We start from the raw sequence: 57,671 nt of genomic DNA, 5'->3' as shown, positions 1-57,671 counted from the left end.
GACGAGAACGGGATCCCGCACCAGGCCGACTGGGACGCGGGCGCGGTCGCCCAGGAGATGTACGAGCACCTGGTGGAGGACCAGACCGAGTTCCCCACCTTCTACACCAACTTCCCCACCTCGATGTCGCCGCTGACCCGGCCGCACCCCACCATCCCCGGCGTCGCCGCCAAGTGGGACCTGGTGGCCTGGGGTGTCGAGCTGGGCACCGCGTACAGCGAGCTGACCGATCCGGTCGACCAGCGCCGACGCCTGACCGAGCAGTCGATGCTGGCGGCGGGCGGTGACGAGGAGGCGATGGAGCTGGACGAGGACTTCCTGCAGGCCCTCGAGCACGCGATGCCGCCCACCGGCGGGATCGGGATGGGCGTGGACCGGATCGTCATGCTCATCACCGGCGGCAGCATCCGGGAATCCCTCGCGTTCCCCCTGGCCAAGCCGAAGCAGTGACATCCCCGAGGCGAGGCCCGAGAAGGGTGACCTCCCCGAGGCGAGGCCCGAGAAGGGTGACCTCCCCGAGGCGAGGCCCGAGAAGGGTGACCTCCCCGAGGCGAGGCCCGAGAAGGTGACGTCCCTGGGGGCCACGACGACGCAGCGGCGCACCAGAATCGCGACGCTGACCCTGCTGGTGGTCGGCGCGGTCCTGTATTCGTCGTGGCTGCTCGAACTGGTGCTCCCCACCGGGCTCGACCCGACCGCGGTGTTCGCCAGCGAGCTCGCGGCGCTCGATCAGCCGTACGGGTTCCTGTTCCGCACCGGCGACCTGTGCACGGGCATCGTCCTCGCCGTCGCGGGCGGGCTCGGCCTGACGCTGCGGCCGCGGCGGGCGCTCACCACCATCGGCTGGGTCTTCCTCGTCGTCTTCGCGGTCAGCACCGCCGCGGATTCCCGCATGCCGCTCAGCTGCGCCGCGCACGCGAGCGCGCAGTGCGCGGCGCTGGAGGCCGCGGGACTCAACGAGAGTGCCCAGCTGCACGCCGTCACGAGCTGGTTCGCGGCGGTGTCCGCGGCGGTGTCCGGGGTCGCGTTCATCGCGGCGGCGTTCCGCTACCGGTGGCCGCGGGGTCAGCGGGTGTTCGGCGTCGTCCTGCTGTGCGCCTACGCGGCCGGGACGGTCTGGTTGTACTTCGCGACGGGCGGCGGCGACGTCTGGGGCCTCGGGGTGGCGCAGCGGCTTCAGCTCGCCGCCACCTCCGCCTGGCTGATCTTCGTGGCGCTGCACACGTTTCGGGGCCTGCGGCGAGGTTCCACGTGAAACCTCCCGGCACCATCGTCGCGGTCGGCGGCCAATCCCTGCACGTGGTGGTGGAGGGGGCAGGCCCGGCGGTGGTGCTCGTCGGCGGCCTGGCAGGCAACTGGTTCGACTGGGACGCGGTCGCGGCGCTGCTCGTCCGGGTGTGCACCGTGGTCCGGTTCGACCGGCCCGGGTTCGGGCTCAGCCCCGCCTCCGGTGAGCCGCCGACGGTCCGCGGCGAGGCGGACCGGATCGGCGCGGTGCTCGACGCGGTCGGGGTGCGCGCGCCCGCGACGGTGGTGGGGCACTCGATGGGCGCCTGGTACGCCGAGGGATTCGCGCGGATGCGCCCGGAGCGAGCAGCGGCGCTGGTGCTGCTCGACGCCAGCATCCCCGCCCGTCACCCCGCCTCGCTCCCCCGCCGCTGGCGGTTCGGACTGGCCACTGCGCTCGCGCACGGCGCCGCGGCGAGCGGGCTGCAGCGCTTGGCCGGGCCGCGGGTGCGCCTGTTCACCCACGGCGCGCCCGACGCGAATGCCGTCGGGTGGATACGGCAGACCTTCACCGACCCCGACTACCTGCGGTCGGCGCTGGTCGAGAACGCCGCCTACCCGGACCTGGGTGCCGAACTCGAGCGACTCCGCCCGCTCGGTCCTGTGCCGCCGACCCTGGTCGTGGCCGCCGACTCGGGGCGGTCCCCGCGCTGGGTCGTCCGGCAGCAACGGCTCGCCCACCGGCTCGGGGCCCGGTTCGAGACGCTCCGGCCCGCCCGGCACAACATGATGGCGGACCGTCCGGCCTCGGTCGCGGCCCTCATCGCGGGCATGACAGTCTGACCGGGTGCAACTGCTGCTGATCCGTCATGCGCTGCCCGAACGCATCCTCTCCACCGACTCCACCGACGGCGCCGACCCCGGCCTCACGGACGACGGCCACGCACAGGCGGCACGGCTGCCCGACGCCCTCGCCCCGTACCCGATCTCCGCGATCGTCAGCAGCCCACAACGGCGGGCCCTGGACACGGCGGCGCCGGTCGCCGTGTCCCGCGGACTCCCCGTGGTGGTCAACGCCGGACTCGCCGAGTACGACTACCGCCGGACGCACTACATCCCCATCCACGAGGCCAAGGCCATCGCTCCGGACGCGTACGCCCGCATCCTGGCCGGGCACTTCCCCGGCTTCGTCGACGAGCGGGAGTTCCGGTCCCGGGTCCGCGACGGCCTGGCCCGGGTGGTCGCGGGGGCCGACCACGAGGACACCGTGGCGGTGTTCGCGCACGGCGGCGTGATCAACGTGTACCTCCAGGGACTGCTCGGCCTCGACCGGCCGCTGACCTTCCCGATCGACTACGCCTCGATCACCCGCATCCTGGTGTCCCGCAACGGCGATGCCCGGGTGGCGTCGGTGAACGAGACCGGCCACGTGCGGGACCTGCTGGTCCGGCACCGCCCGTAACCACCCGGTTCGACTACCTGATTCAGACCTCGATTTGGGTCAGCGGGTGGATCTGCGGCGCACCCGCCAGGTGAGCACCGAACGTTCCCATCGCGGCCTGCAGGTGCGGCGTCGCCATGTGCGCCTTCAGGGCCTCCTGGCCGGTCCACGTCTCGACGGTGACGAAGGTGCCCGGGGCCGCAGACGATTCGTACAGCTCGTAGCCCAGGCAGCCGTCCTCGCCTCGGCTGGCGGCGGCCAGGGTCGACAGCCCGTCCCGCACGATCTCTTCCGAACCGGGCTTTGCGGCGATGGTGGCGACCACCTTCAGATCCGACATCGACTCCCTTTCCTCGCGGCCGCCCGATGCGACCGTCTCCGGTCACGCTACGTGCCCGCGGACGCCGTCGCCGGGGTTAGCGAACCCCAAACTGGACGCTCGTACACAAATACTGGACGCTCAGTACAGAGCCGGGCCGATTTCTCGTGCGGCCAGGCCGGTGGCAGCCCGGAAGATACGACCTAATGTCCTTGAGCATGCCAGTGACCGCCATCACATTTTGACCGCGCAGACGGCCTCCACGCCGCGCGCACCGATGACGATCGCGTTCCCTGCGAAGCCCAAGGATGTCCTCGTGACCAGTAGTGAAGTTGTGGAGTTTGTCGGTGCCGGCGACCGCGAGTTCGGTTCGACGGCGGCTCGGTTCATCGAAGGCGCCGCGGCGCCGCAGCCGCGCCACCTCCCGACCACGGTCGATCGCCAGGACATCCGCGGCACCAGCGTGCAGTCCCGCCTGCTGGCCCAGGCGCTGCGAATGACAGTCCGCCCGGTCATCTCGTTGTGGTCCAAGGCCTCGGCGCTGCCCTGGCCGATGAAGTACCTCGACGATGTGAGCGCGCGGATGCACCCGCCCATCGAGGGAACCCGCAGCCACACCGTCCTGCTCGACAACTGCAGCGCCCAGTGGGTCAAGGCGGATGGCGCCGACGGCGATCGCGTCGTCCTGTACCTACACGGGGGCGGATTCCTGTTCTGCGGGATCGGTACCCACCAGCGCCTGGTTTCGCGGATCTCGGCCTCCGCGCAGGCGCCCGTCCTGATGGTCGACTACCGCATGCTCCCCGCGCACAGCATCAGCGACGCCGTCGACGACGGGGTCAACGGCTACCGGTGGCTGCTGGACAAGGGCTACCGGCCCGATCAGATCGTGATCGCCGGGGACTCGGCTGGCGGCTACCTGTCCTTCATGATCCCGCTCGCGATCCGCGAGCAGGGCCTGCCCGGTCCGGCCGGGATCGTGGCGCTCTCACCCCTGACCGAGATGGACCCCGCCCGCAAGACCGAACACCGCAATGCCGGTCGCGACGCGATGCTCCCGAGCAACGCGCTCGACGAGCTCGCCCGGATCTCGGGTCGCCGCGACTCCCGATCCGGGTCGTCCCGTGACCAGTCCCGGATGTGCCCGGTCGACAGCGACCTGCGAGGCCTGCCCCCCGTGCTGATCCAGGTCGGGTCGCACGAACTGCTGCTGCCGGACTCCGAGCTGATGGCCGACCGGCTCGCCGAGGCGGGCGTGCCCTGCGAACTCCAGGTGTGGCGCCGCCAGGTGCACGTGTTCCAGGCGGCCGCCGACCTGGTGCCGGAGGCGCAGCGCGCGATCGAGGAGATCGCCTACTTCATCAGGACTGCCACACCGGAACCGCTGAGCGTGGTCCGCTAACCGCCGGTGCTCGGGGCGGGCGAGTCCGATCCCGCCTCGAGCACGGCCGCGCCGAGCCAGTGGCACAGCGCCAACGCGATCTCCAGGTCGAGGCGGCCGTCGCGGAGCTTGTGCCCGAGCTGATCCTCGGCCTTGCGGAGCCGGTACACCACCGAGTTCTTGTGCATGTTCAGCTGTTCCGCGGTCGCGGTGTAGCTGGCGCCGTTGGCCAGGAACACTCGGATCGTCTCCCGCAGCCGCTCACTGGTGGCGTCGTCAACCGCAAGCGGGCCGAGCACGTCGCGCACCCACATCCTGGCGGCCGACATGTCCGCACACATCAGCGCGATCGCGCCGACCTCCGCGCTCGAGACGACGAGCGGGCCGGGCCGGGCCGAGTTCTGGGCGACCACCTGCGCAGCCATCGCCCGCTGATGGGTGCGCCGGAATCCGGCTATTCCCTCGGCGGGCGCCCCGACCGCGGCCCTGACCGGGTGTTCCCACCCCGCCACGATCGGCCCGATCGCCGCAATGTCGACCGCTGGCCCGACCGGCAACCACGCCCACGCCTCGTTGTCGGCGCGGGGCAGGACCAGCGGTGCCGCCGTGCAGCCGAGCTTGTCCGCGAGGGCACCGACCGAACGCTCGAGGAAGCTCATCTCGTCATCACCGGACTCGGTCCGCTCGGTCCACACCGCCAGCGCCAGATGCCGCTGGCCCAGCCGATATCCGAGGGCGAGTTCGGCCGCGGGTAGGTCCGTCGCCCGGCCCGTCAGGAGCTGTCCCACGCACGCCTCACGGGAGGCGTTGCTGCGCCGCAGCCAGAGCTCGCGCTCAGCCTCGTAGACGGCCGCCAGCTGGTGCGCCACCCGATCGCCGTAGCCGCCGGCGTCGGTCATGATCAGCACCGCGGCCTGCGCAACCACCGCGGCGTCGTCGCTGAGCAGCTGCATCTGTTCCAGGCACCACCGCATCACGGTGTCGGTGGCCAAACGGTTGGCGCGCTCCATCACGGCGGGCGAGACTCCGCGCTGCGCTAGCCGCCGCGCGTGCTCGATCGCGGTCGCCGGGACATCGGCGCGCCCCGCCTCGATCCGGTGCTGCAGGATCTGGCGGATCGAGGCCAGCGTCTCCACCGTGGCGGCGGCCTGCATCGTGGCGATCTGCGGATCCCGGGCCTCCTCGATCTCGGAGGTCAGCCGATCGATCACCCGCGCCTTGAGTTCCCCGCTCTGCGCCTCCATCACCGAGGCGAGCGCAACAACCAATTCCCGCGCGGCCAGGGCCGAGTCACCTGCAGATCGCATGTGCCGCCTCCCTTGTCGCCGCTCATGAGGCCAAGCTGTCGGCCGCGTCGCTGCGCATTGTGCCTGACACTTTCGCCGCGTGTGTCCAGTACCCCGAAAGTCACCGAGTCCCGGCGCCATCGATCATGCCGTACCCGCGCCCGAGTGGATCGTTCCCGCACGCCGAGCGCCTTGGCCGGCAACCAGCAGCACGAGCAGCACGACCCACGCCGCGACGAAGGCGAGCACACAGATCGCGGTGAGCGTGTCGCTCACCGCGAGCGTGCCCGAGGTGGCCCCGACGACCTGAGTGAACACCGACGCCCGGGCGTCCGCGTCGTCGCCCGCGTCCACGAGGAAGAACCCGAAACCGAGCATCGACGCCCACACCACCAGGTGCGTCCCCCACTGCGGCGGGGTGAGGCGACCCGCACTCGCGGGCACCCGCTGCGTGATCGCGAGGATCGAGGAGAGCCCGAGGGCGAGGATCAGCACCGGGACCGCGGTGTAGGTGAGGACCACGATCCACCACCCGCCCGCGCCGAGGAACGCGCGCCCTATCCACACCCACACGATGAGCAGAAGGTTCAGCGGGACCATCGCGTAGAAGGTGAACGCCCGGATCTCGGTCATCGCCCGAATCTAGCTGGCCCCGAGCGGCGGTCGCAGCGCGTCGGCCGGGTCAGGACCCGAACAAGGTCCCCAGGATTCCGGTGAACAGGCCGGTGAGCAGACCGGTGAACAGTCCGCCGAACGGATCGCTCGGGCTTCCGCCATCATCGGGCGGCGACTCGGCCGCGGTCACCGTCACCGTGGTGCTGTCCGGATCGAACTCGTAGTTGGGCCTGTTGTTCTCGCTGTCGCGGCACCGGGGGTCGACCACATAGGTTCCGCCGGCAAGGTTCGTGTACGTGAGCACACCGTGGCCGGAGGCATCGAGGTCGAACTCCCTGCCACCAGTGCCTTCCTCGATCGGTGCCCAGCACCTGATCCCGGTGGCATCGGAGGTGACGCCGTCGACCGTGATGGTGATGCTGCCTTCGCCCGTACTGACGGAATAGGTTCCCGCCGTCACCGTCGCCGATCCGACTGCCGGGGTCGCCACTATCGCGAGCGCCGCCAACCCGGTCAATACCCCGGCGCCTGCCGCGCGCCTGGCGAACTTTGTTCCATTCATGAGCCGTGTCCTTTCAGATGTCAAGCACGAATTTCGTTGAAAGCCCTCACATTTGAAGGGTTTCGACGTGCTGAGAACACCTACCAGCCTGATGAAGGGAAGAGCCGGGCACCATCACCAGCAGGGCGGAAAGCCCTCACCCCTGCGAGCGGTCAGGCCTTGGCGCGCAGCCAGCCCGCCAGCCACGCGGTCGGGGTGGTGCCCGCCCCGTCGACGGCGTAGCCCTGGTAGTTCTGGTGGGCGCCGGTACCGTAGAACGCACCGAGCTCGTCGCGGCGCTGCGCGTTGGCCTGATCGCTGAGCTGACCCTGCAGGGTGGGAACGCCACCGGCACCGAGCAATTCGTTCCAGAGCGCGCCGGCATCCGGGCGTTTGAGCAACTCGTCCACGGAGCCCGCGTCCGAGTTCTGAACCGTGACGCCCGCGATCCGGGTCACGAAGTCGTCGCGCTCGGTGGCGCAGTACAGGTCGCCGGGTGCGCAGAAGGTCACCGTCCGGTCGCCGACCGCGCCGAAGCCCCCCATCCGCGGACCGCCCGAACCGAAACCCTGTACGCGCGGGCCGATCAGCACGTCGGTCTCCGCGCGCCGCGGATCCGAGAGCAGCCCGACGCCCGCCACCTTCTCGGGACGCACGGAACTCAGGCCGGAACCGATCTCCGCGGCCAGGTCACCCGCCGCGTCCGCACCCTGGCTGTAGCCGATGATGCCGAACCGCGTGGTGGCGCAGGTCCGCTGCATCGCCTCCAGCAATCCGCGCGCGTTGTCGGTGGCCTGCCGTTTCGAGGCGGCGTAAACCTGTGTCTCCCAAGGGAACGCGGTCGCGGCGTAGGTCACGTATTCGGTGCGGATGTTCGGCGACGCCAGCGCGCCGGTCACCGCGCCGAGCATTCCGGGGGCCGGTTGCCTGGCGGGTCCGGTCTCCCAGGTGCCCGGGATGGACACCACGTAGAGGTTCGGGCATCCGGCGCCGGATGCATCGGCCTGGGCCACTCCCCCGGAGATGCCGATGGTGGCCGCGGCGACGACGGACGCGATTGCGAGGGTCTTCTTCAGGCTCATGGGGGTGCTCCGTGGGCTCGTGACAGGCGGATTGGTCTTCACCAAGCCTGATCGACGGAACGCACGGCAACCATCGCCCCTGGGGTGGAGATCACTCACCCGACGCGCGGTCACCCCGTCCACCGGGGCGACCCGCGCAGGTCACGCGCGGTCGCGCAGCCACCCCGCCAGCCATGTGGTCGGGGTGTTTCCCGCGGCATCGACGGCGTACCCCTGGTAATCCTGGTGGGCGCCCGAACCGTAGAACTGCACGAGCTGATCTCGACGGTCCTCGTTCGCCTCATCGGTGAGCTGGTTCTGCAGCGTCGGGATGCCGCCCGCGCCGAGCAGATCGGTCCAGAGCGACTCGGCCTGGGGAGCAACCTTCGGCGAGTCCGAGGACCCGGCGCCGGAGTTCTGCGCCGCGAAGCCGGCCATCCGGGTGACGAAGTCGTTGTCCTCGGTCGCGCAGTACAGGTCACCGGGCGCGCAGAACGTCACGGTCCGGTCGCTGACCCAGCCGAACCCACCGATCCGCGGTCCACCCGCGCCGTTGCCGGGCACGCGCGGGCCGATCAGCACGTCGCTGTCCGCTCGCCGCGGGTCGGAGAGCAGCCCGACGGCCGCCACCTTCTCGGGGCGGATGGTGCTGGTGCCGGTGCCGATCTCCGCGGCCAGGTCGCCCGCCGCGTCCGCGCCCTGGCTGTAGCCGATGATGCCGAACCGCGTGTCGGCGCAGGTCCGCTGCATCGCCTCGAGCATCCCGCGCGCATTGTCGGTGGCCTGCTTCTTCGAGGCGCCGTACACCTCCCCCTCCCAGGGGAACGCGGTCGCCGCATAGGTGACGTAGTCGGACCGGACCTTCGAGGCGGGCAGCGCGTTCGTGACGGCGGAAAGCATGCCGGGGCCCGGGCGCTTGTCCGGCTCCGTGGAGGTCTCCCAGGTACCCGGGATCGCGACCACGTACAGGCTGGGGCAACCCGACGGAGCGGCCTGCGCGGCGCCGCCGGAGATCACCGTCCCCACGGTGGCCGCGGCGAACGCGGACAGAACTGCGATGGTCTTCCTCAGGCGCATTGTGCGAGCCCCCTCTTTCCTTCCGATTCCCGGTCCGGCATGCAGATACTGCCATCGGGAGGTATCAAAAAGATGCACAGACGATCAACCAGACGCTACCGCAGTTCCCGGTGACCGCGCGCACCGAGATCACCCCCGGCCGATAGCCCCGGGGTGCCGGCCGACCCGTTCACGAAGCGGGGCAGAATCGGACCATGATCGACGCCCCCGTGATCGTGACGATCGCCTCCGTCTGCGTCGGGTTCATCCTGTTCGTGACGGCCGCCAGCGGCGCCCGCGGACGCTGGCGCCGGGGCGTGGTGATCGCGCTCTTCGCGGCCGCGATTTGCTTCCTGACGATCGTTCCGCTGACCGTCGCGCTGACCGCAGGGGTCTAAGGCGCTCCGCGCCCGTGAGTCCTTATGGTCCCGCTGGGGGCCAGAAGGACTCACGGGCGGCGAAGCCGCCTACGAACCGAAGAGGTTCTCGAGGCTGCCCAGCGGGCCGCCGTTGCCCGGACCAACCGGATCGCCCGGGATGGTCACCGTCTGTGGGTCAGATGCGGAGGCGATGAATCCGGTCGATCCGGTGAACTCCGCGGTGACGCCGTAGGTGCCGCTGTTGGCGAACGTGGTGGGCAGCGTCGCGACACCGTTGACGACCGGCACCGGGGCACCGATCAGGGTGTTGCCGATCTTGAATTGCACCGTGCCGTTGGCGTTCGCCGGGGCGACGTTCGCGGTCAGGGTGACCGGCTGCCCCTTCTGGGCGGTCCCGACCGGGGCGAGCGTCGTGGTGGTCTGAACCGCGGCGGGCGGCGGGTTCGTCACGCTCACCGGGAATGCCGGCGCCACCGAGGGCGCGACGCCGTTGGTGCCCGAGTAGCGGGCGACGACGCTGTGGGTTCCGGTGCCGGTGAAGGTGTACGGCGCGATCGCGACGCCGTCGCTGCCGACGGTCCCGGTCACCTTGTCACCGCCGTTGACCGTGAACTCCACGGTGCCGCCCGCGACGGCGGGCGTGACCTGTGCGGCGAGGTTCACGTCCTGGCCGACGTGCGCCTGGGTGGGGCCGGTGGTCGCGACGGAGGTGACGATGTCGTCGGTGCTGACGGCGATCGTCTTCGGCGCGGAGGTCGAGGCCTCGAAGCCCGTCGTGCCCGAGAACGCCGCCGTCACGGTGTGGTCACCGTCGGTGGTGAAGGTATGCGTGATCGACGCCGCACCGTTCGCGACCGTGACCGGCGCGCCGACCGGGGCGCCGTCGATCGTGAACTGCACGGTGCCGCCGTTCGCGGCCGGATCGACGTTCGCGGTCAGCGTGACCTCGTCGCCGTTCTTCACCGCACCCGGGCCGTTCACGGTGACAGTGGTCTGCTTGTCCGCCTCGGTGATCTGGGTGGCGGAAAGCGGGCCTGCACCGGCGTTGAGCGGGGCGCTCGCGCTGTCGCGCGGGGTGCACTGCGTCGGCGCCCAGGCGATGATCCCGAGGGCCGCGCTTGCCCTCGGCAGGAAGGTCATGAAGTTCTTGTCCTTGCCCCACTGTCCGGCCTCGCCCGCGGTGCGGAGCTTGAGCTCCACGGACCCGGAGGGGCCGGCCTTGAGTCGGGCCTTGACCGTCGGCAACTGGAAGGTGGTCTCCGCCCCCCCGGCCGCCGCGGCGACGATGCCGGCCACGCTGCTCTTGCTCGAGTTCGGTCCGTTGCCGATGACCTCGTTGTTGCCCGACAGGCGCAGCACGGTGCCGTTCGCGTCGACGTTTCCGGCCTCGTTGACGCGCAGCACATTCGGCGCGACACCGCTGAGGCCGCTGCTGGTGCCCGGCACGACCTCCGCGCCGAGGAACTCGACGTTCTCCGGCATCGCAACGTCGATCTTGATGCGCGAGACACTCGTGACGCTGGCCCCCGACGTCGAGTTCGGGAAGGAGATCGTCGACGGGCGGATGGTGACGTCGAATTCCGCACCGGCGTTGACGGTCTCGGGGGCGTCGACGGTCACCCCGGCGTCGTCGGTCTGGGTCTGCGGTCCGGCGACGGCCGACGGGGTGGCCAGGCAGGAGGCCTTGAAGTTGGTGGTGACGGGTGCCGCGGCGGCGGGGACCCCCGCCAGCATGGTGATGCCGGCGAGCGCACCTGCGCCTATCGGTGCGACGAGCCCGCGAATTCGCTTCTTCTGCACGAGTTCTCCTACGGATGAATGAAAGAAGGTCAGTGGTGCCCGGCCGGATCCTGGGCGTGAACTGGCCACGCCCAGGATCCGGTCACGGGTGAGAGCGGGCTAGGAACCGAAGAGGCTGCTCAGCGAACCGAGGTCGGCGCTACCGGAGCCGCCCGGGGTACCCGGGGTGGAGGCAACGATGTTGACCACGGTCGGGCCGGAGACGGACTCCTTGTGCCCGTTGTCGCCGGAGTAGACCGCCGTGATGCCGTGGGTGCCCTCGGCGTCGAACGTATGGGTCAGGGTCGCAACACCGTTCACGACCGGGACCGGCGCACCGACGGCCTCGGTGCCGACCTTGAACTGGACGGTGCCGGTGGCGCTGGCGGGCGCGACGGTCGCGGTGAAGGTCATCGTCTTGCCGACGGCCGCCGCACCGGTGACTCCGAGCGTGGTGGTGGTGGCCACGCGGGTGTCCGGGGCCTTGACGGTCACGTCGAACCCGGCGGAGGTCGACGGGGTGAAGCCCGCGACGCCGATGAACTTGGCGACCACGCTCGCGGTGCCAGCGGCGGTGAAGGTGTGCGGCAGGATCGCGACGCCGTCACCGGTGCCGACGGGCGCGGTGCCGACGGGGACACCGTCGACCAGGAACTCCACGTCGCCGCCGCTGGGAATCGGCATGACCGTGGCGGACAGGTTCACCGGGGTGCCGGTGGTCGCGGTGACCGGTTCGAGAACCGTTGTAGTGGTGCCGAAGTCGGCGTCGGTGACGGCCAGCGGGGATGCGGCGGAGGCGGAGTTGCCGTAGCCGCCGGTGCCGACGAAGTTCGCGGTGACGTTGTGCGAGCCGGCCTCGGCGAACTTGCGGGTCAGGGGCGCCTGGCCGTTCACCACGTCGACGGGGGTACCGAGGTCGGTGGCGCCGTCCTTGAACTGGACCCGACCGGTCGCGGTTGCCGGGGCGACGGTGGCGGTGAAGGTGACGTCGTCACCCACGGTGGCGGTGGCCGGAACGTTCACCGTGGTGGTGGTCTCCGCGGTGACGTCGACGGTCGCCGCGGCCGACACCGAGTCGTGGAAGCCCGCGCCGCCGGTGAAGGCCGCGGTGATCGCGTGCGCACCCGGGGTGTCGAAGGTGTGCGAAAGGGTGGCGACGCCACCGGAGACGGCGGCCGGTGCGCCGATGTCGGTGCTGCCGTCCTTGAACTGGACGGTGCCTGCGGAATTGGCGGGGCCGACGTTGGCGGTCAGCGTCACGGCCTGGCCGGTCTGCGCGGTCGCCGGTGCCTGCAGGGTCGTGTTCGTGGCGACCTTCGGGTCGACCACCCGCACCCACGCGCCCGCCGGGTTGGCGCCCTGCCCCGTGCTGAACGAGTAGACGTCGAACTCGAAGCCGGCGTTGTAGTCGCCGAAGGCCTGGGTGGTGGGGATCTTGTAGGTGACGGCGAAGGTCACGTCGTTCTTGAATCCGCTGCCGAACCCGAAGACCGAGCCGCAGCCGCCGCCGGAGCAGGTCGCCTTCACGCCTGCGGCCCCCTCGTCGACGACACTTGCCTGCTTGCTCACGGTGTTCGAGACGTACTGGAAGCCGTCGGGCTGGATCTGACGCATCGCGGTGACGAGTCGGTCCGTCCCGTTGTTCTTCCAGACCTTCGCGGTATAGGTCACCGTGTCGCCCGGATGCACGACGTTGACACCCGCCTGGGCACGGTCGACCGCGGTCCCGTTCACGGCGGACAGGCTCAGGTTCCACCGGAGGTTGTCGGCCGTCTTGTCACCCGACCACGCGGGCGGCGGCGGTGTCGGCTGCGCGACGGCGGTGCCTGCACCGCCGAGCATCAGGGTCATCGCGGCACCGGCCGTGACGAGGGGTGTCGCCAGGCGACGGGTCAGGGACAAGAGCACGGTTACCTCCTGAACGGCCCACCGGAGTGGGTTTGCGGTGGCGTGACTCACATCACAAATCGCCGAAGCCTAACCGGCACAAAATGGATACGCCCGCGGTTTCCTGAACATTCGTCCAAATGACCGACAGGCCTGAAATGCCCTGTTACGCAGCAAACCCGCCGCCCCGAACTGCCGGGACGGCGGGTTGCCGTTCGAGTGCCGGTCGCTACCGGCCCGTGACTACCGCTGCGGCGCGGCCGTCGGGACGATCGGCGACGGCAGCGAGGTCTCGCCCTCGAGGAACGTGTCGACGGCGGCCGCGCAGGCGCGACCCTCCGCGATGGCCCACACGATGAGCGACTGACCGCGGCCCATGTCACCGGCCACGAACACGCCGTCCACGCTGGTTGCCCACTCGCCGGAGCGGGTCACGTTGCCGCGCTCGTTGAGGTCGACGCCCAGGTCGGTGAGCAGGCCCGGCTTCTCCGGTCCGACGAAGCCCATCGCCAGCAGAACCAGGTCGGCCTCGAGCTCGAAGTCGGTGCCCTCCTGCTTCTCGAAGCGGCCGCCGACCATCTTGACCTCGTGGGCCTTGAGTCCGGTGACCTTGCCGTCCGATCCGGAGAACTGCTCGGTGTTCACCGCGAACACCCGCTCGCCGCCCTCCTCGTGTGCCGAGGAAACCCGGTACATGAGCGGGTACGTCGGCCACGGGGTGGAGTCCGCGCGGGCCTCCGGCGGACGCGGCATGATCTCGAACTGGTGCACGATCTCCGCGCCCTGGCGCAGCGAGGTGCCCAGGCAGTCCGCGCCGGTGTCGCCGCCACCGATGATGACGACCTTCTTGCCCTCGGCGGTGATCGACGGTGCGTCCGCATCGCCGAGCTGCACGCGGTTGGCGATCGGCAGGAACTCCATCGCCTGGTGGATGCCGTCCAGCTCGCGGCCGGGGATCGGCAGGTCGCGCGCCTCGGTGGCGCCACCGGCCAGCACGACGGCGTCGAAGTCCGCCCGCAACTGCTCCGCCGAGATGTCCACGCCGACATTGACTCCCGGCCGGAAGATGGTGCCCTCGGACTCCATCTGGACCAGGCGCCGGTCGATGTGGCGCTTCTCCATTTTGAACTCGGGGATGCCGTAGCGGAGCAGACCACCGATGCGGTCGGCCCGCTCGAACACGGTCACGGTGTGCCCGGCGCGGGTCAACTGCTGCGCTGCCGCCAGGCCCGCGGGCCCGGAGCCGACGACCGCGACCTTCTTGCCGGTCAGGCTGGACGGCCGCACCGGCTTGACCCAGCCCTCGTCGAAGGCGCGGTCGATGATCTCGACCTCGACCTGCTTGATGGTGACCGCATCCTGGTTGATGCCGAGCACGCAGGACGCCTCACAGGGCGCCGGGCACAACCGACCGGTGAACTCCGGGAAGTTGTTGGTCGCGTGCAGGCGGTCGATGCTGTCGCGCCAGCGATCCTTGTGCACCAGGTCGTTCCACTCGGGAATCAGATTCCCGAGCGGGCAACCGTTGTGGCAGAACGGAATACCGCAGTCCATGCACCGGCTGGCCTGGGTGCGGAGGGTCTTCGAATCGAAGTCCTCGTACACCTCCTTCCAGTCCATCAGGCGCAGCGGCACCGGCCGCCGAACCGGCAGTTCGCGCGAGGTGTGCTTGAGGAAGCCGCTTGGATCACCCACGAGCTGCCTCCATGATTGCCTCGTCCACGTCAGTTCCGTTCTTCTTCGCGGTGTCGATCGCCACGAGCACCTTCTTGTAGTCGCGCGGCATCACCTTGACGAAGTGATTCACCTGCTGAGACCAGTCCGCGAGGATGCGCGCGGCAACCTCGGACCCGGTCTCGTCGCGGTGCCGTTCGATGGCACCCTTGAGCCAGACGAAGTCCTCGTGCTCGAGGTCTTCGAGATCGACCAGCTCCGTGTTGAGGTCCGCCTCGAAGGACTTGTCCGGGTTGTAGACGAACGCCACGCCGCCGGACATGCCCGCGCCGAAGTTGCGTCCGGTCGCGCCGAGCACGACCACCCGTCCACCGGTCATGTATTCGCAGGCGTGGTCACCCACACCCTCGACCACCGCGGTCGCGCCCGAGTTCCGGACCGCGAAGCGCTCACCCGCGATACCGCGGATCAGGGCCTCGCCGCCGGTGGCGCCGAACAGGATCACGTTGCCCGCGATGATGTTCTCCTCCGCGACGAACCCGTCGGCGGTCTGCACCGGCGGGCGCACCACGATGTGTCCACCGGACAGGCCCTTGCCGACGAAGTCGTTGGCGTCGCCGAACAGCCGGAGCGTGATGCCCTTCGGGACGAAGGCGCCGAAGCTGTTGCCCGCCGACCCCGTGAACGTGATGTCGATGGTGTCCTCGGGCAGGCCCGCGCCGCCGTACACCTTCGTCACCTCGTGGCCGAGCATGGTGCCGACCGTCCGGTTGACGTTGGTGATCTTCGACTCGAACTTCACCGGCTGACCGCTGTCGATGGCCGCACGACTCTGTGCGATCAACTGCTGGTCGAGCGCCTTCTCGAGGGCGTGGTCCTGCGAGCCGGTGCAGTACAGATCCTGGTCCATGAAGGCCGACTCGGTCTTCGCCAGGATCGGCGACAGGTCCAGCTTGGACGCCTTCCAGTGCTCGAGTGCCTTGGTGGTGTCCAGTGCGTCGACCTGGCCGACCGCCTCGTTGATGGTGCGGAAGCCGAGCTCGGCGAGGAGCTCACGCACCTCCTCGGCGATGAACATGAAGAAGTTCTCCACGAACTCGGGCTTGCCGGCGAAACGCTTGCGCAGCACTGGGTTCTGGGTCGCAACGCCAACGGGGCAGGTGTCCAGGTGGCACACGCGCATCATGATGCAGCCGGAGACCACCAGCGGCGCGGTGGCGAAACCGAACTCCTCGCCGCCGAGCAGCGCGGCGATGACCACGTCGCGGCCGGTCTTGAGCTGGCCGTCGACCTGCACCACGATCCGGTCCCGCAGGCCGTTGAGCAGCAGCGTCTGCTGGGTCTCGGCGAGACCGAGCTCCCACGGCGCGCCCGCGTGCTTGACCGAGGTCAGCGGGGTGGCGCCGGTGCCGCCGTCGTGACCGGAGATGAGCACCACGTCGGCGTGCGCCTTCGAGACACCCGCCGCGACCGTGCCGACACCGACCTCCGAGACCAGCTTGACGTGAATACGGGCCGTCGGATTCGCGTTCTTCAGGTCGTGGATCAGCTGTGCGAGATCCTCGATCGAGTAGATGTCGTGGTGCGGCGGCGGCGAGATGAGGCCGACGCCCGGGGTAGACCCGCGCACCTCGGCGACCCACGGGTACACCTTGTGCGGCGGCAGCTGGCCACCCTCGCCCGGCTTGGCACCCTGCGCCATCTTGATCTGGATGTCGGTGCAGTTGCTCAGGTAGTGCGAGGTGACGCCGAAACGACCGGACGCGACCTGCTTGATCGCGGACCGGCGCCAGTCGCCGTTCGGCTCGACCTCGAAGCGCGACGGATGCTCTCCGCCCTCACCCGAGTTGGACCGTCCGCCGAGGCGGTTCATCGCGATGGCCAGCGTCTCGTGCGCCTCGGCCGAGATGGAGCCGTAGCTCATCGCACCGGTCGAGAAGCGCTTGACGATCTCCGAGGCGGGCTCCACCTCGTCGATCGAGATCGGCTGGCGCAGACCCGACTTGAACGTGAACAGGCCGCGCAGGGACGCCAAGCGCTCCGACTGATCGTCGACGAGCTTGGTGTACTCCTTGAAGATGTTGTACTGACCGGTCCTGGTCGCGTGCTGGAGCTTGAACACCGTGTCCGGGTTGAACAGGTGGTACTCGCCCTCGCGGCGCCACTGGTACTCGCCGCCGACCTCGAGCTCGCGGTGCGCGCGCTCCTCGGGACGGTTCAGGTACGCGGCCGCGTGCCGGATCGTGATGTCCGCAGCGATCTCGTCCAGGCCGATGCCGCCGAGGCTGGAGTTCAGCCCGGTGAAGTACTCGTCCACCAGCTCCTGCGACAGGCCGATCACCTGGAACAGCTGCGCGCCCGTGTAGGAGGCGAGCGTCGAGATGCCCATCTTGGACATCACCTTCAGCACGCCCTTGCCGGCGGCCTTGATGTAGTTCTTGACCGCGTCGTCGAAGGCGATGCCGGTGAGGTCGCCGCCCTCGATCATGTCCTCGATCGTCTCGAAGGCCATGTACGGGTTGATCGCCGCGGCGCCGAAGCCGACGAGCGTGGCCATGTGGTGCACCTCGCGGGCGTCACCGGCCTCCACGACGAGCCCGACCTTGGTGCGCGAACGCTCCCGGACCAGGTGGTGATGCACGGCAGAGGTCAGCAGCAGCGACGGGATCGGGGCGAACGTCTCGTTCGAGTTCCGGTCCGAGAGCACGATGATCCGCGCCCCGCCCGCGATCGCCTGCGATACCTGGAAGCGAATGTCGTCGAGTGCCTTGCTCAGGCCCTTGCCGCCGTCGGCGACCCGGTACAGGCCGGGCACGACCACCGAACGCAGGCCGGGGAAGTCACCGTCGTCGTTGACGTGGACCAGCTTGGCGAGGTCGTCGTTGTGCAGGATCGGCTGCGGCAGCGCGAGCAGGCGGCAGGAGGCCGGGCCCGGGTTGAGCAGGTCGCCCTCCGGTCCCATGCTGCCGCCGATGCTGGTGACGATCTCTTCGCGGATCGCGTCCAGCGGCGGGTTCGTCACCTGCGCGAACAGCTGCGAGAAGTAGTCGAACAGCAGCCGCGGCCGCGCGGACAGCACCGCGATCGGGGTGTCGGTGCCCATCGAACCGAGCGCCTCACCACCGGTCTTGGCCATCGGCGCGATGAGGACGTTCAGTTCCTCGTTGGTGTATCCGAACATCTGCTGACGGATCAGCACCCGATCGTGGTTCATGTGCACGTGGTCGCGCTCGGGCAGGTCCGCCATGTGGACGAGCCCGGCGTCGAGCCACTCCTGGTACGGGTGCTCGGCCGCCAGCTCGGACTTGATCTCGTCGTCGCTGATGATCCGGCCCTGTGCGGTGTCGACCAGGAACATCCGGCCCGGCTGCAGGCGGACCTTCTTGATCACCTTGGCGGGATCGATGTCGAGGACGCCGACCTCGGAGGCCATCACGACGAGGCCGTCCTCGGTCACCCAGATGCGGCTCGGGCGCAGGCCGTTGCGGTCCAGGACGGCGCCGATGACGGTGCCGTCGGTGAAGCACACCGACGCCGGTCCGTCCCAGGGCTCCATCAGGGCCGAGTGGTACTCGTAGAACGCCCGGCGAGCCGGGTCCATGCTCTCGTGCCGCTCCCAGGCCTCGGGAATCATCATCAGCACTGCGTGCGGCAGGCTGCGGCCGCCGAGGTGCAGCATCTCGAGCACCTCGTCGAAGCGCGCGGTGTCGCTGGCACCCGGGGTGCAGATCGGGAAGATCTTCTCGAGCGCGCCTGCGCCGAACACGTCGGACTCGATGAGCGCCTCGCGGGCGCGCATCCAGTTCTCGTTGCCGGTCACGGTGTTGATCTCGCCGTTGTGGGCAACCCGCCGGAACGGGTGCGCCAGCGGCCAGGACGGGAACGTGTTGGTGGAGAAGCGCGAGTGCACCAGGCCGAGGGAGCTCTCCATCCGCTCGTCCTGCAGGTCGAGGTAGAAGCTCTTGAGCTGCGGGGTGGTGAGCATGCCCTTGTAGACGAAGGTCTGGCCGGACAGGCTCGGGAAGTACACCGACTCGCGGCCGGTGGCGCCCTCGCCGGAACCCGCCTGGCCGAGCTCGTGCTCGACGCGCTTGCGGATCACGTACGCGCGGCGCTCGAGGTCCATGCCGGTCACCCCGGCCGCGGCGAGGAAGACCTGCCGGAACGTGGGCATCGCGTCGCGCGCCATCGCACCGAGCGAGGAGTCGTCGGTGGGGACCTCGCGCCAGCCGAGGACCGTCAGGCCCTCCTCCGCGACGATCCGCTCGACGCCGGCTGCGGCCTCGTCGGCGGCCGCCGCCTCCTGCGGGAGGAACCCGATGCCGGTCGCGTAAGCGCCCTCGGCGGGCAGCTCGAAGTCGACGACCGCGCGCAGGAACGAGTCCGGGACCTGCAGCATGATGCCTGCGCCGTCGCCGGTGTTCGGCTCCGAGCCTGCAGCGCCGCGGTGCTCGAGGTTCACCAGCGCGGTGATGGCCTTCTCGACGATGTCGCGGCTGCGCCGCCCGTGCATGTCGACGACGAACGCGACACCACAGGCGTCGTGCTCGTTCGCGGGGTCATAGAGGCCCTGGGGTCCGGGAGACCTGTGGCCTGGAAATTGCTTCATACCTAGCCTTCATGTGCGTCAGATGCACAGACGACCAGCAACGCTGATGGCCATCACGTGGCAATACAAGCGCCGACGCAACACTGGGCCGGCGCGCCCGATCAGCTCGGCGGCAGACGGTGATCGGGATGTGTTCCCGCCTCCGCCGACGTGGCTGAGTGACTATCTGGACGGTTGTGTGTCCAGCATGTTCCGAACACGATAATTGAGTACCCCCAGGTTGTGCCAACTTAGGTAAGCCTTTTTCCATGATTGACCAGCGCATGGGCCCGGATCTACAGGCAAGGGTTCACGACCCGTCGCCGGTCGTCGCGTGCAGGATCTCTTCGAACACCGGTCCGGCGACGATCCCGTAGACGATCAACAGGAACAGCGTGTGGGTGAGGCAGAACAGGGCGAAGTTGCCGATCTGCGGCCAGCCGTCGAAGTGCTCGCGGAACTTGGTCCACATCCGTGTGGGTGAGCGCACGTCCCAACTGTTCAGCCGCAGGTAGCGGCCCAGGTAGATGCCGACCGTCACCAGCACGATGACGATCACACCCACCGCCCGCACCGGGAGCGCCTCGACGGCCTCGTTGTCGTCGCCGTAGACGGCGAGGACGAAGGCGAACTGGGCGGCGAGGATGCCCAGCACCGTGTTGATCACCCCGGACATCGCGAACGTCAGGACCGAGATGATGTCGTACCAGAGCGGGACGGATTCGTTCTCGCGCCGGTGGTTGAGGTTGAGTTCGGTGATCAGGTAGCCGGAGTTGGGCAGGGCCAGCAGCCAGGCCAGGAATCCGACAACACCGACCGCCACACCGAGGATCGGCGAGACCAGCCCCGACGCCAGCGCGGCCAGCGCCACCGCCGCCACGAGCAGGATCAGCGGCAGCACCGACAGGACGAAGTTCTTCAGCATCGGCCGGTACACCGGCACCCGATAGATCCACGATCTGGCCAGGATCATCACCAGGGCGTAGATGTTCAGGGCGACCGCGAGCTGGACCTGCAGGCTGAACGACATGAGCTATTGAGTACCTTCGTCTAATACTGTACGGCGCCAACAAGATTCGACTAGGTTGCGCGGCTGTACCGCCGACTCGGTTGGGTCATCGGTCCCACCCGCTTCCGACGCTCCCCCTTCGTAGCAAACATCGAGTGGACCGGCCGTCGACGTTACCGACCCGGTGAAACATCCAACGTTCCCCACGTCGTGGCGTCACGAAACGACCGCCACTGGCGAATATGGTCCGAAAGATGGACAGACGTGGGTTCTTGACGGTCCTGGCCGCCGGGACAGCGGCGGCGGTCGCAGGGTGTTCGCGTGCGCACGGGGAGGTCGCGACCCTGACGGGGGACGCGAGCCCGCCGTCCTTGTTGACCACCCCGCCGGTCGCTCCGGCTCCTCCCCCACTGCTGGGCCCGCCGCCGATTTCCGCGCGCGTCCCCGTCCCCGCCGGCGCGATCACCGCGATCCCGGGGCAGGGCAACAACATCGCGCTCACGGTCGATGACGGGGCCAGCGCCGAGGTCATCGGCGCCTACATCCAGTTCGCGAGGGACACCGGCGCCCGGTTCACCTTCTTCGTCACCGGCGTCTACGACGGATGGACCACCCACAGGGCGGCGCTGCGCCCCCTCGTCGAGAGCGGCCAGATCCAGCTGGGCAGTCATACCTGGGACCACCCCAACCTGACGTCGCTGTCCACGCCGGCGGTCGCCTCCCAGTTCGACCGAACGAAGAGATTCCTGCACAACAACTTCGGCGTCGACGGCACGCCCTTCTACCGGCCACCGTTCGGCTACCGCAACGCCACCGTCGACAAGATCGCCGCCGACCACGGCTACACCGTCCCCACCCTCTGGTACGGGTCGCTGTCCGATTCGGGTCTGATCACCGAGCAATACCTGCTCGAATGCGCCCGCAAGTTCTTCACCGCACAGTCGATCATCATCGGGCACGCCAACCATCTCCCGGTGACACACGTCTACGGCCAGCTCACCGACATCATTCGAGAGCGCAACCTCGCGATGGTGACCCTCAACGACGTGTTTGCCACTCGCATGGGCCACTGAGAGCCGGGAGGGCCGTCGGGGTCGGGTCGACAGGGCCGGACGGGACTGCCGACCCCGGAAATGACTACTGACCGCAGCGAATCGAGTCAGCTGCGGTCAGTGCTGCCGAAACCATACCGTGACCGGATCGTGACGTCCCAGGTCTGTGGCGAAGGTCACGAGACGAGGAGGGTGGCGATCTCGTCGAACGCCGCGGCTTCAGCCGGCCGGGGCACGGGAAGATGACGGGATGCCCCTCCCCGATCCGTGGAACCGCGACAGCCTGGTGTGGCGCATCCCCTTGGCCGGCGGCGCCGCCGAGTCGGATGACAACCCCGGTGTCGACCCACCCGAAGCATGGGTGCGGGCGTTGGCCGCTGTCGCACTCGACCTGCGCTGCCTGCGATACGGGCGGGAGGTGAACGTCGGGCGGCTCGTCTGGGACCTTGCGGTCGACAGCGAGTACTTCGTTTCGATCGGCTGGCAGGGCGCTCGAGGAGTCGGCGGCTTCAGCCGCGGTGAGGGTCTGACCGTGGATGCCTCGTTCGGCGAGGCCGCGGTGTGGGTCGCCGATACCGTTCAGAGCGAGCTGGCGGGCTACGACTTCGTGCAGTGGCCCAGTCGGGGCAGACATCTGCTCCTCCCCCGACTGCTCGCGACGAACCCCGCCTGGGTGGATCCGCACGGCGGCCGCAGGATCTGCGCCATCGGGGAACTGTGCACACACGGCGACCGGTGGTCGCACGCATCATCGGGAGGCCACCGACCGCACTGAAGGCCGCCTGCCGGGTTCCGGTGACCGCGTGCGGAGAGAACCGCTGCCCGGCTCGGAACGAGCCGGGCAGCGGTCGAAAGAGCTTGTGTCAGTTGCTTTTCGCGGCGGCCGGCTTCTTGTCGATGACGACGTGGTCGAAACGGCTGCCGTCGAAGCTGACCTCGAATGCCTTGCCGAACCCGACGACGTAGCGACCGTCGCGCGGCGTCAGGCGGAAGAGGTGGAAGTCCAGGCCGCGCAGGAGGTCGACCATCTTGGCGTTCGTCCGCTCCCCGAACGCCTCGAATACGGCGTCGTGTCCCTCTTCCTGCTTCTGCTCGACGTCGCAGACGAAGCTGGCCCGCTCGATGCCGAAGATGTTGGCGGCCCCGGATTCGTCCCCGTGAATCATCACGCGTGCGGTCTCCGCGTCCCGCAGGTAGACGTAGTGGTCCGCGACCTCGCTCACGTAGACGTAGAGCGCGCCGTCGTGCACGACGAACGGCGCGATCGACTGGAACGGCTCGCCGTTCGCGTCCTTGGTCGCGATGACCACGGTCTTGCGCTCGGAGAGAAAGGCGCGGTAGCCGGCCAGCGACTTTTCGGTTTCCGTATCGGACAGCATCAGTTCTCCTCAGAGGGGTAAGCGGGGACGGTGGGCTCTTGGGCCAAGGGCCCGACAGGTTCACGATCATCGGAACGGGCAAGATTCCATTGCCGTCGAACCAGGTGGATTCTGGGTCGCGCGGTGACGAGATGCTCCTCCACCTCGGCTTCCATGCCGTACACCTCACGGATCAGGCTCGGGGTCAGCACCTCTCGAGGCGTGCCCTCGGACACGACCTGTCCCGAGGAGAGGGCGACGATGCGGTCGCTGAACGTCGACGCCTGATTGAGGTCGTGCAGCACCATCAACACGGCAATTCCCAGCGTGCGGTTCAACGACGTCACCACCTCGAGCACCTCGTGCTGGTGCGCGATGTCCAGGTAGGTTGTCGGCTCGTCGAGGAGGAGCACCCGGGGGCGTTGCGCGAGGACCATGGCGAGCCACGCCCGCTGCGCCTCGCCACCGGAGAGCTGCGACACCAATCGATCCGCCAACGCCTTGAGCTCGGTGTGGGCGATCGCCCACTCCACGGCTTCATGGTCCTCGTGGGTCGTGCGCTCGTACCAGCGATGGTGCGGGTGCCGTCCGTAGCCGACCAGCTCGCGGACCGTCATGTCCACCGGTGCCGTGTTCTTCTGATTGAGCATCCCGATCGCCTGCGCGCGCCGCCGGGGCGGCCACGACGACATGTCGGAACCATCGAACTGCACCGCCCCGGAGCGGGGCGAGAGTTGCCCGCTCAGCGCCTTCATGACGGTGGATTTTCCGGACCCGTTCGGCCCGATGAGGGTGACGACCTCGTTCGGCCCCACCGTGATCGAGACGTTCTTGACCACATGGTTGTCGCCGTAGGAGACGCTCACGTCGCGGGCTTCGAGCAGCATCACTGCACTCCCTGTCGACGCATGAGGTAGAGGAAGTACGGCGCCCCGATCGCGGCCATGATGATGCCGGCGGGAATCTCGGTGGGGCTGAAGATCGTTCGCCCCATGGTGTCCGAGAGGAGCACCAGCAGCGCGCCGACCGCGGTGCTCATCGGGATCAGCACCGCGTGGTTCGATCCCACGATCATGCGGGCGATGTGCGGGACGACCAGGCCCACGAAGCCGATGATCCCGACGGCCGCCACCGCGATCGCGGCCAGGAAGACCGCCACCAGCGACAGCAGGATGCGGGTGACGTTCACGCCCTCACCGAGGTTCCGCGCGACGTCGTCGCCGAGGCGCATGATGTTGGCCGAGCGGATGCACAGCAGGGAGACCAGCAGCCCAATGATCGTGTAGGGCAGGATCATCCAGACCGAGTTCATTCCCTTCGCGGCGAGGCTGCCGTTCATCCACTGGATGGCGGCGGGCAGCCGGTCGCTGTAGCGCAGCGAGAGGAAGGCGATGAACGCGCCGGCGAGGGCGTTGACCGCGACGCCCGCCAGGATGATGTTCAGCGGTTTGATGCCCTCGCGCCGCCAGGCCAGCGTGTAGACGATGGCGGCGGCGATCACGCCGCCCACGAACGCGGCGATCGGAATCATCGAGTGGTAGCTGGGCGCGGCCAGCAGGATCACCAGCACCAGGGCCGCGGCGCCGCTGGTGACCCCGGTCAGCCCTGGATCGGCCAGCGGATTGCCCATCACGGTCTGCAGCAGCGCACCGGAGACCGCGATGCTCGCTCCGACCAGGAGCGCGAGCAGCACGCGAGGCAACCGCACGTCCCACAGAATCGTGCCGAGGGACTCGCTGTCGGAGCGGCCCGTCAGGAGCGCGACGATCTCCGCAGGGGAGATGTGCACGCTGCCGAGGCCGATGCTGACCAGCGCGACCACGGCGAGCAGAATCCAGGCAGTGGGGAGCGCCCACTTCGCCCGCGTGCGGGTCGGTGCTGTCGGCGAACTCACGGGTAGAGCAGTCCCGCGAGGGTGGGGACCGCCCGATCGAGCTGGCCGACCGAGGTGTAACCGAAGGTCGAGTAGTCCAGCACGTGAATCCGGTCATTGGCGTACGCGGGCAGGCTCTTCCACGCCGCGTTCTTCTCGACCTCGGCATCGAAGGCGGCCTGTCCTTGAGCGACGTCGCCCGACTGCAGCACCAGCACCACGTCCGGGGCCGCCGCGATGATGTTCTCCAGATTCACCGCGCTGTAGGTTTCCTTCGCCCCGAGCGCCGAGACCGCGACGTTGTCGGCGCCGGACTTCTCGATGAGGCTCCCCAGGAAGGAGTCGTTGTTCATCACCATGAACGAATCCGTGGCACCGATCAGGACCAGCACCTTCGGCGCATCGGCGGACGCGCCTGCGGCGGTGAGGGTCGCCTCGTGCGCGGTCATGGTGCCGAGGATCTCGCCCGCCCGCTCTTCCCTGTCGAAGGCGGCGCCCAACACCTCGACGGCGAACTTCAGATCGCCGAAGCTGTCGGTGGCGAGGAACGCCGCGGGTGTCGTGGTGGACGCCAACGTGGCCTCCACAGTGCTGCGGGAGGTCTCCGCCGCAATCACCAGGTCGGGGCCGAGCGCGACGATCTTCTCCGCATCGGGCGCCATCGTCGAGCCGATGCGGGGCACGCTGTCGAGCGCGGCGGGGAGTTGCTGCGTCGTCGTGGACGGGACACCGGCGACCGGAACGTCCAGGAGGGTGAGCACCTCGGCCAGGGGAATGGAGGCCGCGACCACCGTCTTCGGTGGGGCCGCGGGGACCTGCGCGAGGGCGGCGTCGAGGGCGGCTGCATTCTCGGACGGGGACGCCCCAGCGGACGTGGCCGCCGCCTCGACGGAGGCGGGATCGTCGTTGCCGCACGCGGCCACCCCACCGACAAGAACCAGGCTGACCAGCAGTGATGCAATTGACACAGAACGGTACCGCACAGCAGTGCACTCCTTGGGCCCGACAAAATTAGGTCAGACTACCCAAACCCAGGGCAGCCTAGACTTAGAATGTTCTTTACCGTCCCTTGAGCTGTCAAGTCGACGACCGAAACACCGGGCCGAGGTGGGCGCACCGCGAGACTTGGGTACGCGACCAGCTGGCAATCACGGGGACAGGGCACAACTCCAACCCCGGTCGGTGGCGCCTGACCCTGCGGGGCACCTTCGGCCAGAACAGGTTGTGGACCACGCCGCACGGGCTGGGTTCGACCTCGAGGCGGAATTGGTCGAGTAGCTCATCAGGGGGATCGAGTGCAGAGCGATCCGATCCGGAGATGTTCGCAGTACGCAAAGAACGAGTGCCGCATCGAGATCGATGCGGCACTCCAAGACCTGGGTGCGGGCCGAAGCCCGCAGGGACACCTCGTGCTGCCACGCCGAGGCAGCCCCAGGAGTTGCGTGCCCAGTCGAGGTTCGACGCTCTGGCTGGGCTGACTACTGTGAACATCACAGTCGCATACCGACCAAGAATTCTCAAGGAGGACGATGACCTCGCTTGTAGTGTGGTCGGCTGCGGACACTCATGGACCAGCCTCCCTCAACGTCGCAACTGATAGCCGGATCTCATGGGGCCAAACTCACTACTGGGATCAAGCCAAGAAGGTATTTGCAGCCTCCACCAAACCGCTAGTTGTCGGCTTTCTTGGTGACGTCCTCTTCCCCACCCTCAGCATCCCGGCAGTCCTCGACCGAATCGACCGCGGAATGCTTGACGGCGATTCGCCGCTCTCGTCCACGGTGGTTACAGGCATCCGGTCGCTGTGGCGAGACTATCCAGACCGAGAGCAGCGGTCCCAGAAGATACTCATCGCGCACCGGGTTGGCGACGGCATGACGTCAAAATTCAGGCTCACTGTCATGACACACGAGGGAGGCTCCAACTCGCATTGGTCGATGACCGATATCGCAATCCCAGATCAATCAGCCGCTCTTGTCATCGACGGTTCAGGAGCACCTGGAATACACGATGCGCTAACGCTCTGGCAAGCGAGCACGGCCGGAGGTACTAGCCGCGCCGTCTTCAGCGCCTTCGTTGAGTCCGTTGTTGGCGGGCGCGACCCCCTGTCCGGCGGGGCGCCACAGCTCGGAAGTTTGTATCGGATCGGCAATGGGAGACTCCTGGGCGTGGTCCATGACAATCAGCGATACTTCGCAGGCGCTCGTCTCTTGGGAGACGAAGACAGCCTCATGGTCGAGTGGCGGAATGCTCTCTTCGAAATCACCGACGGTCGGAGAAAGAGACGTATGGACGGCGCTCAAGTACATCTGCCCAGGTAGCGTTCGTGAATCACCCCGGCCAGTCTGGCGACTTCGTTCATTGTGGAGGCTGAAGTCAGGTCAGGTTCGTCGAACAGGTACCCGTCCGAGCTGGGTGAGCGGGCAGTCGACGCGAGGGCGTCACCGATTTGCAGTCTCCGGACTCGTCGGTGTGACTCAGATCAGCGCGTCTGCGCTCCCGTAGTTGGTCACCACGCGGATGGTGATACTGATCTGCTGGCCTGCCCGACGGGTTGAAGACCCATCCTCGCGACGAGTTCGTCGAGTCCTGGGTCCGAGAGCGGTGGGTTCGTCAAGTAAATGAAATCCGCAAGCCCACCTGCGCGGTCAAAGAGCAGACCATATGCACGATCGGCCTGCAACTGATAGCTCTTGGCCTGAACATACAGTGACAGCCGGGTACGACTGGAGGATAATTCGGCAGCGGTAGGCGACACTCCAACGAACACGGCCGGGTGCCCCCACATGCCAGCGAAGGACATGAGCATGTCGTGGTATGTCCCGTCCGCGTTCGTCAGTCGTCGGCATTCTCCTAAGCCCTTCACGAGGCGGGCCTGCGTCTCACCTGACAGGCCCAGCAAGTCAGTCGTACAGCGCAGCCATCCTGGATCGCCCAGTTCAGCAATGGCATCCATCACCGGGATGATCTCCGACGCAATATTGAACGTCGGTTTAGCGGGCTGCGGTTCAGATTCAGGGATTCTGTCCCGTAAGTACCATTCGTTCAGCGGCTGACAATGATCGGCGACCAACGTCCCGACTGCCTGCTCGAGGTGTAGGCGACGGTCCCGTGCGCTCACCGGAGGTACGGACTGGTGTGCACGTCGTAACTCGTCGGGATCATCATCGACGTACAGTTCGCCCCCGAGGAACAGCATGAACAAATCGAGTTCGTCAACACCTCGATAGAGCGCCGCAACGCCGCTGTCCGTTCTCCGACGCATATAAAGAAGAAACTCACTGGGCCTATCGCAGATCTCAGAGATCACGGTTAGGTCATGTAACGAAGCAATCCATGGGGGCCGTCTTTCTGCAAGCAACCCAGCCGCCTGAAGATCGCCGATCGAGACACCAAGCGGCCCGACATCGTCCAGCAAGACGATAATCGACCGCACCTCGCGGATCTTGGATAGATCTAGCCAGAGGTCGGGAGCCAGCCATATGCCTTCGTTGGTTTCAATAAGTCTCTGCAACCGGATGGCTTGGTTGTTGGCATCACCGATCGTCGATTTGAGATCGGATTCGAGCCTCCGAACATCGCCGCGTCGGGACTGAGTAGCAACAGACTTCGCCTTCACCTCGACGACAATCGCAACGTCATCGAGCAGAAAAAGGCCGTCTCCCTCGACCCGGTTTGCCACGACATGAACATCGGCGCATTCGGCGTTGAGCGCGGACTCCCTTTCGCCACGTTTGGGCGCGTAGTAGTGAAAGCCAACCTGCTGCGCGGGTAGTCCGAGGACGCGTTCGAGACTTGTGATGGCGAGGCCCTCACTTACTGGCTGCCGAACCTGCTGGTCATATCGCCGCATGTCAGGCTGGTTTGCAGTGAGCGCTCGCTCGAAGATCCGGCGCAGAGAATCGAGGCCGGGATCGTTGACGGTGGAGGCAAACCCACCGGAGCCATCCGCGATGAGCGGAGTGGCAAGGAACGGGTTAGTTGCCGTCAAGAGATCGAACACTCTTACCCCAGCGGGCATGGAGCTATCGAAGGTCTGGGAGTACGAGTTCAGCACGGTGAGGACTACTTCTTCATCAAGGTGCGCAGCCACGGCGAGTTCGGCGGCAGAGAACGATGCGCGTTCTCCGGGCAGAAATATGAAAGCGATCATGGCTTCCCGGAAGCGGGCAATCACGTCCTCAGGCATCTCATCCGGGAGTACACCTCGGTACTCCAGCAAGATATCGCCGGTCTCGTCTCTGAGACCTGTCATCCGATCGGCCGAAGCGTTCTTCAGGGCATCACGGATGCCGATAACGTCGTCGTATGCGTACCCCAAGTGCTTACGCATGAGACCTTCAACAATGGGATTCCGAAATAGACGATGCTCATGAGCATCGCGAACGTGGTCGTACTGCAGATTGCGGATGTTTAACACCGCACCCTGATACTCCGCGGAAAGACGTGCCAAAGGATGACCACTCAGGCTGGCCTCGAACTGTTGCCGGTAGAGAGCAAGGCGAGCAAGGCGCTTCGCACGTGAGTGCAGTTCCGCGATCTGCTCGTGTGGGCGGGTTTCCTCGCGAGGGACGTCACTGGGCTTTCTGCTAGGGCGCGAGAGCATCACCGCAGCGACCAGCTCGACAGCGAGTGCAGAACCGCCTGGCATTGTGACCCGCGGGTCAGGCACCGGCGGAAGCTCCCGCAACCGCATCAACTCGATCACGTCGAACGCATCCGCCTCAGCGACGCGATCCAACATTGCGGCGGTCTCGACCTCCACTTGTTCGCGAAGCACTGCCCGCACGTCCGCGACGGACTGACAGCCGCCGAAGAGGGACAGCTCAGTTCCCGGATCCCCAAAATCTTCGTGAGCGCTCTCACCAAGCACCCGCCCGATCCTCGCCGCACCCGTGCTCGCCTCGGCATCCGTCATGCCGTCCTCCCCTCTCATATTGGTCGCGTATTCGGAGCAACGCATCGGACCTGTGTCCGGGAAGACCTCATTCTTACGTCATCAGATCGTTCACTGCGTGTACCAGCAGTCCCGCACGCCCGCTTGGGAACGAACACCCGGCCCTTACGGGTAAACGCGCTCCGTCACGCACGGTTCGACAACGACCTCGGTCGGCAGGCCGGGTGACGAGGGAGCCGGGCGGGCTGATCGGCAGCAAGTGGGGCGACGTGCGGATCCTGCCGTGCTCGAAGCTTGCGCGACCATCGAGGAGCTGACACTTAGTCCAGGGATGCATCGCAGGTATCAAAGTCACCTGTCTCTGCGGCGGGCGGGGAAGCAAACCTGCGGACCTGTGGTGCATCGCCTGCCCAGACGACAAAGTACTCACCGGTCTCGATCCGAAACTGGGGCTCGTCTTGCCCCTGGACGTCGTCAAAGACTCCCACCGCTATCGAAGTGCCATCGACTGGAGTCAGCCCGTCCTTCTCCTCTGGCTTACGACACGAGGTAAGGGTGCCGCGCCGGTCGAAAAGGAACACCTCGTTATCGAGAGCACCCGTCTCAATGTGGGTCACTCGAGCCAGCGCCTCTCGAAATTCACTTGAGAACCAGCCGTGACGGTTCATCAACCCGCCATATGGCGTAACGAGAACGTATTGGTCAGCCTCATTCCCGAGGGCTTCGATCTCCTGTCGAATCGCTTGAGCTGTCGGAGCTAGCAAGTCCGTCTGCAGCGAGCGAAGCTCCTCAACAATCCTGCCTTCTTCGCCTTCGACGAATCCCCTGGCGATTGAATAGCCAAGCTGTTTGGGGTCGGCATACGTCTGGTTGAATACCGTGTCGACGAGGTAGTGCCTCGGCACCCGGAGGTTCATACCGAACATCGGATGCGACTTGTCTGCTGACTCAGGGGCGTCGGCCACAACGGGAACCTCCGCGGCGAGACCTCGCCTGGCATCCAGCGTCTCCCGCAGCGAATTCCGAAGCGTCTCAACTCTCGATTGCGACAATGGCTCTCGCGCGAGCCGTCCGAGCTCGGCTGCGTCCCACTTGTCGACCTCAACGGTGAGCATGTCGTTGAGGCTCAATTCCTTGGTGCTCAACTCTCGACCTGCCTCGTCGAGCAGCCTCCGTAGGCGCTTATACTCGGATGCAGTTTCCTGATCGGTCGCTGGAGGTAGTGGACCAGGTGACGAGGCCAGCGCAACCAATTCGGCCCGCTCGATGTAGTAAGGAAGTTCGACCCGCTGCACATGAACGGATGCGGAAGTTGGCGTCTCCCACCAATTCCAACGGCTGAACGGTGTAGCTCCGCGTTCTGCCAAGGCGCGAGCGGCGAGTATCTCCGACCGGGTGCCCCGTGGAGTCACTAGCGCTGACAACTCTGGGTCGCTGGGGTCCCGATCGTCTCCCTTGTCCGCAAGGTATCCGAGCCAACCACTGAGAACCAACTGGCCTGACGTCACGTTGGCACGCGCAGTTCCGCCGGTCTGATCGAACTTGAACAAACCATTCAGCTCCACCGCCGCCAACCTGGCAGTTTCCGGCTTCTTCATATCAAGAGCCAACTTGACGAGCTCGACCATCGCCCAAACGGTCCGAGGTTGCAGTTCATCACGCTGTTCCTCAGTTGCGAACGCATACTCAGCGAGGTTTTGCACACACGTCAGAATGCGGGCCAGCATCAAATCGAACTCAGGATTGCCACTCCGAATCACATCAGACCAGAGACGTGTGAAACTACGCAGGCACTCATCGACGTATTCCATCGATCCAGTACGGGCCGCCTCAAGAGCACGCGTCATAGCCTGATCGACAAATAGCCCGCAGGCCCTTGGAGACAGCAACGCATCCTGCTCGACATCACCAATGCTGTGGTACAGCCAGTCGCGCCGGGTGAACGAAGACCTGCGCGGAGAATCCGAGATCGCCTGTCGTGCAGTCCAAACCCCACGCACGACCTGACCGAGCAGCTCCAGTGCTCGCTCGGCTGTACCGTAGGCACCCGAACGTAAGCTTGTGCCGACAGAGTCCTTCAAGTTTGCGATCTCTCGATCTGTCTCCTCGTCGAGTGTGACCGATCCTGGGGACTCGAATTCGATGCTCGACTGAAGTTGTCGGATTAGTCGGTTCTGCGTGTCCAGATCCAGCTCTTGCGGCGTCCAGATACGGAAGGCCGTCTCCCCGATCCTGGTTCGGTCACCAGGCTCGACGTCCAAAACGACTTGAGGTGGCGCGTAGAGGTCACCAGTCTCATCCTTCCTGGGTCCGCCGTCGCCTGCTCCACCCTTAACCGGACGAGGACCGATAGATGAGATTGCTCGACGTACCACCCTCGGCTTGATCGCCTTAACAACGAGTCCGTCGTGCGGAACAGGGATGTGCAGCGTGACGGCTGATCGTCGATCGCCCGCAACCGAGGGGCTCGACTCGAAGAGATCATCCAGTCGCCGCCGGGCCTCGGCGTAGTCGCGCGACACAGTTTCCATGCGACTGGTCAGGGTTTCGATTAGAGATGCCCGCACAACTTCATCGAGCTGCGATGGTCGACCAAAGAGACGCATGAGCTCAACGTACGAGCGCACCAACAGCGCTACCGTCGGCACGAACCAAACGAGCGCTATGCCAAGAGCGCCGAGCTCACTTGGTAACCAGATGGTTTCAACAGCTATGACGGCATTGGCCGTAAGCCCAACTCCAACAGTCCACCCTGCGTGTACCTGTTCAAGAACTCGGCTCCTGGACGCACCGATCGCGAGCGGAGTCTCGGCGAAGAGCTGCGCCGCGATCGCAAGGCCAGCGAATCCGACTGACAGGAAGGTTGTTTGGACCTGCCACAAGATCCCATCGCTTCCAGACACAGCAGGCAGGCGGTCGATCCAACTCGGATCTCCCTCATAGTGAAGAGCAGCAAGGATCCCCACACTCCATACGAATGCGGCCCCGAGTAGGAATACACGATCCTTCGACTTCACGCCGCTGAGTTCCCCTCACCGACCGAAATAATACGGGTGTCGAACGCCGCCACCAGTTCTCTGCGAAGTGCCTGTCCTGCCAATAATTGTCCATGGAGCTTGCCGAGTACCACGCACTCGCCAAGGGCCCAGGCCGCACGCACGATGGCTGGGGTGATGTAACGATTACGGATCTCACTCTCCTTCAAGGTCTTTTTGTTGATCTCGCTCACAGCCGAAATCCTATTGGCGGACCGGAGGGCATTCCGGGCAGATCGTCACCTCGTGTCGGTCCGGCGGGACACGGAGGAGACCGCCCATAGCCGGCAAGTCGCGAGAAGGAAGGGGCCCTGGCCGCTCGCGTTGCATGAGGGTCTCCCCATGGGGCGCTGCCGGGTCCATCAGTCCCAACCAGGCAACGCACCGACCCTCATGAGGCCGCTCGACGTTGCGGGCCGTTTGGGAACCGTTAGCGCCTGTTGCCGCCGCAACACATCGACGAGAACCAGGTGAGCCGGCCAACCAAGAAAACGAGGCCACGTACTCTTTCGAGTTCGTGACCTCGTTCGTCGCAGTTCGTAGAACTGCTCGTGGTGGGCGAAGGGGGACTTGAACCCCCACGTCCCGAAGGACACTGGCACCTGAAGCCAGCGCGTCTGCCATTCCGCCACTCGCCCGAGCGACGCCGGAAACAGTAACACGAGCCTGCCGCGGATGACGATTCGCCCCTCCGACCTGCGAAGGAAGCGATCACCCCCACGGGCACCCTGGAAAGGTAGATATCATGCAGGGGCGGCGTCGAGGTCGCGACACGCTAACGGGACCGGAGAGGAGCCACCATGGGGATCGTCCAACGATTCGAGCGCAAGCTGCAGGGCGCCGTCGGGGATGCCTTCGCCCGGGTCTTCGGTGGCGGCGTCATGCCCCAGGAGGTGGAATCCGCACTACAGCAGGAGGCCACCGACCGGGTTCAGCAGCTCGACGGTGGACATCTACTGGCCCCCAACTCGTACGTGATCACGATCAACGGATCCGATCACGACGAACTGGCGACAGACCGGGACTTGACAGTCAAGGCCTTCGCCCGACACCTTGAGGGCTTCATCCGCGACCAGGGATGGCAGACCTACGGCCCCATCACCGTGCGGTTCGAACCGAGCCATGCGTTGCACACGGGCCAGTTCCGGACCAGCGGGACGGTGGACCCCGATGCGGGGCGGCCACCGGCTCGTAGCCCCGGCCCGGACGTGCACGCAGTCCCACTACCTCGACCCTCCGCTCATCCGAACCCAGGAGCTGGCCCCATGACGCAGAACTCAGGCTACGACGCCAACCGCGAGCCCGCGGACAACGAGGGCCGGCCCGAATACCAGCCCGCGTACGCCTCCAACGGATACGCCAACGGCAACAGCTACCCCAGCGAGCAGCCCCGCAACGGCTACGCCAGCGAGCAGCCCCGCAACGGCTACGAGCGCCCGTACGGCGGCGGATATCAGGACCCGTACGCACAGGGCGGGAGCGACCCCTACGCGCAGAGCGGCAACGACCCGTACGCCCAGGGCGGCAACGACCCCTACGCGCAGAGCGGGAATGACCCCTACGCACAGGGCAGCAGCGACCCGTACGCCCAGGGCGGCAACGACCCCTACGCACAGGGCGGATACCAGCAGGGCGCGCCGGCCTACCCGCCGCAGCAGTCCCCCGCCTACCCGCCGCAGCAGGGCTCCGGCTACCCGGCGCAGCAGGCCCCGCAGGGCTACGACTACCAGCAGAACGCGTACGGCCAGGAGTACCCCTCCTACGACCAGCAGCCCTACGGCGGCGGCGGATACTCGGGCTTCGACGCCGACCGCACCTTCACGGTCACCCTGCAGCTCGAGGACGGCAGCGGCCGCAACTTCCAGCTCCGCGAGGGCCGCAACGTGATCGGCCGCGGCCAGGAGGCACAGTTCCGGCTGCCCGACACCGGAGTCTCACGTCGGCACATCGAGATCCGCTGGGACGGCCAGGTGGCGATGCTCTCGGACCTCGGCTCGACCAACGGCACCACGGTGAACGGTGCGCCGGTTCAGGACTGGCAGCTCGCCGATGGTGACGTGATCCGCGCGGGCAACTCCGAGATCCTGGTCCGTATCCTCTGACCGCCACGGCGGTAACAACCGAACCAGCGGAATTCCCTTCGGATTCCGTATGGTGGTTGCGCACCCATATCGCGATCGACACAGGCCGCATCGCCATAGGATGCTGCCAGTAAAACGCCGGAGTTCGGGACCACCCGATCGCCATGACAGAGGAGGTGGACCGCCGTGCAGGGACTCATCCTGCAGTTGACCAGGGCGGGCTTCCTGCTGCTGCTGTGGCTGTTCGTCTGGGGGGTGCTCCGGACCCTGCGCAGTGACGTCTACGCCGCCTCGGGAGTACGTGTGCCGCCCCGGTATTCGCGTAGCTCTTCGGTGCTGCCGTCGTTCGGCAAGCCGAAGGTGGCCAAGTTCCTGGTCGTCACGCAGGGCGCGCTGGCCGGCACCCGCATCACGCTCGGCGCGCAGCCGGTCCTGATCGGCCGGGCCGACGATTCCACCCTCGTGCTCACCGACGACTACGCCTCCACCCGGCACGCCCGGCTCTCCCAGCGCGGAACCGACTGGTACGTGGAAGATCTCGGATCGACCAACGGCACCTACCTGGACCGGGCGAAGGTGACCACCGCGGTGCGCGTGCCCCTCGGCACACCGGTTCGCGTCGGTAAGACCGTGATCGAGCTCCGCCCGTGACCCTCGTCCTCCGCTACGCGGCGCGCAGCGACCGCGGCCTGGTGCGCTCGAACAACGAAGATTCCGTGTACGCGGGCGCCCGCCTGCTCGCACTCGCCGACGGCATGGGCGGCCACGCCGCGGGCGAGGTCGCCTCACAGCTGATGATCGCGGCCCTCGCGCACCTCGACGACGACGAGCCCGGCGAGGACCTGCTCGGCAAGCTCGAGGCCGCCACCCGCGCGGGCAACGCCGCCATCGCGGACCAGGTCGAGGAGGAGCCCGAACTCGACGGCATGGGCACCACCCTGACGGCGATCCTGTTCGCGGGAACCAAGCTCGGCCTGGTGCACATCGGCGATTCCCGCGCCTACCTGCTGCGCGACGGTGTTCTCACCCAGATCACCCGCGACGACACCTTCGTCCAGTCCCTCGTCGACGAGGGCCGGATCACCGCCGAGCAGGCGCACACCCATCCGCAGCGTTCGCTGATCATGCGGGCGCTGACCGGCAACGAGATCGAGCCGACGCTCACCGTCCGGGAGGCCCGCGCGGGCGACCGGTACCTGCTCTGCTCCGACGGGCTCTCCGATGTGGTCAGCGACGAGACGATCAGGGAGGTGCTCGGCGAGGGCGGGCACGGCGAGTCCGCCGACCGGCTGATCGAGCTGGCGCTGCGCAGCGGCGGGCCCGACAACGTCACGGTGGTCGTCGCGGACGTCATCGACCTCGACTACGGCCAGAGCCATCCCATCGTCGCGGGCGCCGCCTCGCACGAGGACGACGACGACGCCCCGCCGCCGGACACCGCTGCCGGACGGGCCGCCGCCATGCGCCCGCCACGGGCCTCCCCTCGCCGGGTGACGGGCCCGGTCGACGCCGCGCCTGCGAAGCCGAAGCGACGACTGACCTGGATCCTGTTGGCCCTCGGGCTGATCGCCGCCGTGGTGGCGGGACTCGTGATCGGGCGCGGCCTGATCCGCAGCAACTACTACGTGGGTGCCGACGACAGCCGGGTGACCGTGCTGCGTGGCGTCCCCGGATCGGTGTTCGGCTACTCGCTGCAGGAGGCGAACCTCGTCGGCTGCATCACGAACAGCGGTTCGCTGAGCCTGGTGACGCCGGACGCCGAACCGACGGACTGCACCCTGCTGATGGTGGACGACCTGCTGCCCTCGGCCCGCGAACAGGTGCGCGCAGGGCTGCCGTCGGGGAGCCTAGACGACGCCAAGCGGCAGATGAGCCGGCTCGCCAGCGCCGACCTGCTGCCCGTGTGCCAGAGCACCGCGACCGGGACCGCCGCGCCCGGCACCCCCGTCGCGCCGACGCCCGCTGCACCGCCGACCACCCAACCGACGCCCGCCGCAGCGCCGCCGACACCCGGCCCCGCGGCGGCGGCGCCGCCCAGCCCCACCGCTGCGGCACCGCTCAGCCCCTCCGAGTTGGCTCAGGCGCAGGTGCCAGGGCAGAACTGCAGGACCGGCCGCTGATGTCTGTCTCCGCGGCACCGTCGGGGCCCTCCTTCCCGAGTCCTGCGGGAGGGTTCGCGCCCGCACCCGTGCAATCCAACCGGCGCAACGCAGAGCTGCTCCTGATCTGCTGCGCGATCGCGATCACCACCCTGTCCCTGGTCCTGGTGGAGGCCAGCCAGGAACAGAAGATCACCCTGGACCTGGCCAAGTACGCCCTCGCCTACGCCGTCCTGTTCGTCATCGCGCACCTCGCGGTGCGCAGGTTCGCCCCGTTCGCCGACCCACTGCTGCTGCCGATCGTCGCGCTGCTCAACGGCCTCGGGCTGGTGCTCATCCACCGCCTCGACCTGGCCGACGCCGCGGCCGCGGCCTCCTTCGGCTGGGCGATCCCCTCCCCCGACGCCAATCAGCAGGTGCTGTGGACCGCGCTGGCGATCGCCGGATTCATCGCGGTGCTGGTGTTCCTCGAGGACTACCGGCTGCTGGCGCGGTACAGCTACACCCTCGGCCTGGCCGGGCTCGTGCTGCTCGCCATCCCCGCGCTGCTGCCGTCGTCGATGTCCGAGGTGAACGGCGCGAAGATCTGGATCAAGTTGCCGTTCTTCAGCATTCAGCCCGGCGAATTCGCCAAGATCCTGCTGATCATCTTCTTCGCCTCGGTGCTGGTGTCCAAGCGCGAGCTGTTCACCACCGCGGGCAAGCATTTCTTCGGCATGGACCTGCCGCGCGCCCGTGACCTCGGACCGATCCTCGTCGCGTGGGTCGTCTCGATCGGCGTGCTGGTGCTCGAGAAGGACCTGGGCACCTCGCTGCTGCTGTTCGGCACCGTGCTGGTGATGCTGTACATCGCCACCGAGCGGGTGGGCTGGCTGCTGATCGGCGGCGGCCTGCTCGCGCTCGGATTCGTGTTCGCCTACCAGCTCTTCGGCCACGTCCGGGTCCGGGTGAACACCTGGCTCGACCCGCTGGGCGACTACAACAACACCGGGTACCAGATCTCGCAGTCGCTGTTCGGTCTCGCGACCGGCGGGCTCGCAGGCACCGGACTCGGCAGCGGTCGCCCGTCCCAGGTCCCGTTCGCGAAGACCGACTTCATCGTCGCGACGATCGGCGAGGAGCTCGGGCTGGTCGGCCTGACCGCCGTGCTGATGCTGTTCCTGATCTTCGTCATCCGCGGGCTGCGGACCGCGCTGGCCGTGCGCGACAGCTTCGGCAAGCTGCTGGCCGCCGGGCTGGCGTTCACCGTCGCGATCCAGGTCTTCGTGGTCGTCGGCGGCGTCACCAAGCTGATCCCGCTGACCGGCCTGACCACGCCGTACATGTCGTACGGCGGCTCGTCGCTGCTGGCGAACTATCTGCTGCTGGCACTGCTCATCAAGATCTCCCACTCCGCTCGCACCCCACCGAAGCCCACGAAGAAGGGACCCGCCCCCATCGCGGACGCACCGACCGAAATGCTGAGGCGCACATGAACACGCCCCTGCGCCGCGTCGCGATGGCGGTGATGGTGATGGTGGTGGCGCTGCTCGCCAACGCCACCTACGTGCAGGTCATCAAGGCCGACGACCTGCGCACCGACCCGCGCAACTCCCGGATCCTGCTCGACGAGTATTCGCGTCAGCGCGGACAGATCTCGGCGGGCGGCCAGGTGCTCGCCGCGTCGATCCCCACCGAGGACCGGTACAAGTACCTGCGGACGTACCCGCCGAACCCGGCGGCGCCGTCCAGCCCCTTCGCCAACGCGCCGGTCACCGGCTTCTACTCGATGCTCTACGGCAGCACGGGGCTCGAGCGGGCCGAGGACCAGGTGCTCAACGGCTCCGACAACCGGCTGTTCGGGCGACGGTTCTTCGACCTGGTGTCCGGTCGCGACCCGCGCGGCGGCAACGTGGTCACCACGATCGACCCCGTCGTGCAGCAGGTGGCGTACGACCAGCTGACCGCAAAGGGCTTCACCGGCTCCGTGGTCGCGATCCGGCCGAGCACCGGCGAGGTGCTGGCGATGGCCAGCACACCCAGCTACGACCCGAACCTGCTGGCCAGCCACGACGGTGCCGTCAGCACCAAGGCCTGGGAGGCGCTGAACGAGGACGAGAACAAGCCGCTGCTCAACCGGGCCATCTCCCAGACCTATCCGCCCGGCTCCACCTTCAAGGTGGTGGTCACCGCCGCCGCCCTGAGCAACGGGGCCAACCCGGAGGAGCAGCTGACCGCGGCGCCGAACATCACCCTGCCCGGCACCAGCACCACGCTGGAGAACTACAACGGCAGCACCTGCGGCAACGGCCCGACGGCCTCGCTGCGGGAGGCGTTCGCGCGGTCCTGCAACACGGCGTTCGTCGAGCTCGGCATCAGGACCGGCGCCGACGCGCTGAAGGAGGAGGCCGCCGGCTTCGGCGTCCAGCCCGATTCGCCCGGCATCCCGATGCCGGTCGCCGACGGCACCGTCGGATCGATCCCCGACGACGCCGCGCTCGGGCAGTCCAGCATCGGCCAGCGCGACGTCGCGTTGACCCCGCTGGAGAACGCGGTGATCGCCGCGACCGTCGCGAACGGCGGGGTTCGGATGCAGCCGCACGTGGTGGCGCAGCTACAGAGTCCGGACCTGTCGAACCTGGCCACCACGCACCCGGAGTCGCTGGGCCAGGCGGTGTCCCCGCAGGTGGCGGCCACGCTCACCGACCTGATGGTCGGTTCGGAGAACAACACCGGCGGCGGCAACAAGATCCCCGGCGTCCAGATCGCGTCCAAGACCGGCACCGCCGAGCACGGCACCGATCCCCGCAACACCCCGCCGCACGCCTGGTACATCGGGTTCGCGCCCGCGGCGAACCCGGAGATCGCGATCGCGGTGATCGTGGAGAACGGCGGCGACCGTGCGCTGGCCGCGACCGGCGGCTCGGTCGCCGCACCGATCGGGCGGGCCGTCATCGAAGCCGGACTTCGGCAGGGGGGCTGAGGGATGAGTCTGAACAACGGCGCGGTGATCGCGGACCGGTACCGGCTGCAGCGGCTGATCGCCACCGGCGGCATGGGCCAGGTCTGGGAGGCCACCGACAACCGGCTGCACCGCCGGGTCGCGGTCAAGGTCCTCAAGTCCGAGTACTCCGCGGACCCCGAGTTCCTGGAACGCTTCCGCACGGAGGCCCGCACCACGGCCCAGCTCAACCATCCGGGCATCGCGGGGATCTACGACTACGGCGAGACCCTCGACAGCGTCGGCCAGTCCACCGCGTACCTGGTGATGGAGCTGGTCAACGGCGAACCGCTGAACGCGGTGCTCGGGCGGGTCGGCCGGCTGGCGCTGCCGCACGCGCTCGACATGCTCGAGCAGACCGGCCGGGCCCTCCAGGTGGCGCACGAGGCAGGCGTCGTGCACCGCGACGTCAAGCCGGGCAACATCCTGATCACCCCGGCCGGCCAGGTGAAGATCACCGACTTCGGCATCGCGAAGGCCGTCGAGGCGTCGCCGGTGACCCGCACGGGCATGGTGATGGGCACTGCCCAGTACATCGCTCCCGAGCAGGCACTCGGGCAGGACGCGTCGCCCGCGAGCGACGTGTACTCGCTCGGCGTGGTCGGCTACGAGGCACTGGCCGGCCGTCGCCCGTTCACCGGCGACGGCGCGCTGACCGTGGCGATGAAGCACGTCCAGGAGGTGCCGAGCCCGCTGCCCGCGGACCTGCCGCCGAACGTGCGCGAGCTGATCGACATCACGATCGCCAAGGATCCGGCCGCCCGGTACGGCAGCGGCGGCGAGTTCGCCGACGCGGTCGCCGCGGTCCGCTCCGGCGCGCGGCCGCCACTGCCGGGGTCCGGGCGGCCGATCCACGCGGGGGCCACCTCGGGCATGGTTCCGCCGATCGTCGGGACCCAGATGATGCCGACGTCGCAGCGCGAATATGCTGGCCCCGATTCCGGGTCGGTGCCGGCGGTGGCGACGGGCATGACCAGGGGACAGAAGATCCTGGCCTGGGGCGGCGGTGGACTGCTGCTCGCGGCCCTGCTGATCTCGGTCGGCATCCTCCTGTTCGGCGGTGACGGCGCGCCCAACGATCCGGTGCCTCCGCCGGCGACCACGACCAGACCGGTGGTGACCACCACCACCCGGCCGCCGGTGACCACCACGACGGAACCGACCACCACCACCACGGAACCGACGACCACCACGACGACGGAACCGACCACCACCACGACCACCACCACCACGACGACGGAACCGACGACCACCACGACGGAACCGACCACGACCACCGCAAGAACGACGACGACCCGCACCACCACCGCCACGACAACGCCGGAGGAACTCGAGCCGGCCCCTCAAGGACAGCCATGACCACACCCCGCAAGCTCTCTTCCCGCTACGAGCTGGGCGAGATCCTCGGCTTCGGTGGCATGTCCGAGGTGCACCTCGCCCGCGACCAGCGCCTGAGCCGGGACGTGGCGATCAAGGTGCTGCGCGCCGACCTCGCCCGTGACCCCACGTTCTACCTCCGGTTCCGCCGCGAGGCGCAGAACGCGGCGGCCCTGAACCACCCGGCGATCGTGGCCGTCTACGACACCGGCGAGGCCGAGACCGACGCCGGTCCGCTGCCGTACATCGTGATGGAGTATGTCGACGGCGAGACGCTGCGCGACATCGTCCGCACCGAGGGACCCATGCCGCCCCGGCGCGCGATGGAGGTCATCGCCGACGTCTGCGCCGCGCTCGATTTCAGCCACCGCAACGGGATCGTGCACCGCGACATCAAGCCGGCGAACATCATGATCAACCGCGCGGGCGCGGTGAAGGTGATGGACTTCGGCATCGCCCGGGCCATCTCCGACGCCTCCAGCCCGATGACGCAGACGTCCGCGGTGATCGGCACGGCGCAGTACCTCTCACCCGAGCAGGCCCGCGGCGAGCAGGTCGACGCCCGGTCGGACGTCTACTCGCTCGGCTGTGTGCTGTTCGAGATCCTCACCGGGGAACCGCCGTTCAAGGGCGACTCGCCGGTCGCCGTCGCGTACCAGCACGTCCGCGAGGACCCGGCGCTGCCGTCGAGCGTGAACCCGAACGTGCCGCGCGAGCTCGACTCGGTGATCCTCAAGGCGATGAGCAAGAACCCGGCCAACCGCTACCAGAGCGCCGCGGACATGCGTTCTGATCTGGTGCGGGTGCTCGGCGGTCAGCGTCCGGGCGCGCCGATGGTGATGAACGACGAGGACCGCACCACCATCCTCGGGGCGGTGGACTCGCCCAACCGGTACGGGCCGCCGTCCGCGACGCCGTCCCCGGTGGCGCAGATGCCCGCTGAGCCGGACGCGGGTCAGCCGCGCAGCCGCAAGGCCGTGCGCGCGGTGCTGCTGTCGCTGGCCGCGCTGGTGGTGATCGGCATCGTCGGTGCCTTCCTGTGGTCGCTCGGCCCCGGTTCGAAGGCCGCCCAGGTCACCGTCCCGAACGTCACCAACCAGACCTCGCAGGACGCCCAGAACGCGCTCCAGAACCTCGGTTTCCGGGTGCAGACCCAGCCGAAGCCCAGCGACGAGATCGTCTCCGGCAACGTCATCGCGAGCATCCCCGTCGCGGGCACCAGGGCCGACGAGGGCACCACCGTGACCCTCGACGTGTCCACCGGTCCGCAGGAGGTGGAGGTTCCGACGCTGACCGGCATGAGCCAGGCGCAGGCGGCGCAGGCGCTGAACGCGATCGGGCTGCAGCTGGACACGGCGGTCGGCACCGCCTCGTCGACGACCGAACAGCTGGACAAGGTGGTCGGGCAGAACCCGGCGGCGGGCTCGAACGTCGCGCTGGACGGCACCGTCAAGATCACCCTGGGCAGCGGACCGGAGCAGATCCGGATCCCGAACGTCGTCGGCCAGACCCTGGACGTCGCGCAGCCGAACATCGAGGGCGCCGGCTTCAAGGTCCAGGTCGAGAACGTCGACTCCGGCCGGACCAAGGGCGAGGTGGTCTCCACCGACCCCACCGGGGGCAGCGCGGCGGCGAAGGGCGCCACCGTCAAGATCCTGGTGTCCAACGGGAACATGGTGACGATGCCCAACCTGAGCAACCTGAGCGTGTCACAGGCACTCGATTCGCTGCGGCGTGCGGGCTGGACCGGATCCTCGAGCCAGCTCTCCCAGCATCCGGAGGCCACCCTCGAGACCGATCTGGTCGGCAAGGTGGTCACCCAGGCGCAGCCGCCCGGGTCGGAGGTCTCCAAGACCGCGACCATCTCGGTCGGGATCGGCCAGCTCGGCATCCCGCGGTAACCGGTCCCGGTGAGGGGCATCCTGGCACGGTCGTACCGTGCGAGGGTGCCCCTCACCCGTTGGTGCTACCGGAAGGCAGGCGCCACGAAGCGTTCGACCATCCTGCGCTCCATTGCCGGGTCGCCCGCGGGCACCGTGAGCAGTGAGATGACCACCCGCACGATCCATTGCGCGGCTTCGGCGTCGGGCGCGATGCCCGTCAGCGCGGTGGCCACCCGGCCGAGTTCCGGCGACGACGCGAGATAGTCGTCGCCGCGGCCGGCCCGTGCGGTCGTCACCCAGCGGGACAGCGCGGCGTCCGCGCGCACGGCCGCGACGGAGACCAGGATCGCCTCGACGATCCGGCGGTCCCCGTCCAACGGTGTCACCGCGACCGCGACCTGCTGGGCCACCGCGGCTGCTGCCGCGGCGACGACGCCGTCGACCAGCGCGGATTTGCCGCCGACATAGCGATACAGGGTCGCGCGAGAACACCCGGCCCTGGCCGCGACGTCCTCGACGCTGACCTGGTCGAGCCCCCGCTCCAGGAACAGTTCCGCGGCGGCGGCGTGGATCCTCTCCACTGCGATCGCACGACGGTTGCCGCCGGTCAGCCAGTCCGATTCCCGCACTGAACACCCCCGAGAACGCTCCCAATCGAGTCTCACAGTGAGACAGATGTTCCGAGAAGTCTATAACGTAGGCCGACGTCACCGGCCGGGAGCTGCGGAGGGTCGCGGCCGGATCGGCGGCCCGAGATTTCCTGTTCGAGCAGCTCACAACGCCCGATCTCATCTGCGGCCACACCCTTGACAGGTCCTCGACACGGGTGGACGGTGGTGACACTGAAACAGGTTCTACTACCGGTGGGAGACTCGGTGACCGTGTTGCCGCTCGACGGGATCGACATCTTCGATCCGGAGAATCTCGACGACCCGACCCGGCTGTACCGGGCGCTACGCGAGCGCGCTCCCGTCCATCAGGTCCCCGGCACCGACTTCTACCTCGTCTCCACGTGGGAGCTGGTCACCGAGGCCGCGGCGCGCGTCGATGACTTCTCGTCCAACCTGACCGGGGTCCTCGTCCAGCAACCCGACGGGCCGCCGTCGACCTTCGACATGGACGGCGGCGGCCGGGCGGTGCACGTGCTCGCGACCGCCGACGATCCGACGCACGCCCACCACCGCAGGCTGGTGCTGCAGACGCTCGGCAGGAGAATTCGCGCCCTGGGTCCGACGGTCGACCGCCTGGCGGATCGGCTGTGGTCGCAGGGGTTGCGCGGCGACCGGATCGACTACGCCGCCGACATGGCGGATCAGCTGCCCCTCGCCGTGATCGCCACCCTCGTGGGACTGCCCGAGCGCGACGTCCCGCAGCTGCTGAACTGGGCGTACGACAGCACCGAACTGCTCGGCGGTGTGGTCACCGCTGACCGGCTCAGTCAGCTCGTGACCTCGTCCGTCGAGCTCGCCGGGTACCTGCACACCCGGTTCACCCGGGCCAAGGAGGATCCGCGCGACGATTTCCTGGGCGTCCTCGCGCACGCCTGCGCCGCAGGCGACCTCACCGACGACGTCGCGGTGCTGATCCTCGTGCAGCTGATCGGGGCAGGCGGCGAATCGACGGCCGGGCTGATCGCCAACTCGGCACGCCTGCTGGCCGCCCACCCGGAGATCCAGCGCCTGCTCCGCGACCGCCCCGCCCTCATCGACCCGTTCCTCGACGAGGCGCTCCGGCTGGAGTCCCCGTTCCGGGCGCACCACCGGCAGGTCGCCGCGGACACCACGCTTGGCGGGGTCCCGCTGCCCGCGGGCAGCCACGCGCTCCTGCTGTGGGGGTCGGCCAACCGCGACCCGGCGCGGTTCGAGCGCCCGGACGAGATCGTCCTCGACCGGCCGGGCATCCGCTCCCATCTCGCCTTCGGCAAGGGCGCCCACTTCTGCGTCGGATCGGCGCTCGCGCGGATGGAGGCGCTCTCCGCCGTCACCATGCTGCTCGAGCGCAGTTCCGACGTCGCGATCGCCGGCGACCCGGCCTGGGTACCGAGCATCTTCGTGCGGCGACACCTGCGCCTGCCGCTCCGGATCGCCTGAGCCGCGGCGGCGCCGCCCGTAACGGGTGTCGTCGGGATCAGTTGTGGGTGAGCGCGGCCCCGAGCGCCTGCGCGACCTCGGCCTCGAGCGTGGCGACCAGCGCCTCCGGCGGACGCTGCCCGCACACCTCGAGCCAGTTCGCGAGCATCCGGTGACCGCCCTGGGTGAGCACCGACTCCGGATGGAACTGGACGCCGTGGATCGGCAGCTCCCGGTGCCGCATCGCCATCACGACGCCACTGTCGGTGTGCGCGGTCGCCTCGAGCTCCGGCGGGATGGTGTCCTCGAGCACCGTCAGCGAGTGGTAGCGGGTCGCGGTGAACGGGTCCGGCAGTCCGGCCAGCACCCCGGTGTTGTTGTGGTGCACGACGGAGGTCTTGCCGTGCAGCAGCTCCGGCGCGCGGTCCACGGTCGCGCCGAAGGACGCGCCGATCGCCTGGTGACCGAGGCACACACCGAGCAGCGGGGTCCTCGCCTTCGCGCAGGCCGTCACCAGGTCCATGCTGGCGCCTGCCCGCTGCGGTGTCCCCGGTCCCGGGCTGAGCAGCACCCCGTCGAACTGCGCCGCGACGGCGTCACGGTCGGCGAGCTGCGGGTCGTCGTTGCGCCAGACGGTGGCCTTCGTCCCGAGCTGGCCGAGGTACTGCACCAGGTTGAACACGAAGCTGTCGTAGTTGTCGACGACCAGGATGCGCATCACAGCAGGATATGCGGCTCCGCCGCCCGTGCGCGCGTTGCACCCCAGCTGGGGTACAAATCACGCACACGCGCGAAGCGCCTCACCGCGCGAACTTGGTGCGCAGCTGTCCGGTGTAGGCCGGCACGGTGAACTCGTCCGACGCCTCCTCGGTGTAACCCAGCCCGTAGCGGACCGCGTACTGCTTGAAGGTGCGCACGCCCGGCTCGGCGGCCAACGCCGCCTCGATCCGGGCGCGATCCCCGATCGCGGTCATCACGTAGGGCGGGCTGTAGGTCCGCCCGTGCAGCAGCAGCGTGTTGCCGATGCAGCGCGGCGCCGAGGTGTTGACGACCCGCTGATCCTGCATCCCGACCGCGACGGCCCCGCCGGCCCAGAGCGCGTTCAGCACGCTCTGCACGTCCTGCTGGTGCACGACCAGGTCGTCGGGTGAGGCGCCGATGGGGAACTTGCCGTCGCGGTCGCGCGGCGCATCGGTGAGGGTCACCCGCACGCCAGGCCCGGTGACGGCGCTCAGGCCTGCGGCGGCCTCGAGGGCCCGGCTCTGCTCGAGCGCCTCCGCGACGCCCGAGTCGGAACCGGCGGCCGTGTCCTGCAGGGCCGCCAACTGCGCCGCCAGGCTGTCCCGCGCGCCTGCCGCGTCGTCCACGTCGGCCTGCGCGCTGCGCACCAGGTCGGAGAGCCTGGTGGTGTCTCCGCGGCGCAGCTCGTCGCCCTCCGAAATCGACCGGGTGGTCGCCAGCAGCAGGCCGGTCACGATGCACACCACGGGGACGCAGACCTTCCAGAAAGTCTGCTTGCGCCTGGGGGCCGCATGCGTCGCAGGTCGGTCGTGCACCGACGGGTCGGGTTCGGTCGGGTCGGGTTCGGTCACGACCACCGTCTCCTCCCCTGTCCGCGATCACCGCGTGCCTGCCCGGGCAGGTCAGCGCTCGGCTAGCGTGTACTCACCACCGGTAATCTCGAATCTACCTGGTGGGCGTCGACGAGGACGCCCACGCAATTTCGCGATCCGCACGAACCAACGAGGACGTCATGCCCAAGTCGAAGGTCCGCAAGAAGACCGATTACACGATCAATCCCGCGAACCGCACGCCCGTCAAGGTCAAGGTCGGCCCGTCGAGCACGCTCTACGTGTCGGTGATGCTCGGCTTCATGCTGCTCGGGCTGGCGTGGCTGATCGTCTACTACCTGGCCGCGGACCAGATCACCTGGATGAACGACCTGGGGGCCTACAACTTCCTGATCGGCTTCGGCTTTATGGTCGTCGGCCTCGTCATGACGATGAGATGGCGCTGACCAGGGGTTTCGTCTTCCCCTCCGGTCCAATTACATCGTTGTCATTCATCCCCAGTGTGGATAACTCCTGTGGATAGCTGTGGAGAGACTGTGCACAACCCCGAGAACCCTGTGCATAACCCCGCGCTCGCCTGGTCCACACCCACCGGGGCGCTGATCGCGACCGGCGTCGGCGGGGTGGCCATGCTCCTCGCCGCCGCGGCGGTGCCTACGGACCCTGCTGGACGGGTGCTGATCGGCCTCGGCGCGCTCGGGCTGCTGGTGATCACCGTGCTCGGCCTACGCCAGCGGCCCCGGCTCGCGGTGCTCGGCGACGGCATCGCGGTGCAGCGGCTGAGCGGCCGCCGCGAGTACTCCGCGACGGAGCTGAGCCGGGTCCGGATCGTGCGCTATCCGCGGCTGGGCAGGCGGGTGCCGATGCTGGAGATCGACGTGCGCCCGGCAGGCGCCGACGACGACAAGCTGCTGATCTTCGGTCGCTGGGACCTCGGCACCGATCCGACCGACGTGTTCGACGCGCTCGCCGGCCGCGGGCTGGTGCCGCCGGAGCGACCGCGCCCCTAGCCGACGTCGCCCGCCCTGGTGAGGGGTGCCTCTGCCGTCAAGCGGCAGCGGGTCCCTCACCAGGGCGGCCGACTAGACGAGCAGCGGCTGCAGCTGCGCGATCCGCAGCGCGATGACACCGACCGACACGACTGTGACGGCGGCGAGGCCGCCCCAACCGAGGGTGCGCGCCTTCTGCCGTTCTTCGGCGGTGCCGAGGCTGCCAGGGGCGAACATCAGCGCCGCGGTGGCGGCGGCGCCCGCGACGAGCCCGCCGAGGTGCCCCCACAGCGAGATCCCCGGGATCGTCACGCTGATGATCACGTTGAGGGCGATGATCGCGAGTACCGGGCCGGGACTTCGCTTGAGCCGCAACAGGATCACCGCCTGCGCGCCCATCAGGCCGAACACCGCGCCCGACGCGCCCGCGGTGACGGCGTTCACCTGGAAGGCCATCACGGCGGCCGAGCCGCCGAGTATCGAGACGAGGTACACCGCGATGTAGCGGGAGCGGCCGAGCACGATCTCGGTGTCGCGGCCGATCACCCACAGCGCGAACATGTTCACCAGGAGGTGGATCGCGCCGAAGTGCAGGAACCCGCTGCCGAGGACGCGGATCAGGTCCCCGTCGGCGACCGCGGGCGGCCAGAGCGCCCATGCGTTGAACAACGCCGAGCCACTGTGATTGTTCTGAACGTTGCCGGACTGGAGCACCGTGATCGCGTAGATCAGGACGTTGAGCCCGATCAGGGCATAGGTCACCACCGGGGTCGGCAGGCCCGACCGGATCGGTGCGCCTGCCACGGTGCGGGCCGAGCGGGTGGTCTTGGCGTCGGCGGCGATGCAGTCCACGCAGTGCTGCCCGACTGCGGCAGGCCGCAGGCACTCGACGCAGGCGGGACGCCCGCAGCGGGTGCATGAGAGCGCGGTGGGCCGGTCGGGGTGCCGGACGCACCGCGGTTGGGGTGGGGTGCCGTCACCGGACACCCCGCCCCAACCGGGGCTGGTCATCTCGCTGTGCCGATCAGGAGATGGTGATGCTGTTGATGACGACGGCCTCGACCGGGCGGTCGGAGCGGTCCACGGAGGTCCCGGAGATGGCGTCGACGACCTTCTTCGACTCCTCGTCGACGACCTCACCGAAGATGGTGTGCTTGCGGTTGAGGTGCGGGGTCTTGCCGGTGGTGATGAAGAACTGCGAGCCGTTGGTGCCCGGTCCGGCGTTCGCCATGGCGAGCAGGTAGGGCTTGTCGAACTGCAGTTCCGGGTGGAACTCGTCGCCGAACTGGTAGCCCGGGCCGCCACGGCCGGTCCCGGTCGGGTCGCCGCCCTGGATCATGAAGCCGTCGATGACGCGGTGGAAGACGGCGCCGTCGTAGAACGGGCCGGAGTTGCCGCCGGCGGCGTTCTGGGTGCTGTAGTCCTTGGAGCCGTCGGCGAGCCCGACGAAGTTCTCCACGGTCTTCGGCGCGTGGTTGCCGAACAGGGCGATCTTGATGTCGCCGCGGTTGGTGTGCAGCGTTGCGGTTGCGGTCTGATTCGGTGAAGTCACTCCCCCATCGTGCCATTCCGTCGCGGGGAACATGTGCGACAGTGGACAGATGACCCGCGCGACGAAGTCCACCCCGGTTTCTGTCCCCGCCCCGGCCGACCAGGCGCCCACCCTCACGGTCGTGACGCCCGTCCCCGAATCCACCGCGCTGAGCAGCGCATTGAGGCTCGCGCAGCTCGCCGCGCTCGGGTTCGCCAAGGGCACGGGCGGGGTCGCGAAGGGCACCGGTGTGGTGGCCAAGGGCACCGGGGCGATGAGCCTCTATCTCGGCCGTCAGGGCTACGCCCTGGCCAGGAAGGCGTTGGCCCGACGCAAGACCGTCCCGGCCCTCGCGCTCGTGGACGACAAGACCGTCGCCACCGTCGCCACCGCGCACGTCAAGGGGCGAGGGCGCGGCAGGCGGACGCTGCTCGTGGTCGGGCTGGGTGCGGCCGTGGCGGCAGGCGCCGTGTACCTCAAGCAGCGTCGCCGCGAGGTGCCGCCGATCGCCGCGGCCCCGCCGAGCCTGCGCGACCTCGAGACCTCCTGACGACCGGTCCCCGCGGGCGGATCACCCGTCGTTGTCGGGTCGCTCCGCAGGCTCCGCTCCCGCGGTGCTGACCGCCCGCGTCCGTCGTCAGACCGCGCAGGTGCTCGGCGCCGGGCGATCGTGGAACCGGTCGACCATGTAGGTCACCGCCTCGGGCAACCCGAGCACCAACGGCGCACCGTGGTTGATCACGGAACCCGGCAGCACACCCGGGAACGGGTTCTCGCTGAACTGGACGACCGCACCCCCGCCGCACCAGTCGCCCGCCAGCTCGCGCGCCTGGCCGAACGGCACGACATCGTCGTGCGTCCCGGACTGGATCAGGACCGGGGCCGACGGCGTCAGCTTGCCGATCCGCTGCCGCTCGAGCAGGTCCTTGGCCAGCGGCAGCCGGTCGAGCACCACCGACAGCGACTCCCCGCTCTTGGTGTACTCGCTGCTCTTCTGGAAGGCGAAGCGCGCGCCGGTCTCGACCACGCAGTAGCCCTGCGTCGCCGCCAGCATCGCCTTGCCCTTGTCGTTGAGCTCGGCCTCGATGAGTGGCTGGGACTCCGGGTACGCCTGGACGAGACCGTTGATCGCGTAGCCGATGGCGCCGGTGAGGAAGGAACCGTCGATCTGCTCGAGGGTCGCGGCGAGATCCGCGGGCGGGGCCCCGGCGTATGTGCCCTTCACGTCGAGCTCCGGCGCGTAGCCCTCGGCCAGCTCGGCCGCGGCGGCGGCGGCACCCCCGCCCTGCGAGTACCCCCAGAATCCGACGGGGCCGGTGGCGCTGATCGACGTCCCCGGCAGGTTCTTCGCAGCGCGCGCCGCGTCCAGGACGGCGTGGCCCTCGGCCGCACGGTTGACGTAGGTGTGTACGCCGGGCGTGCCGAGCCCGTCGTAGTCGGTGATGACGACGGCGATGCCCTGCAGCAGGAGAGCGTTGATGCCGAGCACCTCGTACTCGGTCATCAGCCCGATCGGCGCCTGGTAGGTCAGGAGCTGGTTCAGCAGCTTCGACGGCGCGCACTGATCGCCCTGGCCGTGGGTGCCGACCGCAAGGCTGACCAGCGGGCGGGGTCCCGGGCCGGTCCAGGCCGCCTGCGGGTCCAGGTAGGTGCCGGTGACCGCGTTGGGGGCGCCGTTCGCGTCGCTGCTGCGGTACATGATGCGACGACCGTCGGCGGGGAACGCGCCATCGGTTCCTGGTACCCGCAGTGCGAGCTCGGACGGTTCGCTGCGGATCAGGTCGCCGGGCGCGTGCGTCGACAGCTCGGACGGCGGCGTGTAGAAGTCCGCGGGCGCGGCGGTCGCCACGGGCGCGGCGATTCCGGCGACGATCACCGACAGGGCCGCCGCCGCGACGACACCCCGCCTCCAGTTTCCACGCACACTCTTGACCACAACCGACTCCGCCCATGTTTACCCAGTGGCCCCTACCACGAAGCCGTACGCACGGTAACACATACTTACCGACGGGTAAGTTGCCCGATTCGGCGGTCCGGACACCCGGCGCCGCGGCACTGAAACCGATTGCTGCACAGGTTTGTTCACAATTGCACAGGCTCCGGCTCCGTCGTCGAGCGTGCACCTTCCGGCGGCCCCACTCGGCGTTTGCCCCGAAAACTGCACTCTCGGCGGGGACGCAGCACACAGCCCGCGACCAGGATCGGGTCGCGGGCTGCGGACGAACTATCCGTTGGTGCTGCTGCGGGCTACGGCATCGCCGGGGCGGGCAGAGTCGGCATCGGACCGACGAACTGGAAGAACGCGGCCCGCAACGGTTCCCCGCCGACCATGTCCAATCCGATGACGCCGCCGATGAGCGACCCGATGATCGAGCCGGGGAAGCACCCGGCGAGCACGCCCACCACGCAGCCGACGAGGAGGCCGATGATGCCCCCGACGGTCTGGCCCACGATCCCGCCCATCTGAGCCTTCTGGATCTCGCCCATCAGGCGCTGCTGGTCCTGGGGGTTGTCCCAGGCGACCGGCTGGGCCAGCGACGGAATCGTGGTCGGGGTCAGCGTGAGGCGGCGGCCGGCGTCGCCGATCACGGGCGCGATCGAGTGCACCTCGCCGTTCACGCGGTACGCGAGGGGGACCGAACCGATGGCCGAGCCGTCCTCCCGGAGCACGCTCACCCCGGTCCCGTCCCCGGCGACACGGAACACACCCGCGTCCAGCAGGGTGACGACGGAGGTACCGCCGGGCCCGAGGCCGGCGCTGTAGCCGACACCCTGGTCCCGGCCTTGCATATGGGCACCCATCAACGCGGCTGGGTCGGCGTGCGCAGTGACCGCCCCGGCGCCCATCACGGCCGTCACGAACAGTGCAGTGGCGACAATCTTCCTGAGTTTCATGTCGGCTCCCGGGTTCGGTTGCGATTTCCCCCAGCCGAACAGTAGCCGAGCGGATGTGATCTCAAGCACATTTCGATGAACTCGTCTCGGCGCGCATCTGCCTGTGCCCCTTGCCAGCTGGCGGCGGACAAAACAAAACACCCCCCACCGGAGAGTGGGAGGTGTTGAGGTGACGCGATATCGATTTGTGATTGCTGCTGTGGAGCCTAGGAGATTCGAACTCCTGACATCTGCCTTGCAAAGGCAGCGCTCTACCAACTGAGCTAAGGCCCCGTCCGCGCTAGCGGCTGGTGACCTCGTGCCAGACATCCTCACTGCGGTGCTGCGACCGCAGCTTCGTCAGTCCGAAGAGGACGGTCACAACGGCTGCTGCGAGAAGCAGAACCTTCATGCTCGAACCCTTCGTCGGCACGGGGAGTGGGCCTAGGAGGACTTGAACCTCCGACCTCTTCCTTATCAGGGAAGCGCTCTAACCGCCTGAGCTATAGGCCCGTAACCAAGGTCCCGGGAAACACGTCGAACGTTGTCTCCCTGAACCGAGGCATGAGATTACCCCACCGACCGGCCGCGACCAAAACGGGGCCGGTGGGGAACCAAAACCTCAGGTCAGTCGCGGTCGGCGAGGGTCACTTCGACCCCGCCGACGAGGTCCGTGCAGAGGTTGTAGATGAACGATCCGATGGTTGCCAGGGCCGTGAAGAGCACCACGTTGATGGCACCGATCAGCGCGGCGTAGCCGAACACCTGTCCCGCGCTGACGAGTCCCTCGTCGCCCGTCTCCGACACGATGTCGGTGAAGGCGTTGTTCAGGCGGTCCCAGACTCCCATGCCGTCGAGCACGACGTAGAGGAACCCGACGGCGAACATCCACACGAAGAACAGTGCCACCGAGATCACCAGCGACACCTTGAGCGTGGACCAGGGGTCGACCTTGCGAACCTGGATGGTCGCGCGCAGCGGCTCGCCGCCGACCGCCTCGGACGGCACCGCCACGAGCGCGGGCTGCGCACCGGTCTTGGGGCCCGAAGCGGCCGCCACGGCCGTATCACCGGGCAGCGGATGCTTGACCGCGGACAGGTCCGGCAGGTCCTTGGCGAGATCGGAGCGGTCGATGTGCCGGGTCGGCCCGTCGATCACCGCGGTCTTGGCCTTGGCTGCCTCCTTGCGGGCCGTCTTCGCCGGGTCGGCCCCTGGGGCACCCGCCGCGGGCTTGCCTGCCGCAGGGGCGCCCGGACGCGTCCCCGGCGCGCCGCCAGGGGAACCGGGACGGGTACCCGGACCACCCGCGGTCGACGCCGGACGTGCACCCGGCGCGCCGGCCGGAGTACCGGGGCGGGTCCCCGGCGCCCCGCCGGGGGAACCGGGACGGGTGCCCGGACCACCCGCGGTCGAGGCCGGGCGGGCGCCCGGACCCGTCGCGGGCGACGCCGGGCGGGTAGCCCCCGGGCCGCCGGCCGGGGAACCGGGACGGGTGCCGGGACCGGTGGCCGGACCCCCGTTCTGCTGGGGCCGCTGAGCGGGCGGCTGGGCGGGCCGACCCTGCGGCGACGCCGGGGCGGTGCCACCCTGCTGCGGACCACCGGCAGGCCGCGCACCCTGGGCCGGGCCTGCCGGTGTCGTGCCCGACGGCGGCACCTGGGCCGGCCTGGACGGTCCGGACGGCTGCTGCCCCTGCCCCTGCGGGCGTGGAGCCGTCTGACCCGCGCCATGCGCGGGCGGGACCGGAAGGTCCGTACCCGGAGCAGAATCCTTGCGCGGAGCGGCCGTGGGAGCCGGCTGCGCCGGCGCCGCGGACTGTCCAGTGGGCGGCGTCGCCGACGCCGGTGCGTCCGGCTTGGCCGACGAGGCGGGAGTCGACGGCGCGGGAGTCGACGGCGCCGCTGACGGTGTCCCGGCCGCCCCCTCCGGCGTGCCGGCCTTCGCCTGCGCCGCCGGTCCGGCAGGTGTCCCCTGCCGGTCGCTGCTGGGCTGGTTGGGAGTAGTCACTACGACTCCTTCGCTCCGTCGCTCGCGGCGGCGTCGGACTCGTCGGGTTCATCGGCGTTGCGCGCGATCGCGAGCAGGGTGTCGCCGTCCCCGAGATTCATCAACCGCACGCCCTTGGTCTGTCGGCCGGCCTTCCGCACCTGCTTGGCCGCGGTGCGGATCACTCCCCCACCGGAGGTGATGGCGTAGAGCTCGTCGTCGTCGTCGACGATGAGCGCTCCGACCAGGGTGCCACGCCGCTTGTCGTACTGAATCGTCAGCACGCCCTTGCCGCCGCGGCCCTGGACCGGGTAGTCCTCCATGGCGGTCCGCTTCGAGTACCCACCCGAGGTCGCGACCAGGAGATAGGTGCCGTCCCGCACGACGTTGAGCGAGAGCAGCTCGTCGTCGCCGTTGAAGCGCATGCCCTGCACGCCGGACGTGGCGCGGCCCATCGGCCGCAGCGCCTCGTCGGTGGCGGAGAACCGGATCGACTGCCCCTGCGCCGAGACCAGGAGCAGGTCGTTCTCCGCGGAGGCGAGCACCGCGCCGACCAGTTCGTCCTCGCCGCGCAGGTTCACCGCGACGATGCCGCCACTGCGGTTGGAATCGAAGTCGGTCAGCTTCGACTTCTTCACCAGGCCGTTGCGGGTGGCGAGCACCAGGTACGGCGCGTCCTCGTAGGTCTTGATCTGGATGATCTGGGCGATCCGCTCGTCCGGCTGGAAGGCCAGCAGGTTCGCCACGTGCTGACCGCGGGCGGTGCGGCTGGCCTCGGGCAGCTCGTAGGCCTTCGCCCGGTACACCCGACCCTTGGTGGTGAAGAACAGGATCCAATCGTGGGTCGAGCTGACGAAGAAGTGCTTGACGATGTCGTCCTGCTTGAGCCCGGCGCCCTGCACGCCCTTGCCGCCGCGCTTCTGCGAGCGGTAGAGGTCGGTCTTCGTCCGCTTGGCGTAGCCGGTCTCGGTGATGGTGACCACCACGTCCTCGCGGGCGATCAGGTCCTCGTCGTTGACGTCGCCGTCGGCCGCGATGATGCGGGTGCGCCGGTCGTCGCCGTACTTGTCGACGATCTCCTTGAGCTCATCGCGCACGATCGCGCGCTGCCGCTCGGGCTTGGCCAGGATGTCCTGGTAGTCCGCGATCTCGCGCTCGATCTCGGCGAGCTCGTCGATGATCTTCTGACGCTCGAGGGCCGCGAGGCGACGCAGCTGCATGGCGAGGATCGCGTCGGCCTGGATCTCGTCGACGTCGAGCAGCTCGATCAGTCCGGCCCGGGCGATGTCGACGGTCTGCGAGGCCCGGATCAGCGCGATGACCTCGTCGAGCGCGTCGAGCGCCTTGACCAGTCCGCGCAGGATGTGGGCCCGCTCCTCGGCCTTGCGCAGCAGGTACTTGGTGCGCCGGACGATCACTTCGAGCTGGTGGGTGGTGTAGAGGCGGATCATCTGATCCAGTCGCAGGGTGCGCGGCACCCCGTCGACGATGGAGAGCATGTTGCAGCCGAAGCTGGTCTGCAGCTGGGTGTGCTTGTAGAGGTTGTTGAGCACCACCTTCGCCACCGCGTCACGCTTGACGGTGACGACGATGCGCATGCCGACACGGTCCGAGGACTCGTCGTGGATGTCGGAGATACCCGCGATCTTGGCGTCGCGCACCTGCTCGGCGATCGAGGTGATCAGGTTGTCCGGGTTCACCTGGTAAGGCAGCTCGGTGATCACGATCGTGGTGCGCCCCTTGGCGTCCTCCTCGATCTCCACGACGCCGCGCATCCGGACCGAGCCGCGGCCGGTGTGGTACGCGTCGCTGATGCCCTGGCCGCCGACGATCAGGCCCGCGGTCGGGAAGTCTGGTCCCTTGATCCGCTCCATCACCGCGGCGAGGGTGGCCTCCTCGTCCGCCTCGTAGTTCTCCAGCGCCCAGTAGATGGCCTCGGCGACCTCACGCAGGTTGTGCGGCGGGATGTTGGTGGCCATGCCGACGGCGATGCCACCGGAACCATTGATCAACAGGTTGGGGATACGGCTGGGGAGAACCGTCGGCTCTTGCGTCTTGCCGTCGTAGTTCGGCGCGAAATCGACGGTGTCGTGATCGATTTCGCGGAGCATCTCCATCGCGAGCGGCGTGAGCCGGCACTCGGTGTAACGCATCGCGGCCGCGCCGTCGTTGCCGCGGGAGCCGAAGTTGCCCTGGCCGTCGACGAGCGGGTAACGCAGCGACCACGGCTGGGCCATACGGACCAGGGTGTCGTAGATCGAGGTGTCGCCGTGCGGGTGGTAGTTACCCATCGTGTCGGCGACCGGTCGCGCAGACTTCACGTAGCCGCGGTCCGGGCGGTACCCGTTGTCGTACATCGCATAGAGCACGCGGCGGTGCACGGGCTTGAGGCCGTCGCGCACGTCCGGCAGGGCGCGGCCCACGATCACGCTCATCGCGTAGTCGATGTAGCTGCTCTGCATCTCTTGCTGAATGTCGACGGGCTCGATGCGGTCGTGCCCCGTCCCCTCAGGCGGCAACGTGGTGTCGGTCATGAGCTCCTCTTCTACTCGGCTTCGCGTCTCCTCGCGGACTGCCCGCCTCGCAGGATGTCGCGCAACCACCCGAGTCTATAGGTGCAGGTCAGCTAGACCCGGCATCACTCGCGGATTGTCGGCAGTTACGAGGGGGAACACGCCGTACCGGCGCCCGAGTCCGCAGGTCGAACCGTCGACCGTCGAGGTCGCCCACAGCCGAAACCGGCCTCCCGTCGACGACGGGAGGCCGGTGCGGCTGGCTCGCTTCGCGGCGCCACCGAGCATGAGGGAACGGGTTACGAGACCGGCTGACCCAGCCTGCGCAGGGCGTACTCGGTCACCGCGACCAATCCGCCCTTGGCCGACTCCCGATCGCGGGCGTCGATGGACATGATCGGGACATCGGGCGACAACGCCAGGGCCTGCCGGATGTCCTCGATCGGGTATCGCGGCGCGTCGTCGAACTCGTTGATCGCCACCAGGAATGGCAGCTGACGAGCCTCGAAGAAATCGACCGCGGCGAAGCTCTCGTCGAGCCTGCGGGTGTCGATCAGCACGATCGCCCCGATGGCGCCGCGGATCAGGTCATCCCACATGAACCAGAACCGGTGCTGTCCCGGCGTCCCGAACAGGTACAGGACCAGGTCGTCGGCGAGGCTGATGCGACCGAAGTCCATGGCGACGGTGGTCGTGGCCTTCTGCGGGATCCCCGCGAGGTTGTCGACGCCGTCGGAGGCGTTCGTCACCAGTGCCTCGGTCCGGAGCGGCACGATCTCGGAGACGGCCCCGACCAGGGTTGTCTTGCCCACGCCGAATCCACCGGCGATCACGATCTTTGTCGAGGTCACCCGATTCTGCTGGGCGCTAGATTTGGCGAAGTCCACCGAGGACCCTTTCGATAAGTTCCCGACGCTCGCTGTCGCTCGCGTCTTCTTGCAGCGTGGCCAGGATTCGGAGGTGGCCGGCCTCGACGAGGTCCGCCACCAGCACGCGCGCGACCCCGATGGGCACGCCCACCCTGGCGGCGATCTCCGCGAGCGAGGGCGACTGCGCGCACAAGGCCACGATCGTGGCCTCGATGTCACCCAGGTCCCAGTTCCGGTTGTCCGGGTCGGGCAGGACCTGGATCAGCGCCTCCAGCGCCAGCTCCACCGCGGGCTTCGTGCGCCCCGAGGTGAGGGAGTACGGCCGGACCAGGCTCGGCCCGGCCTCCGTCTCTGCGTTGTGCTGCTCGTCCATGGCCACCTCGGAATCAG

The 57,671-nt window shown here is 68.3% G+C and carries 51 protein-coding genes and 3 tRNA genes (2 of these 54 only partly in view); 20 read left to right on the top strand and 34 right to left on the bottom strand.

The genetic code is table 11. From position 1 onward, the window contains the following. The 4 genes from lysX to ACFXMV_RS02645 form a co-directional block, all read left to right on the top strand. A protein-coding gene (lysX, locus tag ACFXMV_RS02660; RefSeq protein ID WP_378498768.1) for a bifunctional lysylphosphatidylglycerol synthetase/lysine--tRNA ligase LysX crosses the window boundary here: on the top strand, positions 1-450 show its final stretch. The gene continues 2,898 nt to the left of window position 1, outside the view; the window shows 450 of its 3,348 coding nt (coding positions 2,899-3,348); its start codon lies beyond the left edge, outside the window; the stop codon is at positions 448-450. A 115-nt stretch (positions 451-565) separates the two neighbouring features. After that, the gene (locus ACFXMV_RS02655) at positions 566-1,255 is read left to right on the top strand and encodes a DUF998 domain-containing protein (RefSeq protein WP_378498767.1); all 690 of its coding nucleotides are present in this window, start codon (positions 566-568) and stop codon (positions 1,253-1,255) included. Further along, positions 1,252-2,070, top strand: a complete 819-nt coding sequence (locus tag ACFXMV_RS02650; protein WP_378498766.1) for an alpha/beta fold hydrolase — start codon at positions 1,252-1,254, stop codon at positions 2,068-2,070. Before ACFXMV_RS02655 ends, ACFXMV_RS02650 begins: the two co-directional genes overlap by 4 nt. 4 nt (positions 2,071-2,074) lie before the next feature. After that, positions 2,075-2,689, top strand: a complete 615-nt coding sequence (locus tag ACFXMV_RS02645; RefSeq protein WP_378498765.1) for a histidine phosphatase family protein — start codon at positions 2,075-2,077, stop codon at positions 2,687-2,689. Positions 2,690-2,711: 22 nt separating this feature from the next. On the opposite strand, the gene ACFXMV_RS02640 is transcribed toward ACFXMV_RS02645, so the two are convergent. Continuing rightward, positions 2,712-3,008, bottom strand: a complete 297-nt coding sequence (locus ACFXMV_RS02640; protein WP_378498764.1) for a putative quinol monooxygenase — start codon at positions 3,006-3,008, stop codon at positions 2,712-2,714. A gap of 295 nt (positions 3,009-3,303) precedes the next feature. Here ACFXMV_RS02640 and ACFXMV_RS02635 point away from each other — a divergent pair, with 295 nt between their 5' ends. Then, positions 3,304-4,389, top strand: coding sequence for an alpha/beta hydrolase (locus tag ACFXMV_RS02635; protein WP_378502603.1), 1,086 nt, complete (start codon positions 3,304-3,306; stop codon positions 4,387-4,389). Here ACFXMV_RS02635 and ACFXMV_RS02630 read toward each other — a convergent pair. From ACFXMV_RS02630 to ACFXMV_RS02610, 5 genes are all read right to left on the bottom strand, one after another. Further along, positions 4,386-5,675 carry a PucR family transcriptional regulator gene (locus ACFXMV_RS02630; RefSeq protein ID WP_378502604.1) on the bottom strand — a complete coding sequence of 430 codons (1,290 nt, stop codon included), beginning with the start codon at positions 5,673-5,675 and terminating at the stop codon, positions 4,386-4,388. The two genes, ACFXMV_RS02635 and ACFXMV_RS02630, sit on opposite strands and share 4 nt — an antisense overlap. Positions 5,676-5,798: 123 nt before the next feature. Next, positions 5,799-6,287 (bottom strand): hypothetical protein, encoded by a 489-nt coding sequence (locus ACFXMV_RS02625; RefSeq protein WP_378498761.1) that lies wholly within the window; start codon positions 6,285-6,287, stop codon positions 5,799-5,801. 49 nt (positions 6,288-6,336) lie between these two features. Beyond that, positions 6,337-6,831, bottom strand: a complete 495-nt coding sequence (locus tag ACFXMV_RS02620; protein WP_378498760.1) for a hypothetical protein — start codon at positions 6,829-6,831, stop codon at positions 6,337-6,339. A gap of 152 nt (positions 6,832-6,983) precedes the next feature. Next, positions 6,984-7,892: a cutinase family protein gene (locus ACFXMV_RS02615; RefSeq protein WP_378498759.1), complete on the bottom strand. Its 909-nt coding sequence runs from the start codon at positions 7,890-7,892 to the stop codon at positions 6,984-6,986. Positions 7,893-8,033: 141 nt separating this feature from the next. After that, complete coding sequence (locus ACFXMV_RS02610) at positions 8,034-8,948, bottom strand: cutinase family protein (RefSeq protein WP_378498758.1); 915 nt, start codon at positions 8,946-8,948, stop codon at positions 8,034-8,036. A 194-nt stretch (positions 8,949-9,142) separates the two neighbouring features. Between ACFXMV_RS02610 and ACFXMV_RS02605 the strand changes: the two genes are divergently transcribed. Beyond that, a complete protein-coding gene (locus tag ACFXMV_RS02605; RefSeq protein ID WP_378498757.1) occupies positions 9,143-9,325 on the top strand; it encodes a hypothetical protein in 183 nt (60 codons plus the stop codon). Positions 9,326-9,394: 69 nt separating this feature from the next. On the opposite strand, the gene ACFXMV_RS02600 is transcribed toward ACFXMV_RS02605, so the two are convergent. The 5 genes from ACFXMV_RS02600 to ACFXMV_RS02580 all read right to left on the bottom strand — a co-directional run bounded on the left by ACFXMV_RS02600 (position 9,395) and on the right by ACFXMV_RS02580 (position 20,265). Continuing rightward, positions 9,395-11,107, bottom strand: a complete 1,713-nt coding sequence (locus ACFXMV_RS02600) for an Ig-like domain-containing protein (protein WP_378502605.1) — start codon at positions 11,105-11,107, stop codon at positions 9,395-9,397. Between the two features lie 99 nt (positions 11,108-11,206). Further along, positions 11,207-12,994: an Ig-like domain-containing protein gene (locus ACFXMV_RS02595; RefSeq protein ID WP_378499515.1), complete on the bottom strand. Its 1,788-nt coding sequence runs from the start codon at positions 12,992-12,994 to the stop codon at positions 11,207-11,209. Between the two features lie 222 nt (positions 12,995-13,216). After that, the gene (locus tag ACFXMV_RS02590) at positions 13,217-14,668 is read right to left on the bottom strand and encodes a glutamate synthase subunit beta (RefSeq protein ID WP_378499514.1); all 1,452 of its coding nucleotides are present in this window, start codon (positions 14,666-14,668) and stop codon (positions 13,217-13,219) included. Further along, positions 14,661-19,256 carry a glutamate synthase large subunit gene (gltB, locus tag ACFXMV_RS02585; RefSeq protein ID WP_378502606.1) on the bottom strand — a complete coding sequence of 1,532 codons (4,596 nt, stop codon included), beginning with the start codon at positions 19,254-19,256 and terminating at the stop codon, positions 14,661-14,663. Before gltB ends, ACFXMV_RS02590 begins: the two co-directional genes overlap by 8 nt. A 289-nt stretch (positions 19,257-19,545) precedes the next feature. After that, positions 19,546-20,265 carry a DUF1361 domain-containing protein gene (locus ACFXMV_RS02580; RefSeq protein ID WP_378499512.1) on the bottom strand — a complete coding sequence of 240 codons (720 nt, stop codon included), beginning with the start codon at positions 20,263-20,265 and terminating at the stop codon, positions 19,546-19,548. Positions 20,266-20,498: 233 nt separating this feature from the next. Between ACFXMV_RS02580 and ACFXMV_RS02575 the strand changes: the two genes are divergently transcribed. Further along, on the top strand, positions 20,499-21,317 hold the full coding sequence (locus ACFXMV_RS02575; RefSeq protein WP_378499511.1) for a polysaccharide deacetylase family protein: 819 nt from the start codon (positions 20,499-20,501) through the stop codon (positions 21,315-21,317). Between the two features lie 229 nt (positions 21,318-21,546). After that, positions 21,547-22,071: a hypothetical protein gene (locus tag ACFXMV_RS02570; protein ID WP_378502607.1), complete on the top strand. Its 525-nt coding sequence runs from the start codon at positions 21,547-21,549 to the stop codon at positions 22,069-22,071. Positions 22,072-22,159: 88 nt separating this feature from the next. Here ACFXMV_RS02570 and ACFXMV_RS02565 read toward each other — a convergent pair whose 3' ends face one another. The 4 genes from ACFXMV_RS02565 to ACFXMV_RS02550 are packed head-to-tail and all read right to left on the bottom strand — an operon-like array spanning position 22,160 to position 25,495. Then, on the bottom strand, positions 22,160-22,675 hold the full coding sequence (locus ACFXMV_RS02565; RefSeq protein WP_378502608.1) for a pyridoxamine 5'-phosphate oxidase family protein: 516 nt from the start codon (positions 22,673-22,675) through the stop codon (positions 22,160-22,162). Next, positions 22,675-23,541: a heme ABC transporter ATP-binding protein gene (locus ACFXMV_RS02560; protein WP_378502106.1), complete on the bottom strand. Its 867-nt coding sequence runs from the start codon at positions 23,539-23,541 to the stop codon at positions 22,675-22,677. The genes ACFXMV_RS02565 and ACFXMV_RS02560 overlap by 1 nt, the downstream gene beginning before the upstream one ends. Then, on the bottom strand, positions 23,541-24,548 hold the full coding sequence (locus ACFXMV_RS02555) for a FecCD family ABC transporter permease (RefSeq protein ID WP_378502107.1): 1,008 nt from the start codon (positions 24,546-24,548) through the stop codon (positions 23,541-23,543). Before ACFXMV_RS02555 ends, ACFXMV_RS02560 begins: the two co-directional genes overlap by 1 nt. Further along, on the bottom strand, positions 24,545-25,495 hold the full coding sequence (locus ACFXMV_RS02550; protein ID WP_378502609.1) for an ABC transporter substrate-binding protein: 951 nt from the start codon (positions 25,493-25,495) through the stop codon (positions 24,545-24,547). Before ACFXMV_RS02550 ends, ACFXMV_RS02555 begins: the two co-directional genes overlap by 4 nt. 561 nt (positions 25,496-26,056) lie before the next feature. On the opposite strand from ACFXMV_RS02550, the gene ACFXMV_RS02545 reads away from it, so the two are divergent. Beyond that, positions 26,057-26,848 (top strand): hypothetical protein, encoded by a 792-nt coding sequence (locus tag ACFXMV_RS02545; RefSeq protein WP_378502610.1) that lies wholly within the window; start codon positions 26,057-26,059, stop codon positions 26,846-26,848. 188 nt (positions 26,849-27,036) lie between these two features. Here the strand turns inward: ACFXMV_RS02545 and ACFXMV_RS02540 are convergent, their stop codons facing one another. The 4 genes from ACFXMV_RS02540 to ACFXMV_RS02525 all read right to left on the bottom strand — a co-directional run bounded on the left by ACFXMV_RS02540 (position 27,037) and on the right by ACFXMV_RS02525 (position 33,097). Beyond that, entirely contained in the window at positions 27,037-29,445 is a 2,409-nt protein-coding gene (locus ACFXMV_RS02540) for a hypothetical protein (RefSeq protein ID WP_378502611.1), read from the bottom strand. A gap of 299 nt (positions 29,446-29,744) precedes the next feature. Next, positions 29,745-32,441, bottom strand: coding sequence for a hypothetical protein (locus ACFXMV_RS02535; RefSeq protein ID WP_378502612.1), 2,697 nt, complete (start codon positions 32,439-32,441; stop codon positions 29,745-29,747). Further along, positions 32,438-32,653, bottom strand: a complete 216-nt coding sequence (locus ACFXMV_RS02530; RefSeq protein ID WP_378500789.1) for a hypothetical protein — start codon at positions 32,651-32,653, stop codon at positions 32,438-32,440. The genes ACFXMV_RS02535 and ACFXMV_RS02530 overlap by 4 nt, the downstream gene beginning before the upstream one ends. 358 nt (positions 32,654-33,011) lie before the next feature. After that, positions 33,012-33,097 (bottom strand) — tRNA-Leu (locus ACFXMV_RS02525). Between the two features lie 162 nt (positions 33,098-33,259). Here ACFXMV_RS02525 and ACFXMV_RS02520 point away from each other — a divergent pair. The 7 genes from ACFXMV_RS02520 to pknB all read left to right on the top strand — a co-directional run bounded on the left by ACFXMV_RS02520 (position 33,260) and on the right by pknB (position 42,897). Next, entirely contained in the window at positions 33,260-34,561 is a 1,302-nt protein-coding gene (locus ACFXMV_RS02520) for an FhaA domain-containing protein (RefSeq protein ID WP_378502613.1), read from the top strand. 165 nt (positions 34,562-34,726) lie between these two features. Then, the gene (locus tag ACFXMV_RS02515) at positions 34,727-35,191 is read left to right on the top strand and encodes an FHA domain-containing protein (RefSeq protein WP_378501044.1); all 465 of its coding nucleotides are present in this window, start codon (positions 34,727-34,729) and stop codon (positions 35,189-35,191) included. Next, positions 35,188-36,660 (top strand): PP2C family protein-serine/threonine phosphatase, encoded by a 1,473-nt coding sequence (locus ACFXMV_RS02510; protein WP_378501045.1) that lies wholly within the window; start codon positions 35,188-35,190, stop codon positions 36,658-36,660. The genes ACFXMV_RS02515 and ACFXMV_RS02510 overlap by 4 nt, the downstream gene beginning before the upstream one ends. Further along, positions 36,660-38,114, top strand: a complete 1,455-nt coding sequence (locus ACFXMV_RS02505) for an FtsW/RodA/SpoVE family cell cycle protein (RefSeq protein WP_378501046.1) — start codon at positions 36,660-36,662, stop codon at positions 38,112-38,114. Before ACFXMV_RS02510 ends, ACFXMV_RS02505 begins: the two co-directional genes overlap by 1 nt. Continuing rightward, the gene (locus ACFXMV_RS02500; protein ID WP_378501047.1) at positions 38,111-39,601 is read left to right on the top strand and encodes a peptidoglycan D,D-transpeptidase FtsI family protein; all 1,491 of its coding nucleotides are present in this window, start codon (positions 38,111-38,113) and stop codon (positions 39,599-39,601) included. The genes ACFXMV_RS02505 and ACFXMV_RS02500 overlap by 4 nt, the downstream gene beginning before the upstream one ends. A 3-nt stretch (positions 39,602-39,604) precedes the next feature. After that, on the top strand, positions 39,605-40,978 hold the full coding sequence (locus ACFXMV_RS02495) for a serine/threonine-protein kinase (RefSeq protein WP_378502614.1): 1,374 nt from the start codon (positions 39,605-39,607) through the stop codon (positions 40,976-40,978). Continuing rightward, positions 40,975-42,897: a Stk1 family PASTA domain-containing Ser/Thr kinase gene (gene pknB, locus ACFXMV_RS02490; RefSeq protein WP_378501146.1), complete on the top strand. Its 1,923-nt coding sequence runs from the start codon at positions 40,975-40,977 to the stop codon at positions 42,895-42,897. The genes ACFXMV_RS02495 and pknB overlap by 4 nt, the downstream gene beginning before the upstream one ends. Positions 42,898-42,962: 65 nt before the next feature. On the opposite strand, the gene ACFXMV_RS02485 is transcribed toward pknB, so the two are convergent. Continuing rightward, on the bottom strand, positions 42,963-43,508 hold the full coding sequence (locus tag ACFXMV_RS02485; RefSeq protein WP_378501147.1) for a TetR/AcrR family transcriptional regulator: 546 nt from the start codon (positions 43,506-43,508) through the stop codon (positions 42,963-42,965). Between the two features lie 246 nt (positions 43,509-43,754). Here ACFXMV_RS02485 and ACFXMV_RS02480 point away from each other — a divergent pair, with 246 nt between their 5' ends. Continuing rightward, positions 43,755-44,969, top strand: coding sequence for a cytochrome P450 (locus ACFXMV_RS02480; RefSeq protein ID WP_378501148.1), 1,215 nt, complete (start codon positions 43,755-43,757; stop codon positions 44,967-44,969). A 37-nt stretch (positions 44,970-45,006) separates the two neighbouring features. On the opposite strand, the gene ACFXMV_RS02475 is transcribed toward ACFXMV_RS02480, so the two are convergent. Next, on the bottom strand, positions 45,007-45,666 hold the full coding sequence (locus ACFXMV_RS02475) for an aminodeoxychorismate/anthranilate synthase component II (protein ID WP_378501149.1): 660 nt from the start codon (positions 45,664-45,666) through the stop codon (positions 45,007-45,009). 82 nt (positions 45,667-45,748) lie between these two features. Further along, on the bottom strand, positions 45,749-46,504 hold the full coding sequence (locus ACFXMV_RS02470) for a DUF881 domain-containing protein (protein ID WP_378502743.1): 756 nt from the start codon (positions 46,502-46,504) through the stop codon (positions 45,749-45,751). A 197-nt stretch (positions 46,505-46,701) separates the two neighbouring features. Here ACFXMV_RS02470 and crgA point away from each other — a divergent pair, with 197 nt between their 5' ends. Then, positions 46,702-46,965, top strand: coding sequence for a cell division protein CrgA (gene crgA, locus ACFXMV_RS02465; protein ID WP_378502449.1), 264 nt, complete (start codon positions 46,702-46,704; stop codon positions 46,963-46,965). A 90-nt stretch (positions 46,966-47,055) separates the two neighbouring features. After that, positions 47,056-47,529: a PH domain-containing protein gene (locus ACFXMV_RS02460; protein ID WP_378502615.1), complete on the top strand. Its 474-nt coding sequence runs from the start codon at positions 47,056-47,058 to the stop codon at positions 47,527-47,529. A 72-nt stretch (positions 47,530-47,601) separates the two neighbouring features. Here the strand turns inward: ACFXMV_RS02460 and ACFXMV_RS02455 are convergent, their stop codons facing one another. Continuing rightward, positions 47,602-48,519 (bottom strand): rhomboid family intramembrane serine protease, encoded by a 918-nt coding sequence (locus tag ACFXMV_RS02455; protein WP_378501821.1) that lies wholly within the window; start codon positions 48,517-48,519, stop codon positions 47,602-47,604. Between the two features lie 13 nt (positions 48,520-48,532). Then, on the bottom strand, positions 48,533-49,093 hold the full coding sequence (locus ACFXMV_RS02450) for a peptidylprolyl isomerase (protein WP_378501822.1): 561 nt from the start codon (positions 49,091-49,093) through the stop codon (positions 48,533-48,535). A 16-nt stretch (positions 49,094-49,109) separates the two neighbouring features. On the opposite strand from ACFXMV_RS02450, the gene ACFXMV_RS02445 reads away from it, so the two are divergent. After that, positions 49,110-49,589, top strand: a complete 480-nt coding sequence (locus ACFXMV_RS02445; protein ID WP_378501823.1) for a hypothetical protein — start codon at positions 49,110-49,112, stop codon at positions 49,587-49,589. A gap of 87 nt (positions 49,590-49,676) precedes the next feature. On the opposite strand, the gene ACFXMV_RS02440 is transcribed toward ACFXMV_RS02445, so the two are convergent. The 10 genes from ACFXMV_RS02440 to ACFXMV_RS02395 all read right to left on the bottom strand — a co-directional run. Beyond that, positions 49,677-50,963 carry a lipase family protein gene (locus ACFXMV_RS02440; RefSeq protein ID WP_378502616.1) on the bottom strand — a complete coding sequence of 429 codons (1,287 nt, stop codon included), beginning with the start codon at positions 50,961-50,963 and terminating at the stop codon, positions 49,677-49,679. A gap of 323 nt (positions 50,964-51,286) precedes the next feature. Continuing rightward, on the bottom strand, positions 51,287-51,934 hold the full coding sequence (locus tag ACFXMV_RS02435; RefSeq protein WP_378502188.1) for a hypothetical protein: 648 nt from the start codon (positions 51,932-51,934) through the stop codon (positions 51,287-51,289). A 200-nt stretch (positions 51,935-52,134) separates the two neighbouring features. Further along, positions 52,135-52,207 (bottom strand) — tRNA-Ala (locus ACFXMV_RS02430). 7 nt (positions 52,208-52,214) lie between these two features. Continuing rightward, positions 52,215-52,325, bottom strand: coding sequence for a DLW-39 family protein (locus ACFXMV_RS02425; RefSeq protein WP_378404388.1), 111 nt, complete (start codon positions 52,323-52,325; stop codon positions 52,215-52,217). Between the two features lie 27 nt (positions 52,326-52,352). Beyond that, positions 52,353-52,426, bottom strand: a tRNA-Ile gene (locus ACFXMV_RS02420). A 114-nt stretch (positions 52,427-52,540) separates the two neighbouring features. Next, positions 52,541-53,920, bottom strand: a complete 1,380-nt coding sequence (locus ACFXMV_RS02415; RefSeq protein WP_378502617.1) for a DUF3566 domain-containing protein — start codon at positions 53,918-53,920, stop codon at positions 52,541-52,543. After that, complete coding sequence (gyrA, locus tag ACFXMV_RS02410; protein ID WP_378502618.1) at positions 53,920-56,433, bottom strand: DNA gyrase subunit A; 2,514 nt, start codon at positions 56,431-56,433, stop codon at positions 53,920-53,922. Before gyrA ends, ACFXMV_RS02415 begins: the two co-directional genes overlap by 1 nt. 278 nt (positions 56,434-56,711) lie before the next feature. After that, complete coding sequence (locus ACFXMV_RS02405; protein WP_378499885.1) at positions 56,712-57,263, bottom strand: ATP/GTP-binding protein; 552 nt, start codon at positions 57,261-57,263, stop codon at positions 56,712-56,714. Between the two features lie 16 nt (positions 57,264-57,279). Continuing rightward, positions 57,280-57,654 (bottom strand): DUF742 domain-containing protein, encoded by a 375-nt coding sequence (locus ACFXMV_RS02400; RefSeq protein WP_378502619.1) that lies wholly within the window; start codon positions 57,652-57,654, stop codon positions 57,280-57,282. A gap of 13 nt (positions 57,655-57,667) precedes the next feature. Continuing rightward, on the bottom strand, positions 57,668-57,671 hold the 3' portion of the coding sequence (locus ACFXMV_RS02395; RefSeq protein WP_378499887.1) for a roadblock/LC7 domain-containing protein. The gene runs 413 nt beyond the window's last position; the window shows 4 of its 417 coding nt (coding positions 414-417); the start codon falls outside the window, past its right edge; its stop codon occupies positions 57,668-57,670.

It is taken from the genome of Rhodococcus sp. NPDC059179 (assembly GCF_042754885.1).
Taxonomy (GTDB): Bacteria; Actinomycetota; Actinomycetes; order Mycobacteriales; family Mycobacteriaceae; genus Rhodococcus_G.
Note: the sequence above shows the minus strand (reverse complement) of the source record. Positions and strands in the feature narration are given on the sequence as shown.

Excerpts from the sequence above, each read along its gene's own strand:
- ACFXMV_RS02625 (WP_378498761.1), bottom strand. The coding sequence starts at position 6,287 with ATGACCGAGATCCGGGCGTTCACCTTCTACGCGATGGTCCCGCTGAAC.
- ACFXMV_RS02425 (WP_378404388.1), bottom strand. The coding sequence starts at position 52,325 with ATGAAGGTTCTGCTTCTCGCAGCAGCCGTTGTGACCGTCCTCTTCGGA.
- pknB (WP_378501146.1), top strand. The coding sequence starts at position 40,975 with ATGACCACACCCCGCAAGCTCTCTTCCCGCTACGAGCTGGGCGAGATC.
- gltB (WP_378502606.1), bottom strand. The coding sequence starts at position 19,256 with ATGAAGCAATTTCCAGGCCACAGGTCTCCCGGACCCCAGGGCCTCTAT.
- ACFXMV_RS02640 (WP_378498764.1), bottom strand. The coding sequence starts at position 3,008 with ATGTCGGATCTGAAGGTGGTCGCCACCATCGCCGCAAAGCCCGGTTCG.
- ACFXMV_RS02455 (WP_378501821.1), bottom strand. The coding sequence starts at position 48,519 with ATGACCAGCCCCGGTTGGGGCGGGGTGTCCGGTGACGGCACCCCACCC.
- ACFXMV_RS02400 (WP_378502619.1), bottom strand. The coding sequence starts at position 57,654 with ATGGACGAGCAGCACAACGCAGAGACGGAGGCCGGGCCGAGCCTGGTC.
- ACFXMV_RS02605 (WP_378498757.1), top strand. The coding sequence starts at position 9,143 with ATGATCGACGCCCCCGTGATCGTGACGATCGCCTCCGTCTGCGTCGGG.
- ACFXMV_RS02435 (WP_378502188.1), bottom strand. The coding sequence starts at position 51,934 with ATGAAACTCAGGAAGATTGTCGCCACTGCACTGTTCGTGACGGCCGTG.
- ACFXMV_RS02570 (WP_378502607.1), top strand. The coding sequence starts at position 21,547 with ATGCCCCTCCCCGATCCGTGGAACCGCGACAGCCTGGTGTGGCGCATC.
- ACFXMV_RS02445 (WP_378501823.1), top strand. The coding sequence starts at position 49,110 with ATGACCCGCGCGACGAAGTCCACCCCGGTTTCTGTCCCCGCCCCGGCC.
- ACFXMV_RS02450 (WP_378501822.1), bottom strand. The coding sequence starts at position 49,093 with ATGTTCCCCGCGACGGAATGGCACGATGGGGGAGTGACTTCACCGAAT.
- ACFXMV_RS02615 (WP_378498759.1), bottom strand. The coding sequence starts at position 7,892 with ATGAGCCTGAAGAAGACCCTCGCAATCGCGTCCGTCGTCGCCGCGGCC.
- ACFXMV_RS02575 (WP_378499511.1), top strand. The coding sequence starts at position 20,499 with ATGGACAGACGTGGGTTCTTGACGGTCCTGGCCGCCGGGACAGCGGCG.
- ACFXMV_RS02620 (WP_378498760.1), bottom strand. The coding sequence starts at position 6,831 with ATGAATGGAACAAAGTTCGCCAGGCGCGCGGCAGGCGCCGGGGTATTG.
- ACFXMV_RS02630 (WP_378502604.1), bottom strand. The coding sequence starts at position 5,675 with ATGCGATCTGCAGGTGACTCGGCCCTGGCCGCGCGGGAATTGGTTGTT.
- ACFXMV_RS02580 (WP_378499512.1), bottom strand. The coding sequence starts at position 20,265 with ATGTCGTTCAGCCTGCAGGTCCAGCTCGCGGTCGCCCTGAACATCTAC.
- crgA (WP_378502449.1), top strand. The coding sequence starts at position 46,702 with ATGCCCAAGTCGAAGGTCCGCAAGAAGACCGATTACACGATCAATCCC.
- ACFXMV_RS02565 (WP_378502608.1), bottom strand. The coding sequence starts at position 22,675 with ATGCTGTCCGATACGGAAACCGAAAAGTCGCTGGCCGGCTACCGCGCC.
- ACFXMV_RS02495 (WP_378502614.1), top strand. The coding sequence starts at position 39,605 with ATGAGTCTGAACAACGGCGCGGTGATCGCGGACCGGTACCGGCTGCAG.
- ACFXMV_RS02475 (WP_378501149.1), bottom strand. The coding sequence starts at position 45,666 with ATGCGCATCCTGGTCGTCGACAACTACGACAGCTTCGTGTTCAACCTG.
- ACFXMV_RS02500 (WP_378501047.1), top strand. The coding sequence starts at position 38,111 with ATGAACACGCCCCTGCGCCGCGTCGCGATGGCGGTGATGGTGATGGTG.
- ACFXMV_RS02505 (WP_378501046.1), top strand. The coding sequence starts at position 36,660 with ATGTCTGTCTCCGCGGCACCGTCGGGGCCCTCCTTCCCGAGTCCTGCG.
- ACFXMV_RS02610 (WP_378498758.1), bottom strand. The coding sequence starts at position 8,948 with ATGCGCCTGAGGAAGACCATCGCAGTTCTGTCCGCGTTCGCCGCGGCC.
- ACFXMV_RS02540 (WP_378502611.1), bottom strand. The coding sequence starts at position 29,445 with ATGACGGATGCCGAGGCGAGCACGGGTGCGGCGAGGATCGGGCGGGTG.
- ACFXMV_RS02545 (WP_378502610.1), top strand. The coding sequence starts at position 26,057 with ATGACCTCGCTTGTAGTGTGGTCGGCTGCGGACACTCATGGACCAGCC.
- gyrA (WP_378502618.1), bottom strand. The coding sequence starts at position 56,433 with ATGACCGACACCACGTTGCCGCCTGAGGGGACGGGGCACGACCGCATC.
- ACFXMV_RS02560 (WP_378502106.1), bottom strand. The coding sequence starts at position 23,541 with ATGCTGCTCGAAGCCCGCGACGTGAGCGTCTCCTACGGCGACAACCAT.
- ACFXMV_RS02520 (WP_378502613.1), top strand. The coding sequence starts at position 33,260 with ATGGGGATCGTCCAACGATTCGAGCGCAAGCTGCAGGGCGCCGTCGGG.